The sequence below is a fragment of the Citrobacter sp. Awk 4 genome (assembly GCF_028069725.1).
Classification (GTDB): Bacteria; Pseudomonadota; Gammaproteobacteria; order Enterobacterales; family Enterobacteriaceae; genus Citrobacter_D.
The window spans coordinates 1-57,671 of the sequence record NZ_JANEWG010000018.1 but is presented as its reverse complement, the minus strand read 5'-3'; the positions used below and the strand labels follow the sequence as shown (position 1 = coordinate 57,671).

At 53.9% G+C, this 57,671-nt stretch carries 53 protein-coding genes (1 of these 53 running past the window's edge); 29 read left to right on the top strand and 24 right to left on the bottom strand.

Annotation, left to right across the window (positions count from 1 at the left end; translation table 11 throughout):
* The 5 genes from hglS to rimL form a co-directional block, all read left to right on the top strand.
* Nucleotides 1-313: the 3' end of a 2-oxoadipate dioxygenase/decarboxylase HglS gene (hglS, locus tag NNO04_RS09915; RefSeq protein ID WP_271444511.1), read on the top strand. The gene continues 1,031 nt to the left of window position 1, outside the view; the window shows 313 of its 1,344 coding nt (coding positions 1,032-1,344); its start codon lies beyond the left edge, outside the window; its stop codon occupies nt 311-313.
* 48 nt (nt 314-361) lie between these two features.
* Nucleotides 362-1,870 (top strand): carboxylesterase/lipase family protein, encoded by a 1,509-nt coding sequence (locus NNO04_RS09910; RefSeq protein WP_271444510.1) that lies wholly within the window; start codon nt 362-364, stop codon nt 1,868-1,870.
* Between the two features lie 231 nt (nt 1,871-2,101).
* Complete coding sequence (locus tag NNO04_RS09905) at nt 2,102-3,760, top strand: glucan biosynthesis protein D (RefSeq protein ID WP_271444509.1); 1,659 nt, start codon at nt 2,102-2,104, stop codon at nt 3,758-3,760.
* Between the two features lie 167 nt (nt 3,761-3,927).
* Nucleotides 3,928-4,146 carry a YdcH family protein gene (locus NNO04_RS09900; protein ID WP_192612273.1) on the top strand — a complete coding sequence of 73 codons (219 nt, stop codon included), beginning with the start codon at nt 3,928-3,930 and terminating at the stop codon, nt 4,144-4,146.
* Nucleotides 4,147-4,236: 90 nt separating this feature from the next.
* Nucleotides 4,237-4,782 (top strand): 50S ribosomal protein L7/L12-serine acetyltransferase, encoded by a 546-nt coding sequence (rimL, locus tag NNO04_RS09895; RefSeq protein ID WP_271444508.1) that lies wholly within the window; start codon nt 4,237-4,239, stop codon nt 4,780-4,782.
* Here rimL and ydcK read toward each other — a convergent pair.
* The gene (gene ydcK, locus NNO04_RS09890) at nt 4,774-5,754 is read right to left on the bottom strand and encodes a YdcK family protein (RefSeq protein WP_271444507.1); all 981 of its coding nucleotides are present in this window, start codon (nt 5,752-5,754) and stop codon (nt 4,774-4,776) included. The genes rimL and ydcK overlap by 9 nt on opposite strands.
* A 112-nt stretch (nt 5,755-5,866) precedes the next feature.
* Here ydcK and tehA point away from each other — a divergent pair, with 112 nt between their 5' ends.
* The 3 genes from tehA to NNO04_RS09875 all read left to right on the top strand — a co-directional run bounded on the left by tehA (nt 5,867) and on the right by NNO04_RS09875 (nt 8,309).
* On the top strand, nt 5,867-6,871 hold the full coding sequence (gene tehA / locus NNO04_RS09885; RefSeq protein ID WP_271444506.1) for a dicarboxylate transporter/tellurite-resistance protein TehA: 1,005 nt from the start codon (nt 5,867-5,869) through the stop codon (nt 6,869-6,871).
* Nucleotides 6,868-7,464 carry a tellurite resistance methyltransferase TehB gene (gene tehB / locus NNO04_RS09880; protein ID WP_271444505.1) on the top strand — a complete coding sequence of 199 codons (597 nt, stop codon included), beginning with the start codon at nt 6,868-6,870 and terminating at the stop codon, nt 7,462-7,464. Before tehA ends, tehB begins: the two co-directional genes overlap by 4 nt.
* 167 nt (nt 7,465-7,631) lie before the next feature.
* A complete protein-coding gene (locus NNO04_RS09875) occupies nt 7,632-8,309 on the top strand; it encodes a DUF3313 domain-containing protein (RefSeq protein WP_271444529.1) in 678 nt (225 codons plus the stop codon).
* A 117-nt stretch (nt 8,310-8,426) separates the two neighbouring features.
* Here NNO04_RS09875 and NNO04_RS09870 read toward each other — a convergent pair whose 3' ends face one another.
* Complete coding sequence (locus NNO04_RS09870) at nt 8,427-9,614, bottom strand: benzoate/H(+) symporter BenE family transporter (RefSeq protein WP_333908989.1); 1,188 nt, start codon at nt 9,612-9,614, stop codon at nt 8,427-8,429.
* A gap of 72 nt (nt 9,615-9,686) precedes the next feature.
* Here NNO04_RS09870 and NNO04_RS09865 point away from each other — a divergent pair, with 72 nt between their 5' ends.
* Both NNO04_RS09865 and NNO04_RS09860 read left to right on the top strand, forming a co-directional pair.
* The gene (locus NNO04_RS09865; RefSeq protein ID WP_271444503.1) at nt 9,687-10,223 is read left to right on the top strand and encodes a helix-turn-helix domain-containing protein; all 537 of its coding nucleotides are present in this window, start codon (nt 9,687-9,689) and stop codon (nt 10,221-10,223) included.
* A 78-nt stretch (nt 10,224-10,301) separates the two neighbouring features.
* Complete coding sequence (locus tag NNO04_RS09860; RefSeq protein WP_271444502.1) at nt 10,302-12,263, top strand: peptidase U32 family protein; 1,962 nt, start codon at nt 10,302-10,304, stop codon at nt 12,261-12,263.
* Between the two features lie 3 nt (nt 12,264-12,266).
* Here NNO04_RS09860 and NNO04_RS09855 read toward each other — a convergent pair whose 3' ends face one another.
* The 4 genes from NNO04_RS09855 to NNO04_RS09840 form a co-directional block, all read right to left on the bottom strand.
* Entirely contained in the window at nt 12,267-12,497 is a 231-nt protein-coding gene (locus NNO04_RS09855) for a DUF2554 family protein (RefSeq protein WP_271444528.1), read from the bottom strand.
* 147 nt (nt 12,498-12,644) lie between these two features.
* Nucleotides 12,645-12,773, bottom strand: a complete 129-nt coding sequence (locus NNO04_RS09850) for a DUF2474 domain-containing protein (RefSeq protein WP_271444501.1) — start codon at nt 12,771-12,773, stop codon at nt 12,645-12,647.
* Entirely contained in the window at nt 12,773-13,783 is a 1,011-nt protein-coding gene (gene cydB / locus NNO04_RS09845) for a cytochrome d ubiquinol oxidase subunit II (RefSeq protein ID WP_271444500.1), read from the bottom strand. Before cydB ends, NNO04_RS09850 begins: the two co-directional genes overlap by 1 nt.
* Complete coding sequence (locus tag NNO04_RS09840; protein ID WP_271444499.1) at nt 13,783-15,186, bottom strand: cytochrome ubiquinol oxidase subunit I; 1,404 nt, start codon at nt 15,184-15,186, stop codon at nt 13,783-13,785. Before NNO04_RS09840 ends, cydB begins: the two co-directional genes overlap by 1 nt.
* Before the next feature lie 262 nt (nt 15,187-15,448).
* Between NNO04_RS09840 and NNO04_RS09835 the strand changes: the two genes are divergently transcribed.
* The 8 genes from NNO04_RS09835 to patD all read left to right on the top strand — a co-directional run bounded on the left by NNO04_RS09835 (nt 15,449) and on the right by patD (nt 23,315).
* Entirely contained in the window at nt 15,449-15,625 is a 177-nt protein-coding gene (locus NNO04_RS09835) for a type II toxin-antitoxin system HicA family toxin (protein WP_162382286.1), read from the top strand.
* Between the two features lie 47 nt (nt 15,626-15,672).
* The gene (locus tag NNO04_RS09830) at nt 15,673-16,089 is read left to right on the top strand and encodes a type II toxin-antitoxin system HicB family antitoxin (RefSeq protein WP_271444527.1); all 417 of its coding nucleotides are present in this window, start codon (nt 15,673-15,675) and stop codon (nt 16,087-16,089) included.
* A gap of 115 nt (nt 16,090-16,204) precedes the next feature.
* Entirely contained in the window at nt 16,205-17,614 is a 1,410-nt protein-coding gene (locus NNO04_RS09825; RefSeq protein ID WP_271444498.1) for an aminotransferase-like domain-containing protein, read from the top strand.
* 337 nt (nt 17,615-17,951) lie between these two features.
* A complete protein-coding gene (gene ydcS, locus NNO04_RS09820; protein ID WP_271444497.1) occupies nt 17,952-19,097 on the top strand; it encodes a putative ABC transporter substrate-binding protein YdcS in 1,146 nt (381 codons plus the stop codon).
* 17 nt (nt 19,098-19,114) lie between these two features.
* Complete coding sequence (locus tag NNO04_RS09815) at nt 19,115-20,128, top strand: ABC transporter ATP-binding protein (RefSeq protein WP_271444496.1); 1,014 nt, start codon at nt 19,115-19,117, stop codon at nt 20,126-20,128.
* The gene (locus tag NNO04_RS09810) at nt 20,129-21,073 is read left to right on the top strand and encodes an ABC transporter permease (RefSeq protein ID WP_271444495.1); all 945 of its coding nucleotides are present in this window, start codon (nt 20,129-20,131) and stop codon (nt 21,071-21,073) included.
* Entirely contained in the window at nt 21,063-21,869 is an 807-nt protein-coding gene (locus tag NNO04_RS09805; protein WP_271444494.1) for an ABC transporter permease, read from the top strand. The genes NNO04_RS09810 and NNO04_RS09805 overlap by 11 nt, the downstream gene beginning before the upstream one ends.
* A gap of 21 nt (nt 21,870-21,890) precedes the next feature.
* Nucleotides 21,891-23,315: an aminobutyraldehyde dehydrogenase gene (gene patD, locus NNO04_RS09800; RefSeq protein WP_271444493.1), complete on the top strand. Its 1,425-nt coding sequence runs from the start codon at nt 21,891-21,893 to the stop codon at nt 23,313-23,315.
* Between the two features lie 89 nt (nt 23,316-23,404).
* On the opposite strand, the gene yncL is transcribed toward patD, so the two are convergent.
* Complete coding sequence (yncL, locus tag NNO04_RS09795) at nt 23,405-23,500, bottom strand: stress response membrane protein YncL (RefSeq protein ID WP_162382245.1); 96 nt, start codon at nt 23,498-23,500, stop codon at nt 23,405-23,407.
* Between the two features lie 194 nt (nt 23,501-23,694).
* On the opposite strand from yncL, the gene NNO04_RS09790 reads away from it, so the two are divergent.
* Nucleotides 23,695-23,868: a GhoT/OrtT family toxin gene (locus NNO04_RS09790; RefSeq protein WP_271444492.1), complete on the top strand. Its 174-nt coding sequence runs from the start codon at nt 23,695-23,697 to the stop codon at nt 23,866-23,868.
* Between the two features lie 38 nt (nt 23,869-23,906).
* Here NNO04_RS09790 and NNO04_RS09785 read toward each other — a convergent pair whose 3' ends face one another.
* Genes NNO04_RS09785 through NNO04_RS09775 form a run of 3 tightly spaced genes read right to left on the bottom strand, consistent with a single transcriptional unit; the run spans nt 23,907 to nt 30,338 of the window.
* Nucleotides 23,907-26,060, bottom strand: a complete 2,154-nt coding sequence (locus tag NNO04_RS09785; RefSeq protein ID WP_271444491.1) for a virulence factor SrfC family protein — start codon at nt 26,058-26,060, stop codon at nt 23,907-23,909.
* A complete protein-coding gene (locus NNO04_RS09780) occupies nt 26,057-29,038 on the bottom strand; it encodes a virulence factor SrfB (RefSeq protein WP_271444490.1) in 2,982 nt (993 codons plus the stop codon). The genes NNO04_RS09785 and NNO04_RS09780 overlap by 4 nt, the downstream gene beginning before the upstream one ends.
* 4 nt (nt 29,039-29,042) lie before the next feature.
* Nucleotides 29,043-30,338 (bottom strand): SrfA family protein, encoded by a 1,296-nt coding sequence (locus NNO04_RS09775; protein WP_271444489.1) that lies wholly within the window; start codon nt 30,336-30,338, stop codon nt 29,043-29,045.
* A 237-nt stretch (nt 30,339-30,575) separates the two neighbouring features.
* Here NNO04_RS09775 and NNO04_RS09770 point away from each other — a divergent pair, with 237 nt between their 5' ends.
* Nucleotides 30,576-30,809 (top strand): YdcY family protein, encoded by a 234-nt coding sequence (locus NNO04_RS09770; RefSeq protein WP_271444488.1) that lies wholly within the window; start codon nt 30,576-30,578, stop codon nt 30,807-30,809.
* Nucleotides 30,810-30,814: 5 nt separating this feature from the next.
* Here the strand turns inward: NNO04_RS09770 and NNO04_RS09765 are convergent, their stop codons facing one another.
* Nucleotides 30,815-31,264 carry a DMT family transporter gene (locus NNO04_RS09765; protein ID WP_271444487.1) on the bottom strand — a complete coding sequence of 150 codons (450 nt, stop codon included), beginning with the start codon at nt 31,262-31,264 and terminating at the stop codon, nt 30,815-30,817.
* On the bottom strand, nt 31,261-31,779 hold the full coding sequence (locus NNO04_RS09760) for a GNAT family N-acetyltransferase (protein ID WP_271444486.1): 519 nt from the start codon (nt 31,777-31,779) through the stop codon (nt 31,261-31,263). The genes NNO04_RS09765 and NNO04_RS09760 overlap by 4 nt, the downstream gene beginning before the upstream one ends.
* A 37-nt stretch (nt 31,780-31,816) precedes the next feature.
* Here NNO04_RS09760 and NNO04_RS09755 point away from each other — a divergent pair, with 37 nt between their 5' ends.
* The 5 genes from NNO04_RS09755 to NNO04_RS09735 all read left to right on the top strand — a co-directional run bounded on the left by NNO04_RS09755 (nt 31,817) and on the right by NNO04_RS09735 (nt 38,855).
* Entirely contained in the window at nt 31,817-32,392 is a 576-nt protein-coding gene (locus NNO04_RS09755; RefSeq protein WP_271444485.1) for a helix-turn-helix domain-containing protein, read from the top strand.
* A 581-nt stretch (nt 32,393-32,973) separates the two neighbouring features.
* Entirely contained in the window at nt 32,974-36,126 is a 3,153-nt protein-coding gene (locus tag NNO04_RS09750) for an autotransporter outer membrane beta-barrel domain-containing protein (protein ID WP_271444484.1), read from the top strand.
* 389 nt (nt 36,127-36,515) lie between these two features.
* Entirely contained in the window at nt 36,516-37,181 is a 666-nt protein-coding gene (locus NNO04_RS09745) for a GntR family transcriptional regulator (RefSeq protein ID WP_271444483.1), read from the top strand.
* Nucleotides 37,182-37,432: 251 nt separating this feature from the next.
* Nucleotides 37,433-38,494 carry a 7-bladed beta-propeller protein YncE gene (yncE, locus tag NNO04_RS09740; RefSeq protein WP_271444482.1) on the top strand — a complete coding sequence of 354 codons (1,062 nt, stop codon included), beginning with the start codon at nt 37,433-37,435 and terminating at the stop codon, nt 38,492-38,494.
* Between the two features lie 139 nt (nt 38,495-38,633).
* Nucleotides 38,634-38,855, top strand: coding sequence for a YgdI/YgdR family lipoprotein (locus NNO04_RS09735; protein WP_271444481.1), 222 nt, complete (start codon nt 38,634-38,636; stop codon nt 38,853-38,855).
* 80 nt (nt 38,856-38,935) lie between these two features.
* On the opposite strand, the gene ansP is transcribed toward NNO04_RS09735, so the two are convergent.
* A complete protein-coding gene (gene ansP / locus NNO04_RS09730) occupies nt 38,936-40,393 on the bottom strand; it encodes an L-asparagine permease (protein WP_271444480.1) in 1,458 nt (485 codons plus the stop codon).
* A gap of 330 nt (nt 40,394-40,723) precedes the next feature.
* Between ansP and NNO04_RS09725 the strand changes: the two genes are divergently transcribed.
* A complete protein-coding gene (locus NNO04_RS09725; RefSeq protein WP_271444479.1) occupies nt 40,724-41,341 on the top strand; it encodes a glutathione S-transferase family protein in 618 nt (205 codons plus the stop codon).
* A gap of 53 nt (nt 41,342-41,394) precedes the next feature.
* The gene (gene pptA / locus NNO04_RS09720; RefSeq protein ID WP_271444478.1) at nt 41,395-41,622 is read left to right on the top strand and encodes a tautomerase PptA; all 228 of its coding nucleotides are present in this window, start codon (nt 41,395-41,397) and stop codon (nt 41,620-41,622) included.
* Between the two features lie 4 nt (nt 41,623-41,626).
* Here pptA and NNO04_RS09715 read toward each other — a convergent pair whose 3' ends face one another.
* Together NNO04_RS09715 and NNO04_RS09710 are read right to left on the bottom strand one after the other, a co-directional pair.
* Nucleotides 41,627-42,676, bottom strand: a complete 1,050-nt coding sequence (locus tag NNO04_RS09715; protein ID WP_271444526.1) for a GGDEF domain-containing protein — start codon at nt 42,674-42,676, stop codon at nt 41,627-41,629.
* A 148-nt stretch (nt 42,677-42,824) separates the two neighbouring features.
* Entirely contained in the window at nt 42,825-43,394 is a 570-nt protein-coding gene (locus NNO04_RS09710) for a flavin reductase family protein (RefSeq protein WP_271444477.1), read from the bottom strand.
* Between the two features lie 159 nt (nt 43,395-43,553).
* On the opposite strand from NNO04_RS09710, the gene nhoA reads away from it, so the two are divergent.
* Nucleotides 43,554-44,399: an N-hydroxyarylamine O-acetyltransferase gene (gene nhoA / locus NNO04_RS09705; RefSeq protein WP_271444476.1), complete on the top strand. Its 846-nt coding sequence runs from the start codon at nt 43,554-43,556 to the stop codon at nt 44,397-44,399.
* A gap of 46 nt (nt 44,400-44,445) precedes the next feature.
* Here the strand turns inward: nhoA and NNO04_RS09700 are convergent, their stop codons facing one another.
* The 7 genes from NNO04_RS09700 to NNO04_RS09670 form a co-directional block, all read right to left on the bottom strand.
* The gene (locus tag NNO04_RS09700) at nt 44,446-45,348 is read right to left on the bottom strand and encodes a PhzF family isomerase (protein WP_271444475.1); all 903 of its coding nucleotides are present in this window, start codon (nt 45,346-45,348) and stop codon (nt 44,446-44,448) included.
* A 77-nt stretch (nt 45,349-45,425) separates the two neighbouring features.
* Nucleotides 45,426-46,106 carry a respiratory nitrate reductase subunit gamma gene (gene narI, locus NNO04_RS09695; protein ID WP_271444474.1) on the bottom strand — a complete coding sequence of 227 codons (681 nt, stop codon included), beginning with the start codon at nt 46,104-46,106 and terminating at the stop codon, nt 45,426-45,428.
* A complete protein-coding gene (gene narW / locus NNO04_RS09690) occupies nt 46,103-46,798 on the bottom strand; it encodes a nitrate reductase molybdenum cofactor assembly chaperone (protein WP_271444473.1) in 696 nt (231 codons plus the stop codon). The genes narI and narW overlap by 4 nt, the downstream gene beginning before the upstream one ends.
* On the bottom strand, nt 46,798-48,342 hold the full coding sequence (narH, locus tag NNO04_RS09685) for a nitrate reductase subunit beta (RefSeq protein ID WP_271444472.1): 1,545 nt from the start codon (nt 48,340-48,342) through the stop codon (nt 46,798-46,800). Before narH ends, narW begins: the two co-directional genes overlap by 1 nt.
* Nucleotides 48,339-52,079 carry a nitrate reductase subunit alpha gene (locus tag NNO04_RS09680; RefSeq protein WP_271444471.1) on the bottom strand — a complete coding sequence of 1,247 codons (3,741 nt, stop codon included), beginning with the start codon at nt 52,077-52,079 and terminating at the stop codon, nt 48,339-48,341. Before NNO04_RS09680 ends, narH begins: the two co-directional genes overlap by 4 nt.
* A gap of 42 nt (nt 52,080-52,121) precedes the next feature.
* On the bottom strand, nt 52,122-53,507 hold the full coding sequence (locus NNO04_RS09675) for a NarK family nitrate/nitrite MFS transporter (RefSeq protein ID WP_271444470.1): 1,386 nt from the start codon (nt 53,505-53,507) through the stop codon (nt 52,122-52,124).
* 213 nt (nt 53,508-53,720) lie between these two features.
* On the bottom strand, nt 53,721-54,299 hold the full coding sequence (locus NNO04_RS09670; protein ID WP_271444469.1) for a TetR family transcriptional regulator: 579 nt from the start codon (nt 54,297-54,299) through the stop codon (nt 53,721-53,723).
* Between the two features lie 118 nt (nt 54,300-54,417).
* Between NNO04_RS09670 and NNO04_RS09665 the strand changes: the two genes are divergently transcribed.
* Nucleotides 54,418-55,905, top strand: a complete 1,488-nt coding sequence (locus NNO04_RS09665; RefSeq protein WP_271444468.1) for an MFS transporter — start codon at nt 54,418-54,420, stop codon at nt 55,903-55,905.
* A gap of 1 nt (nt 55,906) precedes the next feature.
* On the opposite strand, the gene NNO04_RS09660 is transcribed toward NNO04_RS09665, so the two are convergent.
* Both NNO04_RS09660 and ompC read right to left on the bottom strand, forming a co-directional pair.
* Nucleotides 55,907-56,347 (bottom strand): GFA family protein, encoded by a 441-nt coding sequence (locus tag NNO04_RS09660; RefSeq protein ID WP_442870731.1) that lies wholly within the window; start codon nt 56,345-56,347, stop codon nt 55,907-55,909.
* Between the two features lie 83 nt (nt 56,348-56,430).
* Entirely contained in the window at nt 56,431-57,537 is a 1,107-nt protein-coding gene (gene ompC, locus NNO04_RS09655) for a porin OmpC (protein WP_271444467.1), read from the bottom strand.
* Nucleotides 57,538-57,671: the final 134 nt, after the last annotated feature.

Genomic DNA, 57,671 nt, shown 5'->3' with positions numbered 1-57,671 from the left:
ACTGGCCTGGTTTCGCTATCGCCTGACGCCATCGGGCGAGGCGCATCGTCAGGCGATCCATGCGGGAGATGACCCGCAACCGCTTATCGAGCGTGGGTGGGTGGTGGCGCAACCCATTACCTATGAAGATTTTCTGCCGGTGAGCGCGGCGGGAATTTTTCAGTCAAATCTCGGCAATGAAACCCAGGCACGCAGCCACGGTAATGCCAGCCGTGACGCCTTCGAGCAGGCATTAGGTTGTCCGGTCTATGATGAGTTTGTGTTGTACCAGGAGGCGGAAGAACGCAGCAAGCGGCGTTGCGGCCTGCTCTGAACGCGGTATCCTGTTGGGATGTGAAAGACGTAGTATCAGGATATTGTTATGAAAATCCCTTCCCTCCCGCTGGCGGAAACGCAGCAGGGTAACCTTATGGGTGTCGCGCAAGGCGGCATCCATCTCTGGCGTGGGATCCCTTATGCGGCGGCGCCGACAGGCGAACTGCGCTGGCGTGCGCCGCAACCTGCGCCTGCGTGGCAGGGCGTCCGGCAGGCGCACGCATTTTCCTGTGCAAGCTGGCAGGATATTGAATATTGCAAAGCGCTTGGCGGCGGCGATCCGGGGCGTTTTTCGGAAGATTGCCTCTATTTGAATATCTGGTCCCCGGCGACGCGTACCCGGCCATTACCTGTCATGGTGTGGCTGCACGGTGGGGGTTACACCATCGGTTCCGGGTGTCTGCCGCCTTACGATGGCGAAGCGCTGGCAAAACGAGAGGTGGTGGTCGTCACGCTCAATTACCGCCTCGGTCATCTCGGCTTTTTTGCGCATCCGGCGCTGGAGGGCGAAGAGGGCGAATGCCTGAACAATTTTGCCTTGCTTGACCAGATTGCGGCGCTTCGTTGGGTGCAGGACAACATCGCCGCGTTCGGGGGCGATACGCAGAATGTCACTTTGTTTGGTGAATCCGCTGGCGCGCGCAGCGTCCTCTCATTAATGGCCTCACCGCGTGCCAAAGGGCTATTTCACAAGGCAATGATTCAGAGCGGGTATACGCTGCCCGATACGCCACGCGAAAGTGCGCTTGAAAAGGGCGTCGCCGTGGCCGCGCACTTTGGTCTGCAAAACGCCACCGCCGAACAGTTACGGGCGATTCCGGCCCATGCTTTTTGGTCGCTCGGCGCGCCGTTGAAAATAGCACCGACGCCTATCTCTGGCGATGCGGTGCTCCCGGAACCGATGCTCGATGTCTTTTTTGCGGGAAAACAGCATCCCATGCCGGTACTGATTGGCTCAAACAGCGATGAAGCCAGCGTGATGGCGGTGTTTGGCGTCGATCTCGCCGGGCAAATCGAAAAGTTACGCCGGGAGCGCCGACTCGGATTAGGATTGATCAAGCTGTTGTATCCCGGCGTCAAAGGAGATGAAGAACTGGGACGCCAGGTGTGCCGGGATATGGCGTTTACTACTCTCGGATATGTGGTTATGCAAGCGCAGCAGCGGGTCGGCGAGCCCTGCTGGCGATACTGGTTCGATTATGTCGCGGAAAGCGAGCATGCCACTTATGCCAAAGGGGCATGGCACGGCAATGAAGTGCCATATGTTTTTGATACGCTGATGCTGGCGGAACCGTCGCGCTATTATGCCAATGAAAACGATCGGGCGTTTGCATCGCAGGTGGCGGATTATTGGGTCAGCTTCGCCCATCACGCCAGTCGTACCTGTGATGTTTTGCACGGCCCGGTACGCTGGCCTGCCGCAATTCAGGGACGCGATCGCCTGTTGCGCATTGGCCTGAACAAATTTGCCGGTTTTAAGGTGGAAAACCGTTTTATGCGGGCGCGGATGTCACTGTTTAAGCGGGTGATGAAACACCATGTCAGCCTGGATTAACGCCGATTAACATGTTTCAACCCTGTAATAACCCTGTGCTAACTTTACATTGGAATCAGTCTGTTCCGATCGACATAAAATATTTTCATTTTTGTACAGATTATCGGCGGGCAACAATTGGATTATTAATCGATTTTGTCTAGAGTGAGCGCTCAGAAACGTGCACTCTCTTGCCGCTGTTACATACCAGCGCGGGACCATTCACACGACCAGAAGGACTCACTTTCAGGTATGGATCGTAGACGATTTATTCAAGGTTCAATGGCAATGGCCGCCGTGTGCGGTACCAGTGGTATTGCATCTCTCTTTTCTCGCGCTGCCTTTGCGGCCGAATCCGACATTGCCGATGGTCAAACCGTCCGTTTTGACTTCTCTGTTCTGCAATCCATGGCGCACGACCTGGCCGAGAAACCGTGGGGCGGCGCGACTCGCGCACTGCCGAATACGCTGGCGAATCTGACGCCGCAGGCGTACAACAGCATCCAGTATGATGCCGAACAGTCGCTGTGGAATAACGTTGAAGGCCGCGAGCTCGATGTGCAGTTCTTCCATGTCGGGATGGGATTCCGTCGTCGCGTGCGGATGTTCTCCGTGGATGCAGGAACGCATCAGGCGCGTGAGATCCACTTCCGCCCGGAACTGTTCAAATACAACGATGCAGGCGTCGACACAAAACAACTGGAAGGGCAGACCGACCTTGGGTTTGCCGGTTTCCGCGCGTTTAAGGCACCGGAACTGGCGCGTCGCGACATTGTGTCGTTCCTCGGTGCCAGCTATTTCCGTGCCGTTGATGACACCTACCAGTACGGTTTGTCTGCGCGCGGTCTGGCGGTTGATACCTACGCGGATAAGAAAGAAGAGTTTCCTGATTTCACGGCGTTCTGGTTTGAAACCGCGAAGCCGGGCGACACCACGTTTACGGTGTACGCGCTGTTAGACAGCCCAAGCGTCACAGGCGCCTATAAGTTTGTGATCCATTGCGAGAAGACGCAGGTGATCATGGATGTGGAAAATCACATCTATGCCCGTAAAGACATTCAGCAACTGGGCATTGCGCCAATGACCAGTATGTTCAGCTGCGGTAATAACGAACGCCGTATGTGCGACACCATTCACCCGCAGATTCACGATTCCGATCGCCTGGCGATGTGGCGCGGCAACGGTGAATGGGTTTGTCGTCCGCTGAATAATCCGCAAAAACTGCAGTTCAACGCTTATACCGACAACAACCCGAGAGGGTTTGGTCTGTTGCAGCTTGATCGTGATTTTACCCACTATCAGGACATCATGGGTTGGTATAACAAACGCCCAAGCCTGTGGGTCGAGCCGCGCAATCAATGGGGCAAGGGCACGATTGGCCTGATGGAGATCCCGACTACCGGGGAAACGCTGGATAACATCGTCTGCTTCTGGCAACCGGAGAAAGCGATTAAAGCCGGTGACGAACTGGCGTTCAAATATCGTTTGTACTGGAGCGCGCAACCGCCTGTACGTTCGCCGCTGGCGCGCGTGATGGCAACCCGCACCGGTATGGGCGGCTTCCCGGAAGGTTGGGCGCCGGGTGAGCATTACCCGGAGAAATGGTGTCGTCGCTTTGCCATTGATTTTGTCGGCGGTGACCTGAAAGCCGCGGCACCGAAAGGCATCGAACCGGTGATCACGCTTTCCAGCGGTGAAGCAAAACAAGTCGAAATTCTCTATGTTGAACCTTTCGACGGGTATCGCATTCAGTTTGACTGGTATCCCACCTCGGACTCTACCGACCCGGTGGATATGCGCCTGTTCCTGCGCTGTCAGGGTGATGCAATCAGTGAAACCTGGCTATATCACTATTTCCCGCCAGCCCCAGACAAACGCAAGTATGTCGACGATCGCATCATGCGCGAGTAACGTTTATCACGGCTCTTCCTGACGGGAAGAGCCGTTTTTACATTTCCTGCCGTTGACGTCTGTACACGATTTAAACTCGATCCCGTTCGCAGTATTCCCTGTGTTAATTGCGTAAGCTGGCTGTGTGTATTTCCCATACACATTTTTGCCACTCACAGGGAGAGCGTATGTTTCCAGAGTACAGAGATCTCATTTCCCGACTGAAAACCGAGAATCCTCGCTTTCTGTCCTTGTTTGAAAAACACAATAAACTTGATCACGAGATTGCCCGGCTGGAAGGTTCTGATGGCCGTGGATACAATTTGGATATTGTTCGCCTGAAGAAACAGAAACTCCTGTTGAAGGACGATCTGCTTAAAATGTTGCAAAAAGAAAGCGTTGAATAACGCATGTACAAAAAGGGCTTCACCTGCGGTGAGGCCCTTCATCTGATATTATTCTGGCCATCTTAATTTTCAATGTGGAAATGGCCTGAAATGTCCGACATCATCACTCTCGACGACTCCTTACAACTGCGGGCGGTAGACGAAAGTCATGTGACACCGCTGCACCAGTTAATCCTCAAAAATAAAGCGTGGCTGCAACAATCGCTGGACTGGCCGCAATTCGTCAATTCAGAAGAGGACACCCGCAAAACCGTACTGGGCAACATGATGTTGCATCAGCGCGGCTACGCCAAAATGTACCTTATTTTTAATCATGACGATGTTGTGGGCGTTATTTCGTTTAATGCAATCGAACCGCTTAATAAAACGGCCTATATCGGTTACTGGCTGGATGAAGAAAATCAGGGGCAGGGGATCCTTTCGCGGGCGCTGCAGGGCGTAATCCATTTTTATGCGCAGCGTGGCGAGATCCGACGCTTTGTCATCAAATGCCGTGTCGATAACGCCAGAAGCAACCGCGTGGCTCTCCACAATGGCTTCACGCTGGAAGGCTGTATGAAACAGGCTGAGTTTCTCAACGGCGATTATCACGACGTCAATATGTACGCCCGTATTATTGATACTGTTTCACAGTAAACCCGCTAAGGGAGTACGCGTAATATGCTGCTCACCGTTAATGGTCTTCGGCCCGCGCAGGTGAATACTGTCGCCATCAAAGGCTTCCACCGTCGCCCGGTCGCTGATTTCAACACGGTGTTCTATCAATACTTCGCCCATCACACGGGTGTCGCCCTCGATTAAAACATGATCATCGAGCAAAATGGGCCCGCCGCTCAGATGGGCGCGCCCGCCGACCAGCACGTGATGTTTCAACACACAATTCCCTTCCACGGTCGCGTGTTCGGCCACCTGCGAGCTGTAGCGCAGGGTGGGTATGGCATCCTCGTGAGTACCGGCAATGATACGGGCGTGACCGTACACTTTCGCGCAATCGCAAATCCAGACATTGTTTTCGGCATTGCCTTCGATCAGCGCAAAATCAAACACTTCAGCACGGTGTTCGATAAATGCCTCATTGACGATCGCATCCCCATAGATTTGCGCCTGATGCACTACCCGCGAGCGACTTACCGTGGCGCGGTCATAGATTTGCAATATCAGGTCATTAGCGCGCGTTAACCCAATCGCGGCGATAATTTCGGACTGATGCAAAACACGCGCATCGCCAAAGAGGTGACAAATACCGCGAACCACGGAATGCTGAATGGTGACATTGTCACTTATTCGGGCGCCATGACTGATTTCTGCCTGGTCTATCCAGGTGTTGTCACCGATTTGCGCGTCCTCTTTGATCACACAATGCTGGGTAATTCGGGCATTCCCGGAAATCCGCGCTCCGGCAAAAGCAAGACTATTTTCATCGTAGATCCAGCAGTGACCTTCCTGCGCGAGAACGGAATCCGCGTCCACCCAGCCACCTGGCGTGCCCGCCTTGACGTCGTTAAAGTCTTGCAGCGCGATGATTTGGCGCAGGAGGACGCTTTTTTTACTGCCATTCTCCTGAAAACTAAAAGATCGCTGTTCTTCACTCAAACGATATTTGGTCATGGGTTATTTCCACTCAGTCGCTTAAGATAACCGTAGCAAATATTTCGGCTCTGGATAAACATAGCGAAATTTCATAAAATGCATTTCAAATATAATTTATAAATTAAACGAAATGAGTAATAAAAAACAGAACGACCGGGTGCTCAATCTTCCTGCGGGATACTTTGGCATGGTCCTGGGCACCATCGGTATGGGCTTCGCATGGCGATATGCAAGTCAGATTTGGCCTGTAAGCCACTGGATAGGCGATGGTCTGGTGATACTGGCGATGATCATCTGGGGATTGCTGACGCTTGCGTTTCTCAGTCGCCTGGTGCGCTTTCCCCACAGTGTGCTGGCCGAAGTGCGCCATCCGGTGATGAGCAGCTTTGTGAGCCTGTTCCCCGCGACGACCATGCTGGTCGCCATTGGCTTTGTGCCCTGGTGTCGTCCGTTATCGGTTGTGTTATTCAGTATTGGCGTCGTCATTCAGTTAACTTACGCCGCGTGGCAAACAGCCGGATTGTGGCGGGGCTCACATCCGGAAGAAGCCACGACACCGGGTTTGTATTTGCCGACGGTGGCGAACAACTTTATCAGCGCGATGGCCTGCGGTGCGCTCGGTTTCAATGATGCCGGTCTGGTCTTTTTAGGTGCCGGTGTGTTCTCGTGGCTGAGCCTGGAGCCGGTTATTTTGCAGCGTCTGCGCAGCGCCGGAGAGTTGCCAACAATGTTGCGCACCTCTCTTGGCATTCAGTTAGCGCCCGCGCTGGTGGCCTGTAGCGCCTGGCTGAGTGTCAACGGTGGCGAAGGCGATATTCTGGCGAAAATGCTGTTTGGCTACGGTTTGTTGCAACTGCTTTTTATGTTGCGGTTAATGCCGTGGTATCTGTCGCAACCGTTTAATGCCTCGTTCTGGAGTTTCTCGTTCGGCGTTTCTGCGCTGGCTACCACAGGATTGCATCTGGGGAATGGCTCGCCGACAGGGTTTTTCCATACTTTGTCGATCCCACTGTTTATTTTCACCAATTTTATCATTGCGTTATTGCTGGTACGTACGGTTGCTTTACTGATGCAGGGAAGACTGCTGATTCGCGCCGAACGTGCAACATTACAAAAATCTGAGGATAAAAAATGACCCTTCGCGACGAAAATTACTTTACTGAAAAATACGATCTCACCCGCACCCATTCTGAAGTGTTAGAGGCCGTTAAGGTTGTCAAACCTGGAAAAACACTGGATCTGGGCTGTGGCAATGGCCGCAATAGCCTTTATCTGGCGGCCAACGGTTTCGACGTGACGGCATGGGATAAAAACCCGATGAGTATCGCCAACGTGACACGCATTAAAGCGGCGGAAGGGCTGGAAAACGTGCATGAGAAGGTTGTCGATCTCAATACGCTGAGTTTTGACGGCGAGTATGATTTTATTCTTTCTACCGTGGTGTTGATGTTCCTTGAAGCAAACACCATTCCGGGATTGATTGCGAATATGCAGCGCTGCACAAAACCGGGAGGCTATAACCTGATCGTGGCGGCGATGGATACGGAAGATTTCCCGTGTACCGTAGATTTCCCCTTTACCTTTAAAGAGGGTGAATTGCGCGATTATTATGAAGGCTGGGAACTGCTGAAATACAACGAAGATGTCGGAGAATTACATCGTACGGATGCTAATGGCAACCGAATTAAATTACGTTTTGCGACAATACTGGCGCGTAAAAACGGGTAATTCCGATTGCCAGACGATGATTGTCATCTGCGCTGCGTTCGGAATTCGTTGTTTTAGCGAACGCAGATATAAAATTTGTGCAGGTGATACCATTTTTGGTACATCGTATTTATTTTCTCTTTGCTATTATTTCGGATGCATATCTTCAAAAACTAAGGGATCGTTTCATGCGTGCTCAAACTTTAATAAAAGTTGCAGTGCTTACTGGTTTACTGGCGTTGTCGGGCTGTGCGTCAAAAATCACTCAGCCAGAGAAATACTCGGGTTTTTTAAAAGACTATTCTGGTCTTAAGGAAACAAAATCTGCTACGGGGCATCCTGTTTTACGTTGGGTCGATCCTGGCTTTAAACAATCAAATTATGACAACATTGTTTATAATCCGATTACCTATTACCCGGTACCTAAGCCAAGCACTCAGATTGGACAGCAAGTACTGGATAAACTGCTGAGCTATACCAACACCAAAATGAAAACGGCTCTCGGACAGCGTAAACCGCTGGTCGCAACCGCAGGTCCTCGCACTCTGATTTTCCGCGGTGCGATCACTGGTGTGGATACCAGCAAAGAAGGACTGCAATTCTATGAAGTGGTTCCTGTAGCGTTAGTGGTTGCAGGTACGCAGATGGCGACTGGCCATCGTGACATGGACACCCACCTCTACTTTGAAGGCGAGCTGATCGACGCGGCAACCAACAAGCCGGTGATTAAAGTTGTGCGTCAGGGTGAAGGTAAAGACCTGAACAACGAAAAAACGCAAATGACGTTCGAAGCGTTGAAGCAAGTTGTTGACGACATGGCGACCGATGCGACCATGTTTGATGTCAATAAAACAGGTCAAAAATAAGCACATTGCGCCATCTTCGGATGGCGCAATTTTTTGTCTCCCACTCTTCGCTTGCTCGCCCTCGTATCGGTTTTTTGCTTCGTAAATCCTTTCAGCCATCGTTTAAAACCGTCTCAGCTATGCGCGACGCGCCAGGCCTAACGCGCTGTAGCAAACTCCTCCGGCAATGAGCCCCCAGAATGCGGCGCCGATCCCCAGCAACGTCACTCCGCTTGCTGTTACCAGAAATGTAACGACAGCGGCATCGCGTTCCGTCACGCTGTTCAGCGCCTGATACAGACTTCCACCAATGGTGCCTAACAGGGCAAGTCCGGCCAGCATCTGAATCCAGGTGACGGGAAGGGCGGCCATCAGGCTGGTGACAGATCCACCAAACACGCCGGCCAGCAGATAAAATACTCCCGCCGATGCCGCCGCCATCCAGCGACGTTTGGCGTCCGGATGTGCTTCCGGGCTTTGGCAAATCGCCGCCGTAATGGCGGCAATACAAATGGAAAAGACGCCAAAGGGGGAGAAAAGCAGCGCCAGAAGTCCGGTGAAAATGATCAGCGGCGAGACCGGCAACGCATAACCCGAGGCTTTCATGGTGGCGATGCCGGGAGCATTTTGCGACGCCATCGTGACCAGAAACAGCGGTAGCGCCACGCTAAGGCTGTGCGCAAAGGAAAACTGTGGGGCGGTAAATGCAGGGAACACCGGCGATAATTGAATACTTTGCGTGACAACGTCACCTTTCAGCAACGCAATCACCATTCCCGCCAGCATCGCGGCGATGATGGCGTAGCGCGGCGCGATGATTTTCATCACCAGCCAGGCGATAAACATACTGGCGCACAGTAAAAACTCACCGTCAAAGCGGTTAAAAGCCTGCAACCCAAAGCGCAGCAGGATCCCAGCCAGCATTGCCGCTGCGAGAGAGTGTGGAATTATCTGCATTAACCTGGCAAACAGTCCGGTAACCCCACACAGGACAATCAACAGATTGGCGACAATGAAAACGCCAACCGCCTCCTGAAGCGTCAATCCCTGTAGTCCGGTGACCAACAACGCCGCGCCTGGGGTCGACCATGCGGTCAGCACTGGCGCGCGATACCACAACGTTAACGCGAGGGTACTGACGCCCATGGCGACGCCGAGCGCCGTCATCCACCCGGCGATTTGACCGGTGGTTGCACCGGCGGCAATTGCCGCTTGCCAGATGATGGCAGCGGAACTCGCATAGCCCACCAGAACGGCGACAAATCCAGACAACACCGTAGGCAGAGGAACAGAAAACGAACGCATGGGCACCTTCTTGTGCGTTATAGCGGTCGTTCACTGTAACATTTGTGCGTTATAGCGTACAAGTGGTACGCTGACTCTTTACAGGAGGATAAAATGGATAATCTGACTCACTATTTGGCCACCACCCTGAAAACGCTACGTCAGCAGCGTGAATGGAGTCTGTCGCGTCTGGCCGAGGCGACGGGCGTCTCAAAAGCCATGCTTGGGCAAATAGAACGCAATGAGTCCAGTCCCACGGTGGCGACGTTATGGAAGATAGCGACGGGATTGAACGTGCCGTTTTCAACCTTTATTACGCCACCGGAATCCGTGACACCGCCTGCATTTGATCCACAACAGCAAGCGATGGTGGTCACACCGCTGTTTCCCTGGGATCCCGAGCTCTGTTTTGACCATTTTTCCATTCTGTTGGCGCCCGGCGCGCTCAGTGAATCAACCCCGCATGAACACGGCGTGATCGAACATGTGGTGGTCATTTCAGGTCAGCTGGACATGTGCATCAACGGTGAATGGAAAACGCTACAGGCCGGAGAAGGCGTGCGTTTTGCCGGGGATGTTGCCCACGCGTATCGCAACAGCAGCGGGCAAACCGCGCACTTTCATTCACTCATTCATTACCCACAGGGTTAAACGGGAAAAGTATTCCGTAAATCGGCGCTTCTGACTACAATAGCCGCCATTTCGCTGTTATCGGATGGTAATCACTGTATGCGCCAGCAACCTCATCACCTCGAATTGTTAAGCCCGGCCCGCGACACGGCCATCGCCCGTGAAGCGATTTTGCATGGCGCGGATGCCGTCTATATCGGTGGCCCCGGCTTTGGCGCGCGTCATAACGCCAGTAACAGCCTGAAAGATATTGCGGAACTGGTGCCTTTCGCTCACCGTTATGGGGCGAAGATCTTTGTGACGCTCAATACCATTTTGCATGATGATGAGCTGGAACCCGCACAGCGGTTGATTACCGATCTGTATCAGACTGGTGTGGACGCGCTGATTGTACAGGACATGGGGATTCTGGAACTGGATATCCCGCCCATTGAACTGCATGCCAGTACCCAGTGCGATATTCGCAGCGTTGAGAAAGCGAAGTTTCTTGCTGATGTTGGATTTACCCAGATCGTGCTGGCGCGCGAACTGAGTCTGAGCCAGATTCAGGCGATCCATCAGGCGACCGACGCCACCATTGAGTTCTTTGTCCACGGTGCGCTGTGTGTGGCCTATTCCGGGCAGTGTTATATCTCTCATGCGCAGACCGGACGTAGCGCCAACCGTGGCGATTGTTCCCAGGCCTGCCGACTGCCGTATACCCTCAAAGACGATCAGGGTCGTGTCGTGTCGTATGAAAAACACCTGTTATCAATGAAAGATAATGACCAGACGGCCAATCTGGGGGCGTTGATTGACGCCGGTGTGCGTTCCTTCAAAATTGAAGGGCGCTACAAAGACATGAGCTACGTGAAGAACATCACCGCCCATTATCGGCAAATGCTGGATGCGATTATCGACGATCGTAGCGACCTGGCCCGGGCATCAGCGGGACGCACTGAACATTTCTTTATTCCCTCGACGGACAAAACATTCCACCGCGGCAGCACCGATTACTTTGTGAATGACCGTAAAGGCGACATCGGCGCTTTTGATTCACCGAAATTTATTGGTCTTCCGGTCGGTGAAGTTCTGAAAGTGGCGAAAGATTATCTCGACGTGGAAGTCACGGAACCGCTGGCAAACGGTGACGGATTAAATGTGCTGATTAAGCGTGACGTGGTTGGATTTCGCGCCAATACCGTTGAAAAAACGGGACAGAATCGTTATCGCGTCTGGCCAAACGAGATGCCTGCGGATCTGCACAAAGTGCGCCCACATCACCCGCTCAATCGCAACCTTGATCACAACTGGCAGCAGGCATTAACGAAAACCTCCAGCGAGCGCCGCGTGGCGGTTGATATTGAACTGGGGGGCTGGCAGGAACAACTGCTCCTGACGCTGACCAGCGAAGAGGGCGTCAGCATTACGCACAGTCTGGACGGTCAGTTCGACGACGCTAACAATGCTGAAAAAGCGCTGAACAACTTAAAAGACGGTTTAGCCAAACTGGGGCAGACGATGTACTACGCCCGTGATATTCAGGTGAATCTGCCCGGTGCGCTGTTTGTGCCGAACAGCGTGCTTAACCAGTTCCGGCGGGAAGCGACAGAAATGCTGGACGCCGCACGTCTCGCCAGCTATCAGCGCGGTCGCCGTAAACCGGTGGCGGAGCCCGCGCCGGTATATCCGGAAAGCCATCTCAGCTTTCTGGCAAACGTCTACAACCACAAGGCGCGAGAGTTTTACCATCGCTATGGCGTACAACTGATTGATTCTGCATATGAAGCGCATGAGGAAAAAGGTGACGTACCGGTGATGATCACCAAACACTGTCTGCGTTTTGCGTTTAACCTGTGCCCGAAACAGGCGAAAGGTAATATCAAGAGCTGGAAAGCCACGCCGATGCAACTGGTCCACGGCGATGAAGTGCTGACGCTGAAGTTTGATTGTCGTCCCTGTGAAATGCATGTCATCGGCAAGATCAAAAATCATATTCTGAAAATGCCGTTGCCGGGGAGTGTGGTGGCGTCGGTCAGTCCGGATGAACTGATGAAAACGCTGCCGAAACGTAAAGGCTAAGTGTTAGCGAAAATGGGTTTCAGGCTTGCGTGATTTTTGCCAGTAGTGGTGTTCGCGCAAGCCTTCCGCAGACTCTTCCGCCGCGGTACGAAGTTCATCGCTGTCCGCTTCATGGCGAAGCTGATGATCCACATTCTTTACCCACAAAAATGTGTGCCCTTTGTGTCCCGCCATCAACTGACCCGAAAACAGCGCGCAGGTCAGTAACATCACTGATAACGCTTTCGTAAACATCATGCCACCGCCTGATTACCTTTTGCGGCTATCATGCCCATGCTTTCGTCGGGTTATTATTCAACAATTCAAATTTGCGAAAAGACTTTGTCAGTGCGTGCTGAAGAAAGGCATGTGCCGGGAGCAAAGCTGCCCCCGGCACACAGACTAATGCGCTTTAAACCCGGCCGCCGCCATCAAAACGCGAAAGAACATGCCCACGGCGGCCAGCGCCAGTACGCTGCCTCCCCACAAGACAACCAACCACATCAACCGCTTCCAGACTGAGTGTTCCATCAATGATACCCCTCGCCATGTTGAACTTTTCCACGAAAAACGTAATAGCTCCAGAAGGTGTAAACCAGGATGACAGGGATAATCAGCAGCGCGCCAACCAACATAAAGCCCTGACTTTGCGCGGGAGCCGCCGCCTGCCATAGGGTGATAGAAGGCGGAATAATGTGCGGCCAAATACTGATCCCCAGGCCACTGAAGCCGAGGAAAATCAGCCCTAATGTCAGGATAAACGGCAGCGCATGGCTCTCAGGCTGGTTCAGCGATCGCCACAGCCACAGGCTGCACAGCCCAACGAGGACAGGCACGGGCAGCAGGAACCACAAATTCGGCAGGCTAAACCAGCGTGCGGCAATGTCACTGTGCGCCAGCGGCGTCCAGAGGCTGATGATGGCAATCACCAGCAATAACGCCATTAACCACTTTTTCGCCGCCGCCCGCATTTTATCCTGCAAGGGATTCTCGCTCTTCATGACCAGCCAGGTGGCGCCCAGCAACGCGTAGGCTACGACCAGTCCGGCACCGCAAAAGAGGGTAAACGGCGTCAGCCAGTCGAACGGACCGCCGCTGTAGCTGCGTCCGGTGACGGAAAAACCGTTGATCACCGCGCCGACAACAACCCCCTGCGAAAAGGTCGCGAGTATCGAACCGCCCAGAAAGGCGTTATCCCAGAAAGGGCGGTGCGCAGGCGTGGCCTTGAAACGAAATTCAAAAGCGACGCCGCGAAAGATTAATCCCATTAGCATCAGCGTAAGCGGGATGGTCAGCGCATCGACTATCACCGCATAAGCCAGCGGAAACGCACCGAATAATCCCGCGCCGCCCAGCACCAGCCAGGTTTCATTGCCATCCCAGACCGGGGCGACGCTGTTTACCATCACATCGCGATCATCGGCATCACGGGTGGCGGGAAACAGGATGCCAATCCCTAAATCGAAGCCGTCCATCACGATATACATCAGCGTGGCGAACACGATGATAACAAACCAAATTACTGATAAATCAATACCCATTAGCGATGTGCCTCTTGTTGAGAATCGAGGACAGCAGCAGAAAGCGGCCGTGCAGGCGTACCGGTTGGCGCAGGTGTGGGATCATCTTCCTGCGGTCCTTTGCGGATAAGGCGGATCATGTAGCTATAACCGACGCCAAACACGGAACTGTAGACCACAAAGAAACCCAGCAGACTGATGCTCATGTGCAGATCGCCGTGGGCGGAGACGGCATCAGCGGTGCGTTGCAGGCCATATACCACCCAGGGCTGGCGACCGACTTCGGTGGTGACCCATCCGGCAAGAATGGCTACCAATCCTGAGGGGCCCATCCATAACGCGAAGCGCAGGAACGGTCGCGAAGTGTACAGCCGCTCTTTGTAGCGCAGCCATAGCGCGATGGCACCCAACAGAATCATCAACATACCGAGGCCAGCCATTATGCGAAACGACCAGAACACCAGGGTTGAATTTGGACGATCCTGTTTTGCAAACTCTTTCAGCGCGGGGACCTGTTTATCCAGACTGTGCGTGAGGATCAGGCTACCCAGCGCGGGAATCGCCAGCCCGTAGCGGGTGCGTTCCTGCTCCATATCCGGCCAGCCAAACAGAAGAAGTGGCGTGGGCTTGCCGGGAGGATTCTCCCAGTGACCTTCAATGGCGGCAATTTTCGCCGGTTGATGCTTCAGGGTGTTCAGCCCGTGCATATCGCCGATCACCGCCTGGAGAGGTGCAACGATTAAGAGCATCCACAGCGCCATGGAAAACATCGCGCGGATGGCGGGCGTGTTATTGCCGCGCAACAGGTGCCAGGCCGCAGAGGCACCCACGAACAACGCGCTGCTCAGGAATGCCGCCACGGACATATGTAACAGACGCCAGGGGAACGAGGGGTTGAAAATCACGGCAAACCAGTCGACCGGCACGACCTGGCCGTTGACGATTTCATACCCTTGCGGTGTCTGCATCCAACTGTTTGAAGCGAGGATCCAGAAGGTTGAGATAATGGTGCCCAGCGCCACCATGCAGGTAGAAAAAAAGTGCAGTCCGGGGCCCACTTTGTGCCAGCCAAACAGCATCACCCCGAGGAATCCTGCCTCCAGGAAGAAGGCGGTCAGTACCTCATAGGTGAGTAATGGGCCGGTAATACTGCCCGCAAACTCAGAAAAACCGCTCCAGTTGGTGCCAAACTGGTAGGCCATCACCAGGCCCGAGACGACCCCCATACCAAAGTTAACGGCAAAAATTTTTGACCAAAAATGGTACAGCGAACGCCAGGTGGGGTTTTTCGTTTTCAGCCAAAGACCTTCCAGTACCGCCAGGTAACTGGCGAGCCCAATGGTGATCGCGGGGAAAATAATGTGGAAAGAAACCGTAAACGCGAACTGAATCCGCGCCAGGTGAAACGCATCAAGACCGAACATGCCTAACTCCACAGAAAAAATTGATTCAGCGCAATTTTAAGCGTCCGGCATGTTCAGTGGCAGAAACAGAACCCGCTTATTTAACCATAACAGTTGCACGCTGTTATGTGTTGGGGCTGATGAACGCGATTCTGGAATCCGCGTTCCCGTTTTTAAATGTCGCGGATACCGGATGAACAAAAGCGTGATATAGATGCTAAAAAAAAGAGGCAGGTAAACATAAACGTTTACTTTGTGGTTATAATACACCGTTGGGGGCGCAGTGAAGCAAAGCGAATTAAGACGCTGGCTTGAATCTCAGGGCGTTGAAGTAACAAATGGTACCAACCATTTGAAACTGAGATATCACGGGAAACGCAGCGTCATGCCCAGACATCCCGGCGATGAGATAAAAGAACCGTTGCGTAAAGCCATACTTAAGCAACTGGGTTTGCGTTGATCATCACGGATAAAGAGGTTGACCACATGCGAGAGTCTCAAATCATTATGCGCTATCCCGTCAATTTAACGCCTGCGCCAGAAGGCGGTTATGTTGTCTCGTTCCCGGACATCCCGGAGGCATTAACACAGGGTGATACACGTCAGGAGTCTTTAGAGGCGGCCTTTGATGCGCTGATGACCGCGTTAGAATTTTATTTTGAGGACAATGAATCGATACCGCAGCCTTCAGTGCGTTGCGATGCAGATGCTTACATAGACGTCCCGTTAAGCGTGACCTCTAAGATTTTGTTACTCAACGCATTTCTGGAATCTCACATCACGCAGCAGGAGTTGGCAACGCGGATTGGTAAGCCAAAACAAGAAATTACCCGGCTCTTTGATTTACGCCATTCGACGAAAATTGATACCGTCCAGGCTGCGGCCAAAGCGCTGGGGAAAGAACTGAAACTGACGCTCGTGTGACTGGCAAGCGGGTATCAGGTTTTGAGCTAAATTGTTCATAACAGTTATCAAAAATAAGGTGATTATGTAAACTGATATACACTGCGTTTATCCCTGTCCGCGTTCAGGAAGAGAAATGAAAAAATATCAGCGACTGGCCGAACAGATCCGCGATCAAATCGCCTCCGGCGTGTGGCAGCCAGGCGACCGTTTACCGTCATTGCGAGAGCAGGTTGCCAGTAGCGGCATGAGCTTTATGACGGTGGGGCACGCTTATCAGTTGCTGGAAAGTCAGGGGCGCATTATTGCCCGCCCGCAATCGGGCTACTACGTTGCGCCGCGTCCGGTGCGCCAGCCTGTTGTGCCGCCTGCGCAGGTCATGCGCGATGAAGCGGTGGACATCAATACCTATATTTTTGAGATGTTACAGGCCAGCCGGGACGCTTCCGTTATGCCGTTTGCCTCGGCGTTTCCCGACCCGCGATTATTTCCGCTACAACAGCTTAACCGATCGCTCGCCCAGGTCAGCAAGACCGCCACGGCGATGAGCGTTATTGAAAACCTGCCGCCGGGGAATGCCGAGTTGCGCCATGCAATTGCGCGCCGTTATGCCCAGCAGGGCATTACCGTCTCTCCCGATGAAATCGTGATCACCGCCGGGGCGCTGGAGGCGTTAAACCTCAGTCTGCAAGCCGTGACCGAACCTGGTGATTGGGTGATTGTTGAAAATCCGTGTTTCTACGGCGCATTGCAGGCGTTAGAACGATTACGCCTGAAAGCGTTGTCGGTGGCGACCGATGTTAAAGAGGGCATTGATTTAGCGGCGCTGGAACAGGCATTACAGGAGTACCCGGTGAAAGCGTGCTGGCTGATGACCAACAGCCAAAACCCGCTCGGATTCACGCTCAGCCCGGAGAAAAAGGCGCGACTGGTCGCGCTGCTGGAAACGTACAACGTGATGCTGATAGAAGATGATGTCTACAGCGAACTCTATTTTGGCCGTGAAAAACCCTTGCCTGCCAAAGCCTGGGACCGCAGCGACAGGGTGCTACATTGCTCGTCGTTTTCGAAATGTCTGGTGCCAGGATTTCGCATCGGCTGGGTTGCGGCAGGTCAGCACGCCCGGCAAATCCAGCGGTTGCAACTGATGAGTACGCTTTCCACCAGTTCGCCGATGCAACTGGCGTTGGTGGATTATCTCGCAACCCGCCGTTATGACGCCCACTTACGCCGTTTACGTCGCCAGCTTGCCGAGCGCAAGCAGCAGGCCTGGCAAACGCTGCTCCGTCATCTTCCGGCAGAAGTCAAAATTCATCATAACGACAGTGGCTATTTTCTCTGGCTGGAGCTGCCTGATGCGCTGGACGCCGGGACGTTGAGCGCGCAAGCGCTGGCGCATCACATCAGTATCGCCCCTGGAAAAATGTTTTCTACCGCAGACACATGGACTCGCTTCTTTCGTTTTAATACCGCCTGGCCGTGGGGAGAAAGAGAAGAGCAGGCGGTGAAACAACTCGGAAATCTGATTCGCGGAATGCTGAAATAAATTCTCTGGCGCTATTGTTTTTATTTGAATAGCGCCTGAGCTTTTTCAAAATAGTTATTCATGACCAATTGTTAATCCCATTACTATTAACGTCTTGCCCGTCATAGGAAATTTGAATAGCCTGCTGTATTTTTCCGCTTCGCCCTAACTCCTTGTCTATACTCCAGAAGATTTAGCATTGCTGCTGCAATCCGCAGCGTAATGCGCGTTAGCTCACAACCTGATTAAATTTCCTTGCCCCGACAGGTGCGCTTCAAAGCCGCCGACTATTTTTAGGAAAGGACATATATTTACGGCAAGGCTGCCGCTCAATATTTTGCGACAGGAGTAAGACGTTATGAGCAAGAAATTTGCCCGCAGCAGCCTGTGTGCGCTCGGTATGACCTTGATGACCGCACACGCCGCCGAACCACCTACCTCATTAGACAAACCGGAAGGTCGTCTGGATATTATCGCCTGGCCTGGTTACATCGAACGGGGTCAAACTGATAAACAGTACGATTGGGTCACCCAGTTTGAAAAAGAGACGGGCTGTGCGGTCAATGTGAAAACGGCCGCAACGTCAGATGAGATGGTGAGCCTGATGGCAAAAGGGGGCTACGATCTGGTGACCGCCTCGGGGGATGCGTCACTGCGACTGATTATGGGCAAACGCGTGCAACCGATTAACACAGCGTTGATCCCCAACTGGAAAGAGGTCGACCCACGCGTCGTGAAAGGCGAGTGGTTTAACGTCGACGGCAAGGTTTACGGCACGCCATATCAGTGGGGGCCTAACCTGTTGATGTACAACACCAAAACCTTCCCAACCCCGCCGGACAGTTGGGGCGTTGTGTTTGTTAAACAAGATCTCCCGGATGGTAAAACAAACCAGGGACGCGTCCAGGCCTACGATGGCCCAATCTATCTTGCGGATGCCGCGTTATACCTGAAAGCGACCCAACCGAAGTTGGGCATCACCGACCCCTACCAGTTAAATGAAAGACAGTACCAGGCCGTACTCGAAGTGCTGCGTACCCAGCACGGTTTGATCCATCGCTACTGGCACGATACCACCGTGCAAATGAGTGATTTCAAAAATGAAGGTGTGGTTGCCTCCGGTGCCTGGCCTTATCAGGCGAATGCGCTGAAAGCCGAAGGTCAGCCTATCGCCACGGTCTTTCCAAAAGAGGGGGTGACCGGCTGGGCCGATACCACCATGTTGCACAGCGAGGCTAAACACCCGGTTTGTGCCTATAAGTGGATGAACTGGTCGCTGACGCCGAAAGTGCAGGGCGATGTCGCCGCCTGGTTTGGCTCACTGCCCGTGGTGCCAAATGGTTGTAAAGCCAGCCCGCTGTTGGGTGAAAAAGGGTGTGAAACCAACGGCTACAACTTCTTCGACAAAATCGCTTTCTGGAAAACCCCAATCGCGGAAGGCGGCAAATTCGTGCCTTACAGCCGTTGGACGCAGGATTATATTGCCATTATGGGCGGTCGCTAATTCCTCTGGGGTGATTTATGACGTACGCAGTGGAATTTGAGAACGTCTCACGCCTGTACGGTGACGTACGGGCGGTGGATGGCGTCAGTATTGCGATTAATGACGGTGAGTTTTTTTCGATGCTGGGGCCTTCCGGCTCCGGCAAAACAACCTGCTTACGCTTGATTGCGGGCTTTGAGCAGCTCTCCGGCGGTGAAATTAAAATTTTTGGTCAGCACGCCAGCGAACTGCCGCCCTGGGAGCGGGACGTCAACACCGTCTTCCAGGATTACGCGCTGTTCCCGCATATGTCGATTCTCGACAACGTCGCGTATGGTCTGATGGTCAAAGGCGTTGCGAAAAAACAGCGTTATGCGCAGGCCCAGGAGGCGCTGGAAAAAGTCGCCCTCGGTTTTGTTCATGGACGTAAACCTTCGCAACTTTCCGGCGGTCAACGCCAGCGTGTGGCGATTGCCCGGGCGCTGGTCAATGAGCCGCGGGTGCTCCTGCTGGATGAACCGCTGGGTGCGCTCGATCTCAAATTGCGCGAGCAGATGCAGCTGGAGTTGAAAAAACTGCAGCAGTCGCTCGGCATTACCTTCATCTTTGTCACGCACGATCAGGGTGAGGCGCTGTCAATGTCGGATCGCGTGGCGGTGTTCAATAATGGCCGTATCGAGCAGGTTGACTCTCCCCATGAACTCTATATGCGACCGCGTACGCCGTTTGTGGCGGGGTTTGTCGGCACATCAAACGTGTTTGATGCGGCGATGGCCTCCCGTGTTTGCGGTCTTGCCGGAACGTACTCGCTGCGCCCGGAGCATATTCGGTTAAACGTGCCGGGGGAAGTGCAGACGGCGGGGGTGATTCAGGCGGTGCAGTATCAGGGGGCGGCGACCCGCTTTGAGCTGAAACTGAGCGGTGGTGAAAAGCTGCTGGTCAGTCAGGCCAACCTGACGGGGGAAAGTCTGCCTTCCGCGCTGTCACCAGGACAAAACGTGATGGCCTCATGGTCACGCAATGTCATGGTACCGTTGATTGAGGAGAGGTAAATGGCAATGAGCGTATTACATTCGCCCTCCCCACCAAAACGCCTGAGTAAAATCTCCGGATTTTTCTGGCGCAACCCAGGGCTTGGGCTGTTCCTGCTGTTGTTGGGACCCTTGATGTGGTTTGGTATCGTCTATTTTGGGTCTTTACTGACGTTGCTGTGGCAAGGGTTCTATACCTTTGACGATTTTACCATGTCAGTCACGCCCGACCTGACGCTGGCCAACCTGCAGGCGCTGTTTAATCCCGCCAACTACGACATCATTTTGCGAACGCTGACAATGGCGGTGGCGGTGACAATCGCCAGTGCGATTCTGGCGTTCCCGATGGCGTGGTTTATGGCGCGTTACACGCGCGGCAAGATGAAAGCCTTTTTCTACATCGCGGTCATGCTGCCGATGTGGGCCAGTTACATTGTCAAAGCGTATGCCTGGACATTGTTGTTGGCAAAAGACGGCGTGGCGCAGTGGTTCCTGACCCATATGGGGCTGGAACCACTGCTGATGTCATTTCTGACGCTACCCGGCGTCGGCGGCAACACGCTATCAACCTCCGGTTTTGGCCGTTTTCTGGTGTTTGTCTATATCTGGCTGCCGTTCATGATCCTTCCTGTTCAGGCCGCGCTGGAACGTTTACCGCCGTCACTACTACAGGCGTCAGCGGATCTGGGCGCGCGCCCAGGACAAACCTTTCGCTACGTGGTGCTACCGCTGGCCATTCCGGGGATTGCAGCAGGGTCGATCTTTACCTTTTCGCTGACCCTGGGTGATTTTATCGTGCCGCAACTGGTGGGGCCGCCCGGCTATTTCATCGGCAACATGGTCTATTCGCAACAAGGGGCGATCGGCAATATGCCGATGGCGGCGGCATTCACGCTGGTGCCGATGGTCTTGATCGCACTGTATCTGGCGTTCGTGAAACGCCTGGGAGCGTTCAATGCACTCTGAACGCGCACCTTTTCTCCTCAAACTGGCCGCCTGGGGCGGGGTGATTTTTCTTCATTTCCCGATACTGATTATCGCCACCTATGCGTTTAACACCGAAGATGCGGCGTTTAGTTTCCCGCCTCAGGGGCTGACGCTTCGTTGGTTTAGCGTCGCGGCGCAGCGCAGCGATATTCTCGAGTCTGTGACGTTGTCACTGAAAATCGCCGCGTTATCCACCGGGATCGCTCTGGTGCTGGGAACGCTGGCGGCGGCAGCGCTCTGGCGTCGTGACTTCTTCGGTAAGAATGCGATCTCATTGCTGCTGTTGTTGCCGATTGCGCTACCGGGAATTATCACCGGTCTGGCCTTACTGACGGCATTTAAGACCATCAATCTGGAGCCGGGCTTTTTCACCATTGTGGTGGGGCATGCGACGTTTTGCGTGGTGGTGGTTTTTAACAACGTGATTGCCCGTTTCAGACGTACCTCCTGGAGTCTGGTGGAAGCGTCAATGGATCTGGGGGCGAATGGCTGGCAAACCTTCCGCTACGTGGTGCTGCCCAATTTAGGGTCTGCGCTGCTGGCGGGCGGCATGCTGGCCTTTGCGCTCTCCTTTGATGAGATCATCGTCACCACATTCACAGCCGGGCATGAACGGACGCTGCCGCTGTGGCTGCTCAATCAACTGGGACGACCGCGCGATGTCCCGGTGACAAACGTGGTGGCATTGCTGGTGATGATGGTGACAACGATTCCGATTTTAGGTGCCTGGTGGCTAACACGTGAAGGCGACTCGCTCGCCGAAAACGGTAAATAAACGACAATATGGGAAAATGCTATGCAACATCAATTACTGATTAACGGTGAGCTGGTCAGCGGTGAAGGTGAAAAGCAACCCGTTTACAACCCCGCGACTGGCGAGGTGATTCTGGAGATTGCGGAAGCCTCCCCCGCGCAGGTCGATGCCGCTGTGCGGGCGGCCGATCGCGCTTTTGTCGAATGGGGACAAACCACGCCGAAGTCGCGTGCCGACCTGCTGCTTAAACTGGCCGATACGATAGAAGCCAACGCCGGAGTCTTTGCAGCGCTGGAGTCGCAAAACTGCGGAAAACCGCTGCACTGCGTACTCAACGATGAGATCCCGGCGATTGTCGACGTGTTTCGCTTTTTTGCCGGGGCGGCGCGTTGCCTGAACGGTCTGGCCGCCGGTGAGTATCTGGAAGGGCACACGTCGATGATCCGCCGTGATCCGATTGGCGTTGTCGCGTCAATCGCCCCGTGGAACTACCCACTGATGATGGCTGCGTGGAAACTGGCGCCTGCGCTGGCGGCAGGTAACTGTGTGGTGATTAAACCCTCTGAAATCACACCGCTCACGGCGCTGAAACTGGCCGAATTTGCGAAGGACATTTTCCCCGCGGGCGTAATTAACGTGCTGTTTGGTCGCGGGAAAACGGTGGGCGATCCGCTGACGGGTCATGAAAAGGTGCGCATGGTTTCTCTGACCGGCTCCATCGCGACGGGCGAACACATCATCAGCCATACTGCGCCGTCGATTAAACGCACGCATATGGAGTTGGGGGGCAAAGCGCCGGTGATTGTCTTTGACGATGCAGACCTGGATGCGGTGGTCGAGGGCGTACGCACCTTTGGATTCTACAATGCCGGGCAAGACTGTACCGCAGCCTGCCGAATTTATGCCCAGAAAGGGGTCTACGACGCGCTGGTTGAGAAACTCGGTGCGGCCGTCGCTAGCCTGAAGACCGGCGCGCCGGAAGATGAGACCACTGAATTGGGACCGTTAAGTTCGCTGGCCCATCTTGAGCGGGTAAGCAAAGCCGTGGAAGCAGCGAAAAAGCTCGGTCATATCAAGGTCATTACGGGCGGTAATAAAGTGGCCGGGGCGGGGTACTATTTTGCACCGACACTGCTGGCAGGCGCGAAACAGGAAGATGCCATTGTGCAGCGCGAAGTGTTCGGTCCTGTGGTGAGCGTCACCGTCTTTGAAGATGAAGATCAGGTGCTGGCGTGGGCGAACGACACGCAGTACGGGCTGGCGTCATCGGTGTGGACGCGTGACGTTGGCCGGGCGCATCGTCTGAGCGCCAGACTGCAGTATGGCTGTACCTGGGTGAATACCCATTTCATGTTAGTCAGTGAAATGCCTCATGGCGGGCAAAAACTGTCGGGGTACGGTAAGGATATGTCACTGTATGGACTGGAAGATTACACCGTTGTCCGCCACGTGATGGTTAAGCATTAACGGAAAATCTCACAGACAGGAAGAGTGTAAATCGATGGCAGAGAGGAGAAATTCTCTCTGCCAGTCTACATTGCAAGCACGGTATTAAATCAAGAAAACCAGCCAAATCTCAAAGAGATAAGACCAAAAAGCCCCACAGCAGCAAAGACATTTATCAGCACGACGGTTTTACTGGAAACATTCATTTTTGCCACCTTTTTATATTGCCCCTATGTGTATAGTACGGCTTCAAACTATAAGCAATAGCACTTATTGTTAACTTCACAGAGTTGTGTTGAACCTCTGTAAAATCGGTGTGTCAGAGGGCAATAAAACTTGATGGAGATCAAAAAAAGGAGCATATTGTGCCCGTTTTTTAATTCTGGCCTGGATGCCTGACATGTCTGTCTACCAAAAGATGTTAATTTTTTACGCCGTAATGGCGTCAATCACCTGCTTGATCACCTGGTTTCTCTCCCACGATAAAAAACGGATCCGCTTGCTGAGCGCCGTGCTTGTCGGCGCGACCTGGCCGATGAGTTTTCCTGTCGCGCTGATGTTTTCGCTGTTCTGATGCAACATGGCACTGCCAGAGAAGCGGCCTGAGCCTCGTTATCTGGCAGCAGACAGGCATTCGCGCAACCGTTTTTTGTCTGCGTCTGTGACATCCCGCGGATGCTGGTATCCTTTGTTTTCATTGGCGCGCGTGTAAAGCGCCACCAGCCAGTCATAGACATAGCGACTGGCGGCGTGCACGGGCTGTTCGTCCAGTTGCGTTAAGCGGGACATCGGCGGTTGCACCGTCGCGCTAAAAATAGCGGCACCTTTGCGGATGCGACTGGCAGGACGTGCTGCTTCTGCGATCTCTTCATAGCCGAGCCAGGCGATAAAGTTGCCTATTCCGGCGTGCAACTGCGCGCCACAGACCTCTTCACGCTGCATCATCTGCTGTAAATGCTGGGGCAGATTGAGCCGATAGCTTGCGGTTACCAGAATATCCACGGTCTGTCGGAGCGTTTCCGGCGCCAGACCTAATCGACGCGCATTATCCTCATTACGACACCACTGACGTGCATGGTTAACCCACATGCGATGCGCCAGATCACCGGTCTCTTTATTTTCCGCTGGGCGGGGCGCGTCGCGCATGTCAGCAAACAGGTCGATATCTTCGCTGAACAACCCGCTAACCTGTTCCTCACGCGGTTGTTGAGTTTGTAACAATGACTCAAAACGGTGAATCGGCGGCAACAGCCCGTCGAGCAGTTCGCCGTGACGGGCAGCCTGTGCCTGCAACTGGCGGATAACGGTTTCGCTGGTCATAGACTCGCAAGCGTCCGGTAGCATCAGGTCGCGCAGCTGCTGATGATGCTGCCCGGTCAATGAGGTCAGCCGCGCCTGGCGCTGGACCGGCGAAGTCGCCTGCGAGAGCCACTCCACCAGGCGTTGTAAACTGTGTTTATCCAGCGCCTGTAGCGTGCCCCAGTGTAAACCGGGCTTGCCCATTAACTGCTGAACGGCTTCATCCAGATTTTGGTGCGTCGCAAAGCGAGCATCCTGCGGCGTAATGGCCCACACCACCCCTGGCATTGCGGCCTCGCGCAACGGTTGAGTCTCATGCACCCAGCCTGATAGCTTGCGGGCGACCGCAGGGGTTTGCGAACGGGAGGAAAGGGCGTTGCAGATAACCAAAACGTCGGGTTGCAAATGCTGACGATAACTCTCCAGCATCCAGTCCAGCTTGGCCTGCCACAACGGAGAAATCGCGCTGTCGGGTGCCAGTGGGATCTCCAGCAGATCAACGTTCTCCAGCACCGTTTCTTCAACGGTCAGAACCACTTCACGGGTCAACAGCGCAAGGGCGTCCAGCGACAGGCTGATCGCATTCTGCGCTTGCCCATCCACCACCGGATGAACCACCACATCGCTCTGTGTCTCCCCATTGCTCTGCGCTCCCTGGGTGAGAAAGTTTTCCGTCGGTAAACCAAAATTGTCGACCAGTAAACTCAGTGGCGCCGCCAGCGCTTCTGCATGAATGGTTTGCTGCAACGTATGCGCCAGATCCAACCATTGGCGGGTCAGTTCCGGTTGTTCCCCCCACAATAACGCCCACGCGCTTGCCCGGGTGGTGAGGTCGACCGCAGGCATGAGGGTGGCAAACTGGTGCCAGAGCGCATCGTCAATCTGCTGTTGGCCTGAAGGCACGCATGTTCGCCAGAAATGGGCAATGGCCGCAACGTCTTCAGGCGTCACGCCCGGTACGGGCTGATGCTGGCGCAGCGTCTGCCACTTTTCTAATCGTGATTCGATGATCGACCTTTCAACCGGTCGATGGGCGGGCTGCGCGCAGGCCTGGGCGATAAAAATCTGCACCAGTTCGGCTTCGTTGATAAGCCGCAAACGCAGCGGCCAGTCACTGTCAATTGCGACGTTGTCCCGGGTAAAACGTAGCGCCATATTCGTTGGCGCATGTCCCGGATTAATATGCGAAAAATAGTCAAAACTGCGATCCGGCGTAACGATAGTCAGGGGACCGTTACCGTGGCTGCAAAGCGCGCTGAGCAGATGCGCTTTTGCGGATTGTGAATGTCCATACAGCCCCACGCAGCCCCTGGTTGCCTGCACCTGGTGCAGGGCCGATTCTTTCATGGCGGCAAGGGAGAGCCGCGCCAGCAGCGCATCGGCTTCATCATCAAGACGCGTTGCCTGCTGACGAGTGTGATTAACCCAGTCAATGATGGCCTGTGTGGTGTTTAACGGCTTACTCATTTCAGGTACACACTCCCGCTGTCGATCCAGTAGTGGCTGCCGCTGTGTCGGCGGTCTGCCAGCGTATTTAATTTGAGGGTCAGGGCATTGGCGGCGACCGGCGTGCCATCCTGTAACCAGGCCTCGCTCAGCACAAAGGAATCCGGCCCGGTTTCTTTATGTGCGCCGCGCAACTGTAGCTGCACGTTTAAGACGCCGTCTCCGGCAATGGTTTTCGCCAGTTCGGCGGAATTGATACTCAGGGTATACAACGGCGTTGCCGGCCAGCGACTGTTCGCCAGTTGGCGAAAACCGAGGGTGACGTTACCGCGTAAAGGGAAGTGCAGACGGGTGTCCAGCTTCATGCCGGGTTTGTCGAGGTCAACGTTGTGATACCAGACATTCTCATCGCGCAGCGTGTTCACCGTGTTATCCAGTACCCCGAGATAGCGGACTGTGGAGTAAGCGCCAATATCCGCCGCTTTAAAATTAAAGCGCGGCAGGCGTAAGTCCAGCGCCAGACTACACAGCATCGCGCCGACGGCAGCGGTCGATTTCGGATTGCCAATACGGCCTTGCTGGCTGAACGGATACCATTCATGCACGCGGTAGTTGTCCATCCAGACGATTCGGTTGACCGGAACCGGCTGCAAATGGCGGATCAACGCCTGTACGCCTGGCAAGCAGGCAGGACGTCCAGTGACCAGCAATACGTCACAATTATAGTGAGAAATGGCTTCACAGACGGCATGAAGCGGGGAGGTCAGTGTGAACTGGCCCGCCAGCAGCGCCTCCTGCAACACGCTGAACTGCACTTGTAGCGGCACACTGAGCAGATCAAACGGCCCGGAGCCTGATGGCAGCGCATGATTGATCGCCTGCTGGATATAGTTCATCACGTTGCGCGTGGGGCGATGAGGCAGCAGTTCACCAAACGAAGCATGTAATCCGGCCAACGGATCGTTAACATCACTTTGCTCCCAGGCGCTCAGCACCGCGTGCCCCAGCGGCATAAACAGCTGTAACGCCGTCTGTTGGCGCAAAATCGCCTGGGTATCTATCCGCCCCGAGTCGCCAAACAACGTTGCCAGCAGGGCGGCGGCATCGCTCACCCCAGCCTGTTGCAAACGGGTTTGTAATGCAGGCAGGACGCAACGTTGAATGACATCCAGCAGCAGGTCGTCGCCGGCAACTTTGAACCCTTCGCGAAACAATAAGTGCGGCGTGATTTTGACGTTGGCGCCGACACCGTCATCAAGCTGATAATGAACAACCGCCATATCGGTGGTGCCGCCGCCAATGTCGATAGAGGCAACGCGTAGCGCCCGGCCTTTCACTTCCCCGGGTTCTGGCAGACGATCCGGACGGGAGAGCGCATTAAAGAAGGACTCCGTTCGACCGGCGTAGTGCGAAATCGCTTCGTTGTACAGCCAGACGAGCTGCCCGCAGCTGGCTTCATCCCATTCCATCTGGATGGTCGGCACCGGGATAACGCTCTTTTCCTGCTGTTTGCGGGTGGCGAAATCCTCGTCTTGTGGATGCCAGCCCATCGCCTTCCACACCAGCGCGACAGCTTCGAACATACGCTGGCGGAAAATCTCGCGCTCTTGTTTCGGCATTGCAGACGGCAACGTCAAAATCAGCGAGCGTAGCTGACGGGGAGAGGTCGGAAACCCCAGACGCAGCCGGGTCGCAACGCTGTTCATTTGCCCCAGCGCCTGTGCCAGAATTTCACACAGCATGTGGGTCATTAGCGTGCTGCGGCTGTATTGTGGGGAGAATACCGGTAATCGGTCATCCTGCGGCAGACTGAACAGCGGCTGTCCGTCGTCATTCATCAGGTTCATTAACGGAAACGCCGTGGCCAGCGGTTCGCGCTGGGTTTTGCTGTTCATCTGGCTAAAACGCCAATCCTGCAACACCGGCGTTTCATCCCACAGATAGCGACGCGGGCTGGAGATCCCGCTGTTACCTTCGGTGCCTAAACGCTGCATGGCCAGTTTTCTGGCTTCGTCGCCCACTCGCACAATAGAAGGCCAGACAAAGGCATCGTCACGACCGCTTTCCAAAGAAAAGTGCTGTTTGCCAAAGCGCGCTTCACAGAACTCCAGACGACTGGTGAAGAGGGGATCATTGAGGAACTGCGGCTCGCTTAACGAACGAACCTGCAATTCTGCCGTCTGGCGCAGCCCGTCGTTGGCATCGCCGTGATCTTCAATCAGAACGCCGCAGGTGTGCGTGTTTCCGACATCCAGAATCAAATCAACCGGGATTGCGGGCGTACTCAGCGTATGGGTAACCAGTTTCACTTCCGGCACTGCAAGTTGTTCGCCCAACAGCGTCAGCAAATTCAGCCAGTGCGCCTGATACTCAAAGTTGCGCAGCGCCAGTTGAACGTCCTGCTCTGAGTGAAGATTCTTCTGCGTAAGATGATGGAGAAAAGATTCCCTCAGCCAGCCGTCAACCCAGGTCTGATCAAGAAACTCAGCCACTTCGTCATCGCGCCAGGCGAGCGCAAAGCGTGTCCCGTTGAGCAGATCGTTTTCATTTGGCGCAAGCGTTGCAGAGACGGTCTGTGCCAGTTGGCTGTCTAACGCCAGGGTAATGCGATGAGTATTGCCCGCCGCGTCGGGGTGCGACAGTTTACGCACCTGAACCCGTGCCCAGTTATCCGGGCCTTCCACGAAAGTGCGGGGTGGATTGAAACGCAAAAACGGCAGCGGCAGCCAGACGCCGTCAAGCACCTCCAGCGAATGATGCAGCGTCTGGGTACTTTCCGGCTTGACGACTTCGGGTTGTCCACCGGTTCGCCCCGGTAACGTATAGCGACCGCTACTGAGATCGAAATCCAGCCGCAGCAAAGGACCGTTGGCGGTTTTTCGCACAAAGCGACCCCGTTGCGCGGACTCCTGCGGCGTCAGCCCAAAATCCAAAAACTGCACGCCGCTGTTGGCGATGAGCGTGACGCTTTGTTTGTAATCACACAGATTTACCAGCATAAAATCAGGCACCTATCTTTTTAAACGTCAACGGCAGCGCCGCGTGAGCATCGTAACGTGCCGTGCAAATCGCGACGTCATTCGCGCCCGCTTTACAGGTAATTTCCGGCATGGGGTAGCGTGAACCGTCAGTGCAACGCGCATTGCCGCGACTCTTGATCATCAGTTCACCCGTCTGATGCAGACCAGAGAACACCTCTGCCCGACAGACAATACTGTCGCCATGCACCACGCGAGCGGTGCCCTTATTGTTTTGCAACTGATAGCGCAGAGAGGGCGCTTTCCCGGTAATGGGGTCCTTCACATCGAGCATCACGCGCCAGTTGCCGTTTAAAAAACGTGTTGTCCCGGCCTTCATCTGATTAGCATCCATCACCAGCGCATCTTTCGGGATGGCGGCAATCACCACCGGCTGATCCGGTTTTTTCTCTTTTTCGGCGGCGGGGATCACTTCCGCCTGATGCAGCGGCAGCGGGGCGATTGTTTTCGGCAACGGTTTTATCGCTGATGTTGCCAGCGTCTCTGGGGCGGGTGTTTCAGGGACGACAGCCGATGGCTTCCACAGTAATGGCACGGCGATAACCACAATAAGCGCCGCCGCGAGCGGCAAACACCATACCGGCAGACGGCGAATGGGTTTCACTGACGGCGCTGGCGTTTCCGGCTCACTGATATGTAGAGCGGGAATTGAAACCGGTTCAGGCTCCGGGAGAGGCTCAATGACCGGTATGAGCAAAGGTTCATCCGCCTGGGTGAATGTTATTTCGGGTACGGGGTCATCTTCCGGCTCAGGTTTCGCGCAAAGCACAGGGGACGCATCAACGGTGCGCAGGCAATCCAGGACCTCTTCACGGGTATTTTCATTGAGATTGACGAAACCCCAGAAGGTGATAACCGGTTTCCCGTTCACCAGAAAAACATGATTTTCGCCAGGGAACTGAAAGGCTTTCTCCAGCAACGATCCAAACAGTTGCTGGGACGTTTTACCGGATTGCAGGCTTTTTCGACTCAATGCCGCTGCCGTCTCTACCATGCCAGACAGCGCGCGTAACGCCCGTGCACGCGACTCTTCATCGGCGGATTTCCACGTGATAGCTTCTCCTTCAACAGGGGAGTACCAGTCAACGCGCTCGCCGCTATCATTGAGTTGCGGTATCGCCAGACATTCCGCTATGGCCTGCTGTTTACGCAGGCGAAGCGTTTCACGAATTTGCAAGGCTGAATCAAAAACGGCCTGACCGCCGCCGCCCACGGCCTGATAGTCATCCAGATTGCCGCTACGCAAGAGTGTTTTTGCCACGTTATTGTCCCTTAGACTTCTTCACGCATCTACTTTACGGGCCGCAGCGACTTGCAAACGGCGGAAGAGAGGTAAAAAGGGGTGAATTTTCCAGGCATAGAGGACAAGGAAACATCTTGACGTTAACAAAAAGACTTAAGGTAAATGCCTTAACGACCAGGGATGAATTTATCTGCGAAAAAGACGGGAATATAATACTCTGACAGTTGAGCCAAATTAATGCGTTAAGGAGAAACTATGTCGCATCTGGATGAGGTCCGTTTACGTGTCGATGCCGCCATTCACGAGGGCGTAATCAGCCATATGAATGAACTACTGGTGGTTTTAAGCGACGATAGCGAGCTAAGTCGGGAGGATCGTTATACCCAGCAGCAACGTTTGCGTACCGCTATTGCGCATCACGGACGACAGCACAAAGAAGATATGGAAGCGCGCCGCGATCAGCTCACCAAAGGCGGCACGATCCTCTGAGCATCCTAAAACGAGCGTCTGGCGACCAGCCAGGCGCCGACAACCAGCAGCACCGCCCCACACACGGGACCGGCCAGCGCCCGTAGCGGCACGCCGTGGCTGCGCACGATATCCAGCACTAAGCCGCCAATCAATTGGCTGGCGACCAGTACCGCAATGGTGGTCGCCGCGCCGACATATTGATAACCACTGATACTGGCGAAGACAAAAAACGACCCCAGCAGTCCGGGGATCAGCGTCCACCAGCGCACGCTGGACATCAGCTCGCCAAATCCCGCCGTCCCCTGTTTGAATCCCAAAATGCTGACAAACAGAATAATTCCCACCAGCGAATTGAGCAGCATCGCGATAAGGATCGTCGACGACGTTTGGGTAATCCGCACCATCAGGGTGTTTTGTACGACCAGGCCAATGCCTGCGGCAATCAGGAAAGCAAAGGTCAGCGTCTGGTTCATCGGTGCCCGTCCGGATCGACACGATCGTCCAGTTGCAATTGCATAAAGGTCAGATCCAGCCAGCGGCCAAATTTTGTGCCAACCTGTGGCATTTGCGCGGTCGTCTTAAAGCCCAGAGTTTCATGCAGATGCAGCGAGGCGAGGTTTTGCGACTCAATCCCGGCGACCATCACATGTTTACCACACGCCCGCGCCTCCTCAATCAGCTTGCTGAGCAGTGCGCGCCCCAGTCCTTTACCCTGATGTTGCGGGTGAACGTAGACCGAGTGTTCCACGGTATGACGAAAGCCCTCAAAGTTTCGCCAGTCGCCAAAGGAGGCATAGCCAGTGACGGTGTTATTTTCTTCGCTGACCAGCACCGGATAGCCCAGTAACTGACGCGCTTCATACCAGGCGATGCGGTTGTCGGCATCGACGGTTTGATCGTTCCAGATGGCGGCGGTATGTAAAACGGCATGATTGTAGATTTCGGCGATGGCGGCACAGTCTTCTTTGCTGGCAAATCGAATGGGCATGTTGAACCTCAGGGGGTGTTCACTATAGTATTACGATATGAATACTATTGAAGACAACATAAATCAACGGATCAGCGTCAGAATTCGCCTTGAACGCGAGTCGCGGGGTTGGTCGTTGACGGAGCTTGCTGAACGAGCAGGCGTCTCACGGGCGATGATCCATAAGATTGAACGGGGCGAGAGCAGTCCAACGGCAACGCTCCTCGGCAGACTTTCGGGCGCGTTTGGCATTAGCATGTCGACGCTTATCGCCCGCGCCGAGATGCAAGAGGGCAAGCTGCTGCGCTTTGCCGATCAACCGGTCTGGTACGATCCGCAAACGCACTATCTGCGCCGCCATGTCTCGCCGCGCAGCGACCTGCCCATTGATTTGGTGCAGATCGAGCTTCCACCGGGTAGCGACGTCCCGATGCCGGCGTCGTCCTATGCGCTGGCCCGTCAGCTAATCTGGCTACAGCAGGGAGAGCTGGTGTTTGTTGAAGGGGATACCCGCCATGAAATGAAGGCAGGAGACTGTCTCGAGCTTGGACCACCCAATGACTGCCGCTTTATTAATGAAACGTCGTCCTCCTGCGTTTATCTGGTGGTGCGTTTAAATCACACCGGCAATTAATCCGCAAGCGCGGTTGATATAAACTGCTCCTCTGGAGCAGTTTTCTTCTTTTATTATTAAATCCAATGCAATGTAATCGCGTTCTCTGTGCTGAAGTTTTAAATAAAATACATCTTTAAAAGAACGACGAATATATAACATAATGTATTTGTCAATGGTGAGTTACTTATAAATACCGAATTAAATCCTTTTTATATTTTATCTGAAAAAAGTAGCGATTACTAGCAAAGTCAATATTTATACTAAATGTGACTATTAATTATGCGGTTGTTGTCACAAGTTTGAAATAATGCGTAACCCTGTGTTAAATTTTATTTCTGGCCATCCCAATGGAATTGGCAGCCAAAAAATAATGAAACATGGAGAATTATATATTGAGTTCCAACGGCAATAATTTTTATAAAATAACCCCTCTGGATGGTGTGGGTTTAATTGTTTTAGCGTCAATTTGCACAACAGCGCATGCCGACGCACTTTCTATTAATGGTTCAAAAACTGCTGCAGATATTCCTGCGTCGCCCCCCGCATTATATATCGGTGATGGCGGTACGGGCTCGCTGCTTATTTCCCGTGGGGAGACGGTGGTAACAGGACAAATTCCTGGTCCGGATAGCGGATCCGTCATGGGCTACGGCAAAAACGACAGCGGGACGCTCACGGTTGATGGCGGAAAATGGTTTGATAGCGTCACCACCGACAATAATCCTTCAGGTAACGGAACCACCGCGGTTGGCGGTGGAGGCAACGGTACGCTGGAGGTTAAAAACGGTGGCAAAGCCTACACCAAGTTTATCAATATCGGCCAAAACGAAAATAGCACTGGTGTTGTCAGCGTTGATGGCGCGGACTCAGCGTTATTTGCGACGGCAGACAACTCCTCCGGAATTACGGTAGGAACCCGCGGTAGCGCCACGTTAAATATTACTGATGGCGGTAACGTCACCAGCAATTCGGTTTCTTACGTTGCGGATAGCGCGGGAACGCGTGGTGTGGTTAACGTCAGTGGCGAAGGCTCTCGTTTTACAATTACCGATGATCAATTAAATGTTGGACGCCGCGGCGACGGTATTTTAAACGTCACCGACGGCGGCACCGTGAATTCAATCGGTGGGGGGATTGCCATTGAATCGGGCGCAACAGGAATTGCAACGATTAAGGGCGCGGGCTCAACATGGAACATCGGGACAAATCACATCCTGAGTATCGGTTTTAAACCCAAGTCAGGAAATACCGCCGGTACGGGTTCTCTGGTACTGGAAGATCACGGCAAGATGGTGGCTGAAGGTGGCGTCAATGTGAATAACGATTCCAGCATGCTGGTGATCGGCGCAACGCCGGGTTCTGCAGCGGCGTCGCCTGGCACATTAGAAGCACCGGCTGTCAGACTGCACGCTGCCGGTAGCCAGTTAGTTTTTAATCACACAGATACTTCCGGGAATTACCTGTTCTCGCCGGTCGTTTCAGGGCTGGGTTCCCTGACTAATCTCAGCGGTACGACCGTGTTGACGGGTGAAAACACCTATGAGGGCGGTACTACCATCAGTGGTGGGACGCTGCAACTGGGTGATGGCACAAGTTCAGGTTCGATCGTGGGTAATGTGCTTAACAACAGCGAATTTGTTATCAATAACCCAGCGGAGACATTCCTCTCTGGTGTTGTCTCCGGCACGGGCTCCCTGACCCAGAAAGGGGCCGGGGAAACGGTATTGAGCGCAGTGAATACATACACCGGCAAAACCACCCTCAGCAGCGGTACGCTACGCACGGACGTGGTTGACAGCATTGCCAGCAGCAATGAGGTGAATATCAACGGCGGCGTGTTTGATCTTAACGCGAATAACCAGCAGGTTAGCCGCCTGGGCGGTACTGGCGGAGAAGTCCGTCTGAATGGGGCGATGCTGACCGTGAACAACGCGACGACCGCTGACAGCACCACTTTCGCCGGGGATATCGTTGATGGCACATCGGCGGGCAGTTTGACCAAAACCGGTGATGGCTCGCTGACGTTGTCAGGTAACACTCTGTGGACTGGCGACACGCATATTGACGGCGGCGAACTGGTACTGGATGGCAGCAATGGCGGGGCTCAGCTGGTCAGCAATATCATTGGCCAGGACAACACCGCGTTGTCTCTGCGTAACGGAGCGACATTAACCGGCTGGATTGATCCGACTGACGTGAATATCGACAGCGCCAGCACCTGGAATATGACGGCAGACTCGCTGGTTGATGATGTTAATCTCGCTGGCACCATCAATTTTGCAGCACCATCCTCCCAGCCCATGACTGTCGGAAAAACCCTGACCGCCAATAACTGGAATGGGCAGAATGGCACGGTCGTGCTGAACACCGTGCTGGGAAATGATGCCTCCGTGACGGACAAAATAGTGGTCAACGGCAATACCAGTGGTAATACCTATCTAAAGGTGATCAATGCCGGTGGTCATGGCGCTTACACCCTTAACGGGATCCGCGTTGTTGAGGTGAAAGGCGAGTCTGACGGTGTCTTCACCAAATCAGAGCGTATTGTCGGCGGGATTCATGAATACAGTCTGGAGAAAAAAGGCGCGGACTGGTTCCTAACGAATCAGTATGTTACACCTCCGACACCGCCGAAAAAGCCGGATACATCTGAAGAGCCGGATACGCCTGAAGAGCCGACAAACCCTGATACGTCTGATAAAGATAAAAACCCAGGTACGCCGGATAAACCTGTCACACCAAAAATACCGCATGCTCCAGGAGCACCGACGGTGCGTCCTGAATCAGCCAGCTACACCGCGAACCTGATGGCCGCCAACACGATGTTCATCACCCGACTGCACGATCGTCTGGGAGAGCCTCAGTACACCGATGCGCTCACCGGCGAGAAGAGAGTGACCAGCATGTGGCTGCGCCAGGTTGGCGGGCATAACCGCTTTAAAGACAGCAGCGGGCAAATCAGCACCCAGAGTAACCGTTATGTGGTGCAACTGGGCGGTGATATTGCGCAGTGGAGCCCGGATGAACTGCAACGCTGGCATCTCGGCGTGATGGCTGGCTACGGTCATAACAGTAGCAACAGCCGCTCGAATGTCACGGGTTATCGCTCAGAAGGCACCGTCAGCGGTTACAGCGCCGGGCTTTACGCGACCTGGTATCAGAACGACGAAACCAGACAAGGCATGTACCTGGACAGCTGGGCACAGTACGGCTGGTTTGATAATGACGTCAAAGGCCAGGATATTCAGAATGAGTCCTACAAATCGCGCGGGCTCACCGCGTCGCTTGAAGCGGGCTACACGCATAAACTGGGCGAGTTTACCGGCAGTCAGGGCTCACTGAATGAGTGGTATATCCAGCCGCAGGCGCAGGTCATCTGGATGGGCGTCACGGCGGACGATCACCGTGAAAGCAACGGCACCCGTGTCAGCGGTGAAGGGGAGAATAACGTGCAGACCCGTCTGGGTATGCGCACCTTCCTGAAAGGCCACAGCAAAATCGATGACGGTAAAAACCGGACCTTCCAGCCGTTCGTGGAAGCCAACTGGATCCACAACACCGAGAAATTTGGTGTCAGTATGGATGGCATGAATGTCCATCAGGAGGGAGCGCAGAATATCGGAGAACTGAAAACCGGCGTAGAGGGCCAGCTTAATCCGCATCTGAATCTGTGGGGCAATGTCGGCGTGCAGATTGGTGATAAAGGTTACAGCGATACCTCTGCGATGATCGGTGTGAAATACAGTTTCTGACAGATACTGTAAAGTCTCTTTAATCAATGGATTAATTTGTTTTTAACCATCTATAAACCGGGGTCACTATCTGACTCCGGTTTTTTTTTGCGCTGTTTTTAATGACCAGAAAGAGCGGGAAAAACGGCCGCAAAGCCGTAAACCAACGGATCTGCGCAGTGTAAAGTAATAATTCCGCCATAAAAATGGGCAAAATTGTCATTTGCGGCTTTAATTAAAGCACCGCAAAATGCGTCACTAAACGTTAATAAGCGAAATATAACGCGGGTAAACTATCACGTTTAATTTTTATTTTTCATTCCTGACCAGGTTTACTTTTTTACAATTAAATCCCTTCTATGTGTGGATTTAATTGCGATGTCGCTCGATGAATAACGGAAGGATGTAAAATGCCCGGTTTGGAAAAAACATCACATATCAGCCTGACGACACAGGTTGAGAACGGTTTGAAACACCAGTTGACGATAGGTGCATTAAAACCTGGTGCGAGACTGATAACGAAAAATATTGCCGACGAGCTGGGGATCAGTATTACGCCTGTTCGTGAAGCATTACTGCGGTTGGTCTCCGCGAGCGCATTAGCTGTTGCCCCGGCGCAGGCCTTTATGGTGCCCGATATTTCACTGGCGGGATGGGAAGAGATCAATCTCGTCCGTACTGAACTTGAGGGTATGGCGGTAGCGGCCGCCGCAGAGGCGATTTCTGCCGGGCGCCTGCAAACGCTCACCACGCTACTGGAGCAGTATCAACAGGCACACGAAAGCGGCACGATACAAGAGCGACTTCTGGCAAATCATGCGTTTCGGTTTCAGATTTACCGTTACGCCAATATGCCGACGCTCTACCAAATGATTGAACAACTGTGGGTACGAATGGGCCCCAGCCTGCATTTTTTATATGGCAATGGGGTGCCTGAAGGGTATCAGAGCCGCGTTGAGTATTATCACTCGTTGCTCGACGCGCTGGCGCAAGGAGATAAAGAAGCATCCCGCCGGTGTCTCAATGACATCATTGCTAAAAATGTCTCCCTCATTAGAACGCAATATCTCCATTAACCTCGCCGGAATATAGCGGGGTGACTCCCCGCTATTGAAGGATGAATATACTGCGCGATTTAAAGCGCCAATCCCCTTGTGATCACCGCCTTCGTGGAGAAATTAAGAAGATTGCTGTCCTGGTGAAAAGAATGCTCCACATATAGGTGAATAATGATTACTATTCGCATTCATAAAAGAGGCGACACCATGATGTTGCTCATCGAAGTCGTGTGAAGCAGTTATACAGATATTCATCAAAGGGAGTCGTCATGCATTTACGTCATCTGTTTTCGCCGCGCCTGCGGGGTTCATTATTGTTAGGTTCACTGCTTGTTGTGTCATCATTCAGCACGCAGGCCGCGGAAGAAATGCTGCGTAAAGCCGTGGGTAAGGGCGCATATGAAATGGCCTATAGCCAGCAGGAAAATGCGTTGTGGCTGGCCACTTCGCAGAGCCGAAAATTAGACAAAGGCGGCATCGTCTATCGCCTTGATCCGGTCACGCTGGAAGTCACTCAGGCGATTCACAACGATCTCAAACCGTTTGGCGTAACCCTTAACAATGCCACCCAAACGCTGTGGTTCGGCAATACGGTAAACAGCGCACTGACGGCAATTGACGCCAAAACGGGTGATGTCAAAGGACGTCTGGTTCTCGATCCCCGCCAGCGCTCAGAAGAAGTACGTCCACTGCAACCTCGCCAACTGGTGGCGGATGACGCCACCAATACGGTTTACATCAGCGGTATCGGTAAAGAGAGCGTTGTGTGGGTGGTTGATGGTGAAACCATCAAACTGAAAACCACGATCCAGAATACCGGCAAGATGAGCACCGGCCTGGCTATCGACAGTAAAGCCGGCCGCTTGTATACCACCAATGCTGATGGCGAATTCATCACCATTGATACCGCCGATAATAAAATTCTGAGTCGCAAGAAATTGCTGGATGACGGTAAAGAGCACTTCTTTATGAACCTGAGTCTGGACACTGCCGGGCATCGCGCGTTTATCACCGACGCGAAAGCGGCGGAAGTGTTAGTGATTGATACGCGTGACGGTAAAGTGCTGGCAAACGTGGCGGCACCGGAATCACTGGCGGTGCTGTTCAACCCTGCGCGTAACGAAGCTTACGTCACTCATCGCCAGGCGGGTAAAGTCAGCGTGATTGACGCGAAGCGCTACAATGTGGTGAAGACGTTTGACACACCGACCTTCCCGAACAGCCTCGCGCTGTCGGCTGATGGAAAAACCCTGTACGTGAGCGTTAAACAAAAATCAACGCGCGAGCAGGAAGCTACCCAGCCAGATGATGTGATTCGTATCGCACTGTAATCCTCAACAGGAGAGGGAAATCCTCTCCTGTCTTTCCGCTCACGTTCGACATGCCTCGTTACACCCCGTAAATAGCCAGCTCAATATCCGGGAATTACACTACCGGCACGTTTGGATGATTGAAAAATACAGGAATATTATGAAGAAGCCACTCATGTGCCTTTGTGCGGGCGTTATGCTTTTCACTCTGGCGGGTTGCACCACCGATTACGTCATGACGACGAAACAGGGGAAAACCATTGTTGTCCAGGGCAAGCCAAAGCTGGATAAAGAGACGGGAATGACCAGTTACACCGATCAGGACGGCAATAAGCGGGAAATTAACAGCAATGATGTCGCTGAATTGATCGAAGCGAATTAATGGCCTAATGGCCGGAAGCCCCGGCCTTTCGCCAATGCCCGGTAAACGTCTCGCCACCGGGCATCCATCAAAATTTATGTTTATTTGAGTTCAGCACCCGGTGCATGACGGTGAATTTCCGCAACGCGGTTACGTACGCCAAACCAACCGGCAACCAGCAAAATCGCAATCAACGGCAGGGATGCGATAGTCCAGGTGCCGTTAGGATAGTCAAACGCCATCAGCACCAGCACGCTGAGCAGGAACAGCAGGGTGAGCCAGGAGGTGAACGGCGCGCCCGGCATTTTGAAACTGACATCTGCCGCTTTACCTTCCTTAATCGCCTTACGCAGACGCATCTGGCAGACCACGATGAATCCCCACGACGCAATAATACCCAGCGATGCAAAGTTCAGCACGATCTCAAAGACCTGAGAAGGCACCAGATAATTGAGTAATACGCCAAAAATGTAGACGAAAAGCGTCGCCAGAATACCGGCATATGGCACCTGTTGACGGCTCATTTTCGCCATAAATTTCGGCGCAGAACCGCCCATCGACATTGAGCGCAAAATACGTCCGGTACAATACAGACCTGAATTGAGACTGGAGAGCGCGGCGGTCAATACCACGATGTTCATGATGCTGCCCACATAAGGCACGCCCAGTTTGGAGAAAAAGGTCACGAACGGACTCTGTCCCGCCTGATATGCGTTCCACGGCAGCAACAGCACCAGCAGTACCACCGAGCCGACGTAGAATAGACCAATTCGCCAGATAACACTGTTGATAGCCTTTGGCACCATGGTTTGCGGATCTTTGCATTCCCCGGCTGCGGTCCCCACCATCTCAACGGAGGCAAAGGCAAATACTACGCCTTGCACCAGCACCAGGGCTGGCAACAGACCGTGCGGGAAGAATCCGCCGTTATCGGTGATCAAATGAAACCCGGTGGTATTGCCATCCAGCGGTTGGCCTGAGCCTAAAAAGACGGTGCCGACAACCAGAAAAACCACAATCGCCAGCACTTTCACCAGCGCGAACCAGAACTCCATTTCGGCAAACCACTTTACGCCGATCATGTTCATGGTACCGACAATCGCCAGCGCGCCGAGGGCGAAGACCCATTGTGGAACATCACCGAAAGCGCCCCAGTAATGCATGTACAACGCTACGGCGGTGATGTCGACGATCCCGGTCATTGCCCAGTTGATGAAATACATCCAGCCTGCGACATAGGCCGCTTTTTCACCCAAAAACTCGCGGGCATAGGACACAAAGCTCCCGCTGGTCGGGCGATGGAGCACCAGTTCGCCTAATGCACGAAGAATAAAAAATGAGAAAATGCCGCACACCAGATACACCAGAGCCAGCGCAGGCCCAGCCATCTGTAAGCGCGCGCCAGCACCCAAAAAGAGCCCGGTGCCGATGGCGCCGCCAATGGCGATCATTTGAACCTGGCGGTTCCCCATCGCCTTGTGATACCCCTCCTCGTGGGTATTCAACCAGCGTCGTTTCGCAGCGTGTTGCTCAAGTGAGCTTGCGTTGTCTGTTTGCATTACGTTACCTGTTAGCCTGTCTGTCCGAAGGAATGCAGCTTGCCCGTTCGCTTACTGCCCAAACGATTGCTTCGCTGCACGTCACCGACCTTTTCCCGTTATTCTGGGTAGGGATAAAAATGGGTGGCGCAGCATCCTACCTGCTAATTTTTTATGACGCAAAACCAATGCATTAAAATTCATGAAGTCAGAACAGGCAGGGGATGGCCTCGATTCAGCGAGTGGGCGTTACTGGGAAAATGACCGTGGTTTTAGCCCGTATTCCCGGCCTGAACCCTGCAACCGACCAGGCTGTTCTACACTTAGCGTTTTACGCACTGTGGAGGCGGAATGATGACTGTTTATGGTGTACCTGGTTGGGGATCGGCAATCAGTGAGGTCATGCTGACCCTGGCGGAGATCCCGTATAAATTTGTTGATGTCACCGGTTTCGATGACGAGGGACCACAACGCGATTTATTAAAAATACGCAATCCGTTGTGTCAGGTGCCGACGCTGGTACTGGAAAATGGCGAGATTATGACGGAAACCGCGGCCATTGCGCTGATGATCCTCGACAATCGTCCCTGCCTCGCGCCTTCTGTTCATCACCCGGAGCGCCAACAGTTCCAGCGTCTGCTTATCTGGCTGGTGGCGAATGTGTATCCCACTTTTACCTATGCTGATTATCCCGAGCGCTGGGTTGCCGATGCGCCGCTGCAGTTGAAACAATCATGCATGGACTACCGTAAGTCGCTCTATCTCTGGCTAAACGATCGGCTCATTGCCGAACCGTATGCTTTTGGCGAACAACTCACGTTGCTGGATTGCTATCTGTGCGTGATGCGCAGTTGGGGTCCTGGTCACGACTGGTTTCAGGAACATACGCCGAACATTAGTGCGATTGCCGATGCGGTATGCCAGATCCCGCGGCTGCGAACAGTACTGAAAAACAATGAAATTATTTAATCTTCCCGCTGGTATGCTAGTTTTAAGCGCACACTAACAACAAGGAACCTGCTATGCCGCACGTTGATATTAAATGTTTCCCCCGCGATCTGAATGAAGAAGAGAAAACCGCGCTGGCCACCGACATTACTGCCGTTATCGTTCGCCACCTGCAAAGTAAAGAGAGTTCGGTGAGCGTGGCGTTAAACGAAATAGAGCCAGACGACTGGAAAGCGGTCTGGGACGCGGAGATCGCCCCCCAGATGGATTCACTGATTAAAAAACCGGGCTACAGCATGTAACCGGCTAGCGCGACCAGCGATTCCGCCCGGCCTGTTTTGCCCGATACAGCGCGGCATCGGCCTCTGCAATCGTCTGTTCAGCCATTTTCCCTTTCGCTGAACAGGCGATACCCTGACTTACCGTGACGTTGTCACTTACCGTTGAGGCGGAGTGGGGGATTGCAACCGTCTCCAGACCGGTTTTGATTCTGGCGGCCACCTGTTCTGCCTCCGGCAGCGATGCGCCAAACAACACCACCGCGAACTCTTCGCCGCCGTAACGCGCAACCACATCTTCCGGGCTACGCACCGATTGCATCAACACATCCGCCACCTGCGTCAGACAGGCGTCGCCTTTTGGGTGCCCGTAGGTGTCGTTGTAGCGTTTAAAGAAATCGACATCGAGCATCAGCAGGGTGAACGCGCTGTCATTGGCGGTCGCGCTCTGCAAAATATCCTCCAGCGCGCGTCTGTTCGCCGCCCCGGTTAACGCGTCTCTGTGCGCGAGGGCGTCCAGGCGAGAGATGAGCACGTTGTTATGCTGGTTCTGATACCAGGCTTCATCGAACCAGCGAAGCAGGATAACGCGCCCGCCGAGCATAATCAGCGTGAAGATGATCCAAATGACGGCAAAATGCGGGTTTATCCCGTGGTTAAGTACGACACTGGCCACCGGCACCGTGAACCACAGCGGTATCACGTAGGAGAGTAACGAGGGGGTGTGGAAATAGAGTGCGGCGACGGCACTGAGCAGCAAAACGGAACACAATGGATAGGCCAGCGGTAATTGCCACTGGTCGATGAAATAGAAGCAGCACCAGGACCAGAACAGGCTCAGCAATACCAGTAATCCCTGATATAGCCACGATTTCCGGCGTGGCGAGAAAATCAGAATGACGCTGATAAGGACAATCCCCAGTACCGCGGCGTCGATGGATTCAAGGAGGCTTTTCTGTGCCTGATACAGGGTCTGCGCATCTGCAAACAGCGCGTTACGAAACAAGATCATTAGCGCAAAGCTGATATTCACAAAGGCGAACCACGGCAGGCTGATCGCCATTCCGCGCTCAACCATATCTTCACGTTTGGCCCAGACAGTCCAGGTGGGTTTTCTGTTATTTGGCGTCATAAACTTCATATTTGTAAAACGGGCGGAAAACCCCGCCCCAGGAAGTGAGAGTGGTGGTGTAACCATCGTGAAGCAGAATTCAAATTTATGGCGTTCACGCCGCAGTGACCCGTTTCCCGCTGGTGATAAAGGTGCCGGCACCTAAATGGTGCAGAGTATTGAGTTTATCGTCGTCAAATTGCCAGCGACCTTCCACAAAAACGCGTTCGTCGGCAGAGGCCGAAACCACCTCGCCAAACAGCGTATCGTATTTGTCCTGCGCGGATGTTGCAGGCAACAGCCGACACTCCATCCAGGCCAGACATTTTTCTTCAATCAGCGGTAATCCGAGCACCGGACCTTTTACCACCGGGATCCCGTAGCAGTTGAATTTGTCTTCCACGCGCCCTGAAACGCTGCCTACCGCATAGGTCCAGTTGGTGGCAGCCACCCCAGGGACAACAATGCCAAACATGCCGCTGCGCTCAATCAGTTCGCGCGACCACGCGCTTTTATCGACCACAATCGCGATACGCGGCGGCTCAAACTCAACCGGCATCGACCACGCCGCCGCCATCACGTTGCGGCGTTCAGTATGGATATCCCGACTGGTTATCAGAATCGTCGGGCCATGATTTAACAGTCGGCAGGCATGTGTTAACTCAACAGGGCGAAAACGGCTCATGGCAGATCCTCAGCAAGATGAAAAGCGTAACGGGAATAGTATTGATATTAACGGGATTAGCGATTTTGTCGCCCCGTAGCCACCATTCACCGCACAAAATCGCCTGTGCTACAGCAAAAATACGTTATAAATACAGGATGCTATCAACAGGAATGCCCAATGACGCCTTTTTTACACGCTTATTTTGCCCGCCTGGGTTGGTCAGCCACGGCTGAAGTCAACATTGAGACTCTGCGGGCGCTGCATTTGCATCACAACAGCGCCATCGTGTTTGAAAACCTCGATGTGCTGTTACCGCGAGAAATACAGCTGGACGATCAGTCGCTGGAAGAAAAATTGATCGTCGCACGTCGTGGCGGATACTGCTTCGAACAAAATGGTGTTTTTGAACGGGCATTACGTGAGATGGGATTCACCGTCCGCAGTTTACTGGGCAGAGTGGTGCTGGCGAATCCGGCGAGTATGCCGCCACGCACGCATCGCCTGCTACTGGTTGAGTTAGAGGGCGAACCGTGGATTGCCGACGTGGGCTTTGGTGGGCAAACGCTGACCGCGCCGATCCGTTTACAGGACGGGCTTGAACAGCAGACGCCTCACGGGGAATACCGTCTGCTTCAGGAAGGCGACGCGTGGGTTTTGCAGTTCCGTCATCATGACCACTGGCAAGCCATGTACTGTTTCGATCTCGGCATACAGCATCAAAGCGATTATGTGATGGGCAACTTCTGGTCGGCGCACTGGCCGCAATCGCATTTCCGTCACCATCTGTTGATGTGTCGCCATCTGCCGGACGGCGGGAAACTAACGCTGACCAACTTCCACTTTACTCACTACCAAAATGGGCACGCGATAGAGCAGATCAACTTACCTGATGTGGCAAGCTTATACGCGCTGTTGCAGACGCGGTTTGGGTTGGGCGTTGACGATGCGAAGCATGGTTTTACCGAGGCGGAACTGGCGGCGGTGATGTCGGCCTTTGACACCCATCCGGAAGCGGGAAAATAATTGCGGCAGCCTCCGCCGAAGAGTCATGCCCTCCGGCGGAGAAACACTACAGGTCAATCGCCCATTCGGCGCTAAATAAGATCACCGCCGTGCCGGAAATCGTGACTTTTTCCGGCTGATTATCGCGGATAGTGACGTTCACATCGACGACGCCATCGCGTCCCAGCGCACGTCCCTGATGCCCCAGAACACGCAACGTTTTGCCGTCGTGTTCCATCACATTGTGATGCACCAGCCATGCCCCCATTGGACCATTCGCATTGCCTGTCACCGGGTCTTCAACAATCCCGATCGCGGGGGAGAACATGCGTCCATCAGTCTCATTTTTGCCACTGCGGATCTGGAACGGAAAAAAGCCGTTGCAGCCAATCTGCTGACTGATGGCTATCAGTGCTGCAAGATCAGGGGAAAGGGCATCAATATCGATCTCCGGTTTCAGCGGGATCATCACTTTCGAATGTCCCGTGGTCGCCACCTGAATGGGCAAGCCGGGGAGGATATCGTCTTCACCAAGGTGGAATGCGTGGATAATGGCGGCGCGTGTTTCCCCTTCAAGCGGTGGCTCAAAGCCTGGCGTACCTTGTTCCAGCGTGATGCGATAGCCGTTTTCTTGCGCAAGAATATCGACCCGGTGACGTCCGGCGAGCGAGCGTTGCCAGACGGTACCATTCCCCAATCCCAGTACGCTGGCGCGAACATAATGCGCCGCAATGGTCGCATGGCCACAAATAGGCACTTCAACCGTTGGCGTAAAGTAACGAATGCGCACATCGCAGTCGTCGCAGACGTCGCTTTTTAAGACGAATGCCGTTTCACTGTGGCGTAGTTCGCGGGCGATAAGCTGCATTTGCGCGTCGCTGAGTCCATCAGCATGTAACACGACGCCCGCGGAGTTACCGCGAAACGGTACGGAGGTGAAAGCATCAACATGATAAACCTGGGGTTTCATTCGGTTCTCCTGAGGTCGGAGAACCATCATAACGCGCCAGCCGCCGGAAAGTGAAGGCTATCCGGCGGCTCAGAGGATTAGCGACGTGAGCGGACAATCTGGTAGCGGCGCGTGAAGTATTCAAACGGCGCGCTCCAGACGTGGACCAGACGGGTAAAGGGAAAGATCAGGAAGATAGTCATTCCCAGCACCAGATGCGCCCGGAAGACCAGTGCTACACCGTCCAGATGCGCAGACGCTCCGCCCTGGAAAGTCACCACTGACTGCGCCCAACCGACCAGTTTCAGCATTTCGCTGCCGTCCGGGTGCTGGGCGGAAAAGGGGATCGATATGAGACCCAGAATGCACTGAAACAGCAGGATGCAGAGGATGAGAATATCAGCGGTGGAAGAGGTCGCGCGAATTCGGGGATTGGTCAGGCGGCGAACCAGCAAACCTGCACCGCCCACCAATGTCAGCACGCCGCAAAGACCGCCAGCAATCATCGCCATTTGCTGTTTCACCGCAATGGGCAGAAACCAGGCGTACATCCAGTGCGGGGTTAACATCCCGAACAGGTGCCCGAAGAAAATCCCCAGAATGCCGATATGGAACAGATTCGACCATAACACCATACCGCGTTTATCCAGCATTTGGCTGGAGGAGGCGCGCCAGGTGTACTGCCCGTAATCGTAGCGTAACCAACTGCCGAGGATAAACACCGTACCGCACAAGTAAGGGTAGATATCGTAAAAAAAGACGTTCAGGTACTGTATCATTTCGGACCTCCCGAACTGACGTCAACGTACTGTGGCGCCACGTCCTGGCTAAAGCGTCGTTGATAATGTTGTAGCGGTGAACTGTCACAGGTGGTGGCGTTATCTTCGATAAACTTCACCTGTTCTTCTTCCCACACTGCGTCCAGCGCCTGACGCGTGTCATCGCGCGTTTCACCGCTGACCTGTTTAGTGACGCTGTCACTTGATAACGGGCTGCCTGCCAGAACAAGCAACGCATCAAACAGGTGATACCACGGGGTTTCGCGCTGTTTTAAGCGCCCGCCCAGTAAAGCCAGAATAGGGGCGACATTCTGTAATCCTTCTTTGGCCTCGGCCTCCGGCAAAATGCTCAGGTACTCCAGATAGAGTGGAAGATGGTCCGGTAATTCCCGGCAGTTGAGCTGTAGTCCGACTTTTTCATACTGCGCCAGCAGATCCACCATCGCCTGACCCCGGTCACGAGATTCCGCATGAACATGCTCAAACAGCAGTAGCGACGTTGCGCGACCACGATCAAACACTTCGCACCATTGCGCCTGTTTCTCGAGCAACGGTGCGTTGAGCAGCTCCTCCGCGAAGTCGCTCAGCATCGGCGCTTCATTGCGGACCAGCGCAATGGCGTCCTCCCGACACTCCCAAAGAAACTCATCGGGATATTCCATTAGTAGCCCAATCACTTTGAGAATTTGCATTATTCGCCCTCCGCTTTGTCGCGCACTTCCGTGACATCGATGGCGTCGATTCGGCTGCTGTTAAACAGGTTGAATTTGGTGTCTGAGCCGTGGCAGCCGTCGCCAAAGGTGAAACCGCAACCGTTTTTCTCCGGGAAGGCGTCACGTGCCATTTCCCGGTGGCTGGTTGGGATCACGAAACGGTCTTCATAGTTAGCGATCGCCAGATAGCGGTACATCTCTTCCACTTGTTCCACGCTTAAGCCCACCTCCTCAATCGCGCGGGTGTCCGTTACGCCTTCGACGGTTTGCGAGCGTTTGTAATGGCGCATCGCCATCATTCGTTTCAGGGCGCGCAGCACGGGACCGGTGTCGCCCGCGCTGAGCATATTGGCGAGATATTGCACCGGGATGCGCAAACTTTCGACGGCGGGCAGGATACTGTCGGTCTGCGGTAATCCACCGGCATCGGCATACGACTGAATGGGTGACAACGGCGGAACGTACCAGACCATCGGCAGGGTGCGGTATTCCGGGTGCAGCGGCAGCGCCAGCTTCCAGTCCATCGCCATCTTGTAGACCGGCGAGCGCTGCGCAGCCTCAATCACGTTGTGTGGTATTCCCTGTTTCAGCGCCTCTTCAATCACCGCCGGATCGTTGGGGTTGAGGAACACATCGCACTGGCGCTCATAGAGATCGGTTTCATGTTCGGTGCTGGCGGCCTCTTCGATACGATCGGCATCGTAGAGCAACACCCCTAGGTAACGGATACGGCCAACGCAGGTTTCCGAACAGACGGTCGGCTGGCCCGATTCAATCCGCGGATAACAGAAAATGCATTTCTCAGATTTGCCGCTCTTCCAGTTAAAGTAGATTTTTTTGTACGGGCAGCCGCTGATGCACAGACGCCAGCCGCGACATTTGTCCTGGTCGATCAAGACAATGCCGTCTTCTTCACGTTTGTAAATCGCGCCGCTCGGACAGGTGGCCACACAACTGGGGTTCAGGCAGTGTTCGCACAGCCGCGGCAGATACATCATGAAGGTGTTTTCAAACTGACCGTACATCTCCTTCTGGATCTTGTCGAAGTTGCGGTCACGGGCGCGTTTCTCAAATTCCCCGCCGAGCAGTTCTTCCCAGTTTGGCCCCCAGATAATCTTGTCCATCCGCTTGCCGTCAATCAGCGAACGCGGGCGGGCAGTGGGCTGATTTTTGCTCTCAGGCGCGCTATGAAGATGCTGGTAATCGTAGGTGAACGGCTCGTAGTAATCATCGATTTGCGGGATCACCGGGTTGGCGAAGATTTTCGTGATGACGCCCATCTTACCGCCCAGACGCGGCCTGATCTTACCGTTGACGTCGCGCACCCAGCCGCCTTGCCACTCCTCCTGATCTTCCCAGTTCTTTGGATAACCGATACCCGGTTTGGTCTCCACGTTGTTAAACCACGCGTATTCCATGCCTTCACGTCCGGTCCAGACGTTTTTACAGGTCACCGAGCATGTGTGGCAACCGATGCACTTATCAAGATTGAGGACCATGCCAACCTGCGAACGTATTTTCATTTTTTCGCCTCCTGTACCTGATCCCGACCTTCATCATCCAGCCAGTTAACCTGCTTCATTTTGCGGATCATGATGAATTCATCGCGGTTCGAACCGACCGTGCCGTAGTAGTTAAAGCCGTATGCCAGTTGGGCATAGCCGCCAATCATGTGCGTCGGTTTCGGGCACACGCGCGTTACTGAGTTGTGGATACCGCCGCGCATGCCAGTGACTTCCGAGCCGGGAATATTCATGATGCGTTCCTGCGCGTGGTACATCATGGTCATCCCCGGAGGAACGCGCTGGCTCACCACCGCGCGGGCGGTCAGGGCGCCGTTGGCGTTAAAGGCCTCAATCCAGTCGTTGTCTTCGATACCCAACTCTTTGGCGTCGGTCTCACTGAGCCAGACAATCGGCCCGCCGCGCGACAGCGTCAGCATCAGCAGGTTTTCGCTGTAGGTCGAGTGAATGCCCCATTTCTGGTGTGGCGTCAGGAAATTGAGCGCCTTTTCGGGGAAGCCGTTAGGGGGGATCTCCCGCATCGCGCTGACGCTGCGGGTGTCGATAGGCGGTCGGTACGCCACCAGACTTTCACCAAACGCCCGCATCCAGGTGTGATCCTGATACAACTGTTGACGACCCGAGAGCGTGCGCCACGGGATCAACTCATGGACGTTGGTGTAACCGGCGTTGTAGGAGACATGTTCGCTTTCAAGCCCGGACCAGGTTGGGCTGGAAATAATCTTACGCGGCTGCGCCTGAATATCATGAAAGCGAATTTTCTCGTCTTCTTTGTTGAGCGCCAGATGGCTATGTTCACGACCGGTCATGGCGCCTAACGCCTTCCAGGCCTTCACCGCGACCTGGCCGTTGGTTTCCGGCGCCAGCGCCAGGATCACTTCAGAGGCATCGATGGCGGTATCGATCAACGGACGACCTTTCGCCGGGCCGTCCAGCTTGGTGTAATTCAGTTTGCCGAGGAAGTCGACCTCCGTTTGCGTGTTCCAGGAGATGCCTTTACCGCCGTTGCCCAGTTTGTCCATCAACGGTCCGAGTGAAGTAAAACGCTCGTAAGTGGCCGGATAGTCACGTTCAAGCACCGCAATATTGGGGGCGGTTTTTCCAGGAATGAGATCACATTCGCCTTTACGCCAGTCCTGGATATCAAAGGGTTGTGACAATTCTGCCGGAGAGTCGTGTTGCAGCGGTTGCAGCACCACATCGGTTTCTTTGCCAAGATGCCCGACGCACACCTCTGAGAACGATTTGGCGATTCCCTTGTAGATCTCCCAGTCGCTTTTCGATTCCCAGGCCGGGTCCACGGCGGCCGATAAAGGATGAATAAACGGATGCATATCCGAGGTATTCATGTCGTCTTTTTCATACCAGGTCGCGGTCGGCAGCACGATGTCGGAAAACAGGCAGGTACTGGACATCCGAAAATCGAGCGTTACCAGCAGGTCAAGCTTGCCTTCAATCGCAGCGGACTGCCATTCGACCTCTTCAGGCTTGATCCCTTCATGCGAACCCAATGCTTCGCCCTGAATACCGCTCTCGGTGCCCAGCAGGTATTTGAGCATGTACTCGTGGCCTTTACCCGAGGAGCCAAGCAGGTTTGAACGCCAGACGAAGAGATTGCGCGGATGGTTTTTACCGCTGTCCGGCTGCTCGCAGGCGAAACGAATTTCACCGGATTTGAGCGCCTGGATGGTGTACTGCGCAGGGGATAATCCGGCCTGGTCCGCTTTGGCTTTCAGGGTCAACGGGTTGAGATTGAGCTGAGGGGCGGAAGGCAGCCAGCCCATGCGTTCTGCCCGGACGTTGAAATCGATCAGATGCCCGGTAAATTTCGTGGCGTCCGCTAATGGTGAGAGCAGCTCCTGCGCCGTCAGTTTTTCATAGCGCCACTGACTGGAGTGATTGTAGAAAAATGAGGTGCTGTTCATCTGGCGCGGCGGCCGGTTCCAGTCCAGCGCGAACGCCAGCGGGAGCCAGCCGGTTTGCGGGCGCAGTTTCTCTTGTCCGACATAGTGCGCCCAGCCGCCGCCGCTTTGCCCGACGCAGCCGCAGAAGACCAGGATGTTGATCATTCCCCGGTAGTTCATGTCCATGTGATACCAGTGGTTCACCCCGGCACCGAGAATAATCATCGACCGTCCGTGGGTTTTGTGCGCGGTATCGGCAAATTCACGGGCGATCTGTTCGATATGACGGCGCGGTACGCCGGTGATCTGTTCGCCCCACGCTGGCGTATAGGCTTTGACCTCGCCGTACTCTTTGGCGGCGCAATCATCATCAAGCCCGCGATCCAGCCCGTAATTGGCCAGCACCAGATCGTAGACGCTGACCACCGGACAAACGCGGCCATCAGCCAGAGTAACCCGTTTCACCGGAAGCTGGCGAATGAGCACAGGCTCCTGCTTCACGCTGCGAAAATGCGGGTTCTCGTTACCGCCGAAATAGGGGAACGCCACGCCCGCCACGTCATCATGTTGGCCCAGCAACGATAACGACAGTTCTGTTTCGTTTCCGGCCGCCAGAGCTTCAAGGTTCCATTTGCCTTGCTCCCCCCAGCGAAAGCCAATCGAACCGTTGGGCGCCACCAGTTCTCCCGCGCTATTCAGGGCGACCGTTTTCCATTCCGGATTATTGCTCTCGCCCAGGGCATCCACCAGATCGGAGGCGCGCATCATACGTCCGGGAACGTAACTGCCGTCGTCACGCGCATCCAGCAGAACCAGCATTGGCATATCGGTGTAGCGACGACAGTAGTTGATAAAGTAGTCGCTCGGGTTGTCGAGATGGAACTCCTTCAGGATCACATGGCCCATCGCCATCGCCAGCGCGCTGTCGGTGCCTTGCTTCGGCGACAGCCACTGGTCGCACAGTTTGGCGACTTCTGAATAATCGGGCGTGATAGCGATGGTTTTGGTGCCTTTGTAACGCACTTCGGTAAAGAAGTGGGCGTCCGGGGTACGCGTTTGCGGCACGTTAGAACCCCAGGCGATGATGTAGCTGGAGTTGTACCAGTCGGCCGATTCCGGGACGTCTGTTTGCTCACCCCAGGTCATCGGCGATGCCGGGGGTAAGTCGCAATACCAGTCATAAAAACTCAGGCAGGTGCCGCCGAGCAGTGACAGGTAGCGGGTGCCGGCGGCGTAGGAGACCATCGACATGGCCGGGATTGGCGAGAAACCGACGACGCGATCGGGGCCGTAGGTTTTGACCGTCCAGACGTTTGCGGCGGCGATCAACTGATTGAGCTCTTTCCAGTTCGAACGAATAAATCCACCGCGTCCGCGTACCTGTTTGTAGCTCTGGCACTTTTGCGGGTCGTTCATGATAGTCTCCCAGGCTAGAACCGGGTCGGGCTGGCGGGAGAGGGCGTCACGCCAGAGTTCGATCAGCCGTTTACGCACCAGGGGATATTTGAGCCGGTTAGCGCTGTATAAATACCAGGAGTAGCTGGCGCCTCGCGGGCAGCCGCGTGGTTCGTGATTGGGAAGATCCGGGCGAGTGCGCGGATAGTCGGTTTGTTGTGTTTCCCAGGTCACCAGGCCGTTTTTGACGTAGATTTTCCAGCTGCACGAGCCGGTACAGTTAACCCCGTGAGTCGACCGCACGATTTTGTCGAACTGCCAGCGTTGGCGATAGCTGTCCTCCCAGTCCCGGTTGGTATGCATAACCTGACCGTGACCCTCTGCAAAGGTGTCACCTTTTTGCGTAAAGTAACGGAAGCGATCCAGCAGTTTGCTCATGACATTTCTCCTGCTCCGATAATGAATACCGCGGAATTGTTGTTATTTTTTTTGTGATTTGCGGCCGTAGACCAGCCAGGTCACCAGCACGCAGACGATGTAAAACACCAGGAATACTTTCATTGCGCCAACCGGAGAACCGGTTAGCGCCAGGGATGAACCGAACGCTTTCGGAATGAAGAAACCGCCCACCGCGCCGATTGCGGAGATAAACCCAAGCGCGGCAGCGGTATCCGTCACCGCTTCACGTTGAGCCTGTTCTTCCGTTCCGCCGTGCAGTTTCACCCGATAAATGGTGATTTTGCGAAAGATCACCGCGATCATCTGGAAGGTCGAACCGCTTCCCAGTCCGGCGGTCAGAAACAGCCCCATAAACACCAGATAAAAGGCGATAAAACTGCCGGAACCCGAACCCGGCAAGGTGAGAAACAGCAGGGCGCTAAACAGGGCCATAAAAATGAAGTTGATCAGCGTTACGCGCACGCCGCCGAACTTATCGGAAATAACGCCTCCGGCAGAGCGCGCCAGCGCGCCGATAAACGGGCCAAAAAAGGCCAGTTTCAGGATGTTCACATCGGGAAATTGTGTTTTCGCCAGCATGGCGAATCCGGCGGAAAAACCGATAAACGATCCAAACGTGGCGAGGTACAGCAGGCTTAACAGCCAGAGATGAAAACGTTTGAGCACCGGCAGTTGCGCGGTAATAGAGGATTTTGAACTGGAAATATCGTTCATTCCCAGTCCGGCCGCAAGGGTGGCGGCAATCAACAGCGGAACCCAAATCCAGGTGGCATTCGCCAGCGACAACAATGACCCGTCAGCTTGCGGGACGCCTTGTACGCCGAGAAACGTGAAAATGGGCAGAAAAATCACCAGCGGCGCGACCATCTGCATCACACTGACGCCGAGGTTGCCTAAGCCGCCGTTAATCCCCAGCGCGCTGCCTTGTTTCGATTTGGGGAAGAAAAAACTGATATTGCCCATGCTCGACGCAAAGTTGGCGCCAGCAAAACCGCATAGCAACGCGATAACAATAAATACGCCATAGGGAGTAGCGGGGTTTTGCACCGCAAAACCGAGCCACAGGCAAGGAATAATCAGAATGACGGTGCTAAAAATCGTCCAGCGACGCCCGCCAAATAAGGGCACCATAAAGGAGTAGGGAACGCGTAATATTGCGCCGGAAAGTGAAGGTAATGCGGTTAATAAAAAGAGTTGATCGGTGGTGAAATTAAAGCCCACTTTATTCAAATTAACGGCGACGGCGCTGAACAACATCCAGACGCAAAAGGCGAGTAGCAGGCAAGGGACTGATATCCATAAATTTCTTCGGGCGATGTGCTTACCTTTGTTTTCCCAGTAAGCGGGGTTTTCAGGCTTCCAGTCACTTAAAAGATAACGATTTTTTTTCTCATTTTGTGGTGCCATATTACCCTCACATGCACGCGTCGTTCATGAAAAAGAAATAATAAGAGGCAGGGCCGCAATGGCTCTTTTTAGAAGTTATTGGGTTTTTTGAGAATATTGTTTGAAAGGATAGATAAGAAAGCGGAACCCCGTGAAGTGAAGGGGGAATATCAGGTTGCTTAAGTGTTACAAAATGTAAATTATGCAGGGCGTGTTGTTAATTCATATTTAACGTCAGATAAACAGTTCTCGTGTAATCATGTGATCCAGATGCCGCTCAAAGGCGGGATCAGCCATTTCTGTCATGCCAAGTGCGTACATACCGTCCAGGCCGCAAACCAGCGCAATTAAACGCCAGGCGATCTCCGTCGCGCTGTCAGTGAAGGTGAACTCTCCGGCCTCACGACCTTGTTCGATCAACCGCACAGTATCGTCGTGCCACATTTTCATCGTCAGCAGATACGCATGCTTAATTTCAGGATCTTTGTCCGCCAGGATTTGTGCTTCCCGCCAGAGTTTAATGTACGGCTCAAAACCGCCGTCGTGACTGCCCAGCATGGCATGAAGACGTGTACGCCAGTTGGCGTTCTCCGGTGCGATGTTGGTATCCAGCAGGGTACGAATCAGATGAATAAACGCCTGTGATTTCAGTTCGCCCGCATTGCTGAAATGGTGGTGAAGTTGTCCGGTCGCCACGCTGGCTTCTGTCGCAATACGTCTCACCGTCATGGCATTAAAGCCTTCCTGTAACGCAACGCGCATGGCCGCCTGCAGAATCACTTCACGACGTTCATCCCGATTTAAATAGCCCATACGCCCCTCACTCTGTTTACCGTGACGGCAGTGTAACAAAAAGCTGGACGTGCGTTCAACTTTCCGTAGGATCGCTAAAGCTGGACATGTGTCCAACTTTGTTTTTAGCGGGAGTTTTATGTTTCGTCAGTGGTTAACGTTAGTGATTATTGTGCTGGTCTACATCCCTGTTGCAATCGATGCAACGGTGCTGCATGTTGCCGCCCCCACGCTGAGTATGACGCTGGGCGCCAGTGGCAACGAGCTGCTGTGGATCATTGATATTTATTCTCTGGTGATGGCCGGGATGGTCTTGCCGATGGGCGCGCTGGGCGATCGCATCGGATTTAAGCGTCTGCTGTTATTGGGTGGCGGGTTATTTGGGATAGCCTCGCTGGCTGCCGCGTTTGCCCATAGCGCCAGCCTGTTGATTGCGGCGCGGGCGCTGCTGGCGATCGGCGCCGCCATGATTGTGCCTGCGACGCTGGCGGGGATCCGCGCCACCTTCTCTGAAGCGCGTCATCGCAATATGGCGCTGGGAGTCTGGGCTGCCGTAGGATCCGGGGGCGCTGCGTTCGGTCCGCTGGTCGGGGGGATGCTACTGGAGCATTTCTACTGGGGTTCGGTATTTCTGATCAACGTGCCGATTGTCTTACTGGTGATGGGACTGACGGCGCGCTTTGTTCCGCCACAGCCTGGCCGTCGCGAACAGTCGCTCAATCTGGCGCACGCTGTCATGCTGATTATCGCCATTTTGCTGTTGGTCTATAGCGCTAAGACGGCGCTGAAGGGGCATATTGCTGTCGGCGTGGTTGCATTGACGTTGCTGGTGGGAGCGCTGCTACTTGCCGCGTTTGTGCGCATCCAGCTGGCGGCCCCGCGCCCGATGATCGACATGCGTCTTTTTACCCACCGCATCATCCTGAGCGGCGTGGTCATGGCGATGACCGCGATGATAACGCTGGTGGGATTTGAACTGCTGATGGCGCAGGAGTTGCAGTTTGTTCACGGTTTAACGCCATATCAGGCAGGAGTGTTTATGCTGCCCGTGATGCTGGCCAGCGGATTCAGTGGTCCCATTGCCGGCATGCTGGTATCACGACTGGGGCTGCGTCGGGTGGCGACAGGCGGTATGGCGCTCAGTGCGTTGAGTTTCTACGGTCTGGCATTGACCGACTTCAGTAGCCAACAGTGGCAGGCCTGGGGGCTGATGGCGTTGCTCGGATTCAGCGCCGCCAGCGCGCTGCTGGCATCAACGGCGGCCATTATGGCGGCGGCACCAGCAGAAAAAGCCGCGGCGGCGGGCGCTATTGAAACGATGGCTTATGAACTGGGCGCAGGGTTAGGCATCGCCATCTTTGGTTTACTGCTGAGCCGGAGTTTCTCGGCGTCGATCATGCTGCCGGGCGGGTTAAACGAGCAGGAGATCGAACGCGCGTCGTCATCAATGGGTGAGGCGGTACAGCTTGCCCATATGCTCTCACCAAATCTTGGCGAAGCGGTTCTCGGGGCGGCCAGACAGGCATTCACCTGGTCGCACAGTGTGGCGTTAAGTAGCGCTGGAAGTCTGTTGTTCCTGCTGGCGGTAGGGATGTGGTTCAGTCTGGCCAGGATAAAACAGCATTAATTTAGTGGGCTAACTGACAGGGGTAATCCATCTCCTCAACCTCTTTACCACTCAGGCGAGCATATTGCCCCGTCAGTCGCCAGAAAGCAGGTTGCGTTTCGGTGTAGATTTCAGCGGCCAGAATCAGGCGGCGGCGATCGACCTCGTTAAGTTCCAGCAATGTCCACGGAATAAAGTAGCGCTCGCTGTTGGTCAGCGTAAACCACAGTGGGCATCCACAACCGGAACAGAAAAACCGTTCTCCACGCGTAGAAGAGGGAAAGTGCGAAGGTTCTGATGACTCTGGCGACATTAGCGGTTGACCGTTGGCTTCCAGATACATGGCAATGCCACCTGACCATTTCTGGCACAGCGTGCAGTGGCAGGCATAGACATCGAGCATTTCGACGTTAACGGTAAATTGACTCTGTCCGCAGAGACAACGTCCAGTGAACGTTTGCACGGCATACTCCTTTATGACCGGTTCAACACATCAAGAAAAGCCAGCCCATCATGGGCTGGCTTTGATTTCAGGTTACAACAAAATTAGAACTGATAGGTCAGGCCAACAGCCACGATGTCATCAGTGCTTACACCAGCGCGTTTGGTGAAGTTGTTGTCATCCAGCAGGTTGATTTTGTAATCAACGAAGGTAGACATGTTTTTGTTGAAGTAGTAGGTCGCACCCAGGTCAACGTATTCAACCAGATCCTGGTCGCCATAAATACCCAGATCTTTACCTTTGGATTTCAGGTAAGCAACGGACGGACGCAGACCGAAGTCGAACTGATACTGCGCAACCACTTCAAAGTTCTGTGCTTTGTTCGCGATATAGTCATCGCCGAACACAGTCATATTGCGGGTTTCAGAATAAGTGGTTGCCAGGTAGATGTTGTTCGCATCATATTTCAGACCAGCAGCCCACACTTCAGCAGTGTCGCCGTCGGCATTCAGAGTGCTGGTACGGCCATAAGCGACCTGACCATCGGTACGGTCAGATTTTGCATAGGTTGCACCAACGCCGAAGCCTTCGTACTCATAAGTGGTAGACAGACCAAAACCGTCGCCATTAGATTCGATGGCATCACGGCCTTTTGGATTGGTAGCGCTTGCGCTATCGTTTTTACCCTGGTACTGAGCAGCAAAGTTCAGGCCGTCAACCAGACCGAAGAAATCGTTGTTACGGTAGGTTGCAACACCGGTAGTACGGCTGGTCATGAACACGTCAGTCTGGGTCCAGGTATCACCACCGAACTCAGGCAGAACGTCGGTCCATGCGCCGATGTCGTATGCAACGCCGTAGTTACGACCGTAGTCCAGGGAACCGTACTGATCAAATTTCAGACCAGCGAATGCCAGACGAGTTTTGTTCTTGTCAGAGCTACCGGTAGATTCGGTACGGTTGCCTTTAAATTCATATTCCCACTGGCCAAAACCAACCAGTTGGTCGTTGATCTGAGTTTCGCCTTTAAAGCCAGTACGCACGTAAGTTTTGTCGCCGTCGCTGCTGGTGTCATCAGAGAAATAATGCTGAGCGTGAACTTTACCGTACAGGTCCAGTTTGTTGCCGTCTTTATTATAAATCTCTGCTGCGTTTACTGCGCCTGCTGCCAACAGGGTAGTCACTGCCACTGCAACTAATTTAAGTTTCATTCTCAATAATCCTTATAATTTTCTTAGTGTGTTTCCTAAACCATTTCTAAACGAACCCGTCCGTCAATGGCAGACCATTTTTAAATTACGCAGTGGTATAAGTTCAATAATAAGTTTCACTATATTACCAAATA

Bases quoted from the DNA above. Each gene is read 5' to 3' on its own strand.
- NNO04_RS09910 (WP_271444510.1), top strand. From the start codon at position 362: ATGAAAATCCCTTCCCTCCCGCTGGCGGAAACGCAGCAGGGTAACCTT.
- NNO04_RS09905 (WP_271444509.1), top strand. From the start codon at position 2,102: ATGGATCGTAGACGATTTATTCAAGGTTCAATGGCAATGGCCGCCGTG.
- NNO04_RS09900 (WP_192612273.1), top strand. From the start codon at position 3,928: ATGTTTCCAGAGTACAGAGATCTCATTTCCCGACTGAAAACCGAGAAT.
- rimL (WP_271444508.1), top strand. From the start codon at position 4,237: ATGTCCGACATCATCACTCTCGACGACTCCTTACAACTGCGGGCGGTA.
- ydcK (WP_271444507.1), bottom strand. From the start codon at position 5,754: ATGACCAAATATCGTTTGAGTGAAGAACAGCGATCTTTTAGTTTTCAG.
- tehA (WP_271444506.1), top strand. From the start codon at position 5,867: ATGAGTAATAAAAAACAGAACGACCGGGTGCTCAATCTTCCTGCGGGA.
- tehB (WP_271444505.1), top strand. From the start codon at position 6,868: ATGACCCTTCGCGACGAAAATTACTTTACTGAAAAATACGATCTCACC.
- NNO04_RS09875 (WP_271444529.1), top strand. From the start codon at position 7,632: ATGCGTGCTCAAACTTTAATAAAAGTTGCAGTGCTTACTGGTTTACTG.
- NNO04_RS09865 (WP_271444503.1), top strand. From the start codon at position 9,687: ATGGATAATCTGACTCACTATTTGGCCACCACCCTGAAAACGCTACGT.
- NNO04_RS09860 (WP_271444502.1), top strand. From the start codon at position 10,302: ATGCGCCAGCAACCTCATCACCTCGAATTGTTAAGCCCGGCCCGCGAC.
- NNO04_RS09855 (WP_271444528.1), bottom strand. From the start codon at position 12,497: ATGTTTACGAAAGCGTTATCAGTGATGTTACTGACCTGCGCGCTGTTT.
- NNO04_RS09850 (WP_271444501.1), bottom strand. From the start codon at position 12,773: ATGGAACACTCAGTCTGGAAGCGGTTGATGTGGTTGGTTGTCTTGTGG.
- cydB (WP_271444500.1), bottom strand. From the start codon at position 13,783: ATGGGTATTGATTTATCAGTAATTTGGTTTGTTATCATCGTGTTCGCC.
- NNO04_RS09840 (WP_271444499.1), bottom strand. From the start codon at position 15,186: ATGTTCGGTCTTGATGCGTTTCACCTGGCGCGGATTCAGTTCGCGTTT.
- NNO04_RS09830 (WP_271444527.1), top strand. From the start codon at position 15,673: ATGCGCTATCCCGTCAATTTAACGCCTGCGCCAGAAGGCGGTTATGTT.
- NNO04_RS09825 (WP_271444498.1), top strand. From the start codon at position 16,205: ATGAAAAAATATCAGCGACTGGCCGAACAGATCCGCGATCAAATCGCC.
- ydcS (WP_271444497.1), top strand. From the start codon at position 17,952: ATGAGCAAGAAATTTGCCCGCAGCAGCCTGTGTGCGCTCGGTATGACC.
- NNO04_RS09815 (WP_271444496.1), top strand. From the start codon at position 19,115: ATGACGTACGCAGTGGAATTTGAGAACGTCTCACGCCTGTACGGTGAC.
- NNO04_RS09810 (WP_271444495.1), top strand. From the start codon at position 20,129: ATGGCAATGAGCGTATTACATTCGCCCTCCCCACCAAAACGCCTGAGT.
- NNO04_RS09805 (WP_271444494.1), top strand. From the start codon at position 21,063: ATGCACTCTGAACGCGCACCTTTTCTCCTCAAACTGGCCGCCTGGGGC.
- patD (WP_271444493.1), top strand. From the start codon at position 21,891: ATGCAACATCAATTACTGATTAACGGTGAGCTGGTCAGCGGTGAAGGT.
- yncL (WP_162382245.1), bottom strand. From the start codon at position 23,500: ATGAATGTTTCCAGTAAAACCGTCGTGCTGATAAATGTCTTTGCTGCT.
- NNO04_RS09790 (WP_271444492.1), top strand. From the start codon at position 23,695: ATGTCTGTCTACCAAAAGATGTTAATTTTTTACGCCGTAATGGCGTCA.
- NNO04_RS09785 (WP_271444491.1), bottom strand. From the start codon at position 26,060: ATGAGTAAGCCGTTAAACACCACACAGGCCATCATTGACTGGGTTAAT.
- NNO04_RS09780 (WP_271444490.1), bottom strand. From the start codon at position 29,038: ATGCTGGTAAATCTGTGTGATTACAAACAAAGCGTCACGCTCATCGCC.
- NNO04_RS09770 (WP_271444488.1), top strand. From the start codon at position 30,576: ATGTCGCATCTGGATGAGGTCCGTTTACGTGTCGATGCCGCCATTCAC.
- NNO04_RS09765 (WP_271444487.1), bottom strand. From the start codon at position 31,264: ATGAACCAGACGCTGACCTTTGCTTTCCTGATTGCCGCAGGCATTGGC.
- NNO04_RS09760 (WP_271444486.1), bottom strand. From the start codon at position 31,779: ATGCCCATTCGATTTGCCAGCAAAGAAGACTGTGCCGCCATCGCCGAA.
- NNO04_RS09755 (WP_271444485.1), top strand. From the start codon at position 31,817: ATGAATACTATTGAAGACAACATAAATCAACGGATCAGCGTCAGAATT.
- NNO04_RS09745 (WP_271444483.1), top strand. From the start codon at position 36,516: ATGCCCGGTTTGGAAAAAACATCACATATCAGCCTGACGACACAGGTT.
- yncE (WP_271444482.1), top strand. From the start codon at position 37,433: ATGCATTTACGTCATCTGTTTTCGCCGCGCCTGCGGGGTTCATTATTG.
- NNO04_RS09735 (WP_271444481.1), top strand. From the start codon at position 38,634: ATGAAGAAGCCACTCATGTGCCTTTGTGCGGGCGTTATGCTTTTCACT.
- ansP (WP_271444480.1), bottom strand. From the start codon at position 40,393: ATGCAAACAGACAACGCAAGCTCACTTGAGCAACACGCTGCGAAACGA.
- NNO04_RS09725 (WP_271444479.1), top strand. From the start codon at position 40,724: ATGATGACTGTTTATGGTGTACCTGGTTGGGGATCGGCAATCAGTGAG.
- pptA (WP_271444478.1), top strand. From the start codon at position 41,395: ATGCCGCACGTTGATATTAAATGTTTCCCCCGCGATCTGAATGAAGAA.
- NNO04_RS09715 (WP_271444526.1), bottom strand. From the start codon at position 42,676: ATGGTTGAGCGCGGAATGGCGATCAGCCTGCCGTGGTTCGCCTTTGTG.
- NNO04_RS09710 (WP_271444477.1), bottom strand. From the start codon at position 43,394: ATGAGCCGTTTTCGCCCTGTTGAGTTAACACATGCCTGCCGACTGTTA.
- nhoA (WP_271444476.1), top strand. From the start codon at position 43,554: ATGACGCCTTTTTTACACGCTTATTTTGCCCGCCTGGGTTGGTCAGCC.
- NNO04_RS09700 (WP_271444475.1), bottom strand. From the start codon at position 45,348: ATGAAACCCCAGGTTTATCATGTTGATGCTTTCACCTCCGTACCGTTT.
- narI (WP_271444474.1), bottom strand. From the start codon at position 46,106: ATGATACAGTACCTGAACGTCTTTTTTTACGATATCTACCCTTACTTG.
- narW (WP_271444473.1), bottom strand. From the start codon at position 46,798: ATGCAAATTCTCAAAGTGATTGGGCTACTAATGGAATATCCCGATGAG.
- narH (WP_271444472.1), bottom strand. From the start codon at position 48,342: ATGAAAATACGTTCGCAGGTTGGCATGGTCCTCAATCTTGATAAGTGC.
- NNO04_RS09680 (WP_271444471.1), bottom strand. From the start codon at position 52,079: ATGAGCAAACTGCTGGATCGCTTCCGTTACTTTACGCAAAAAGGTGAC.
- NNO04_RS09675 (WP_271444470.1), bottom strand. From the start codon at position 53,507: ATGGCACCACAAAATGAGAAAAAAAATCGTTATCTTTTAAGTGACTGG.
- NNO04_RS09670 (WP_271444469.1), bottom strand. From the start codon at position 54,299: ATGGGCTATTTAAATCGGGATGAACGTCGTGAAGTGATTCTGCAGGCG.
- NNO04_RS09665 (WP_271444468.1), top strand. From the start codon at position 54,418: ATGTTTCGTCAGTGGTTAACGTTAGTGATTATTGTGCTGGTCTACATC.
- ompC (WP_271444467.1), bottom strand. From the start codon at position 57,537: ATGAAACTTAAATTAGTTGCAGTGGCAGTGACTACCCTGTTGGCAGCA.